Source organism: Marinomonas sp. 63XJN7_9_ISO-PGPR-S23-217, assembly GCF_056173515.1.
In genome coordinates this window covers 4,780,344-4,827,500 of sequence record NZ_CM149678.1, presented here as the reverse complement: position 1 = coordinate 4,827,500, position 47,157 = coordinate 4,780,344, and the positions used below count along the sequence as shown (strand labels likewise).

General features: G+C 45.1%; 38 protein-coding genes, 2 rRNA genes, 1 other RNA gene and 1 pseudogene (1 of these 42 cut by a window edge). 17 read left to right on the top strand and 25 right to left on the bottom strand.

Annotated elements, in window-relative coordinates:
• The 3 genes from AC0VYI_RS22435 to AC0VYI_RS22425 all read left to right on the top strand — a co-directional run.
• Positions 1–2,126, top strand: a 23S ribosomal RNA gene (locus AC0VYI_RS22435) (it extends 768 nt beyond the left edge of the window).
• Positions 2,127–2,305: 179 nt separating this feature from the next.
• Positions 2,306–2,420: ribosomal RNA gene (gene rrf / locus AC0VYI_RS22430) — 5S ribosomal RNA — on the top strand.
• A gap of 317 nt (positions 2,421–2,737) precedes the next feature.
• Complete coding sequence (locus tag AC0VYI_RS22425) at positions 2,738–2,926, top strand: hypothetical protein (protein WP_475445707.1); 189 nt, start codon at positions 2,738–2,740, stop codon at positions 2,924–2,926.
• Between the two features lie 585 nt (positions 2,927–3,511).
• On the opposite strand, the gene AC0VYI_RS22420 is transcribed toward AC0VYI_RS22425, so the two are convergent.
• Positions 3,512–5,005, bottom strand: coding sequence for an acetyl-CoA hydrolase/transferase family protein (locus tag AC0VYI_RS22420; RefSeq protein ID WP_475445705.1), 1,494 nt, complete (start codon positions 5,003–5,005; stop codon positions 3,512–3,514).
• A gap of 358 nt (positions 5,006–5,363) precedes the next feature.
• Between AC0VYI_RS22420 and AC0VYI_RS22415 the strand changes: the two are divergent.
• Both AC0VYI_RS22415 and AC0VYI_RS22410 read left to right on the top strand, forming a co-directional pair.
• Positions 5,364–6,191, top strand: a pseudogene (locus tag AC0VYI_RS22415) (IS91 family transposase); the annotation flags it as partial.
• 308 nt (positions 6,192–6,499) lie between these two features.
• Positions 6,500–7,354: a DUF2971 domain-containing protein gene (locus AC0VYI_RS22410; protein WP_475445704.1), complete on the top strand. Its 855-nt coding sequence runs from the start codon at positions 6,500–6,502 to the stop codon at positions 7,352–7,354.
• A gap of 355 nt (positions 7,355–7,709) precedes the next feature.
• Here the strand turns inward: AC0VYI_RS22410 and istB are convergent, their stop codons facing one another.
• Both istB and istA read right to left on the bottom strand, forming a co-directional pair.
• Positions 7,710–8,432 carry an IS21-like element ISVch3 family helper ATPase IstB gene (istB, locus tag AC0VYI_RS22405; RefSeq protein ID WP_475443426.1) on the bottom strand — a complete coding sequence of 241 codons (723 nt, stop codon included), beginning with the start codon at positions 8,430–8,432 and terminating at the stop codon, positions 7,710–7,712.
• A gap of 10 nt (positions 8,433–8,442) precedes the next feature.
• Positions 8,443–9,975 carry an IS21 family transposase gene (gene istA, locus AC0VYI_RS22400; RefSeq protein WP_475443424.1) on the bottom strand — a complete coding sequence of 511 codons (1,533 nt, stop codon included), beginning with the start codon at positions 9,973–9,975 and terminating at the stop codon, positions 8,443–8,445.
• A gap of 225 nt (positions 9,976–10,200) precedes the next feature.
• Between istA and AC0VYI_RS22395 the strand changes: the two genes are divergently transcribed.
• Positions 10,201–10,782, top strand: a complete 582-nt coding sequence (locus AC0VYI_RS22395; protein ID WP_475445702.1) for a DUF2971 domain-containing protein — start codon at positions 10,201–10,203, stop codon at positions 10,780–10,782.
• Between the two features lie 462 nt (positions 10,783–11,244).
• Here AC0VYI_RS22395 and trxC read toward each other — a convergent pair whose 3' ends face one another.
• The 4 genes from trxC to AC0VYI_RS22375 all read right to left on the bottom strand — a co-directional run bounded on the left by trxC (position 11,245) and on the right by AC0VYI_RS22375 (position 17,265).
• Entirely contained in the window at positions 11,245–11,664 is a 420-nt protein-coding gene (gene trxC / locus AC0VYI_RS22390) for a thioredoxin TrxC (RefSeq protein WP_199478403.1), read from the bottom strand.
• 131 nt (positions 11,665–11,795) lie between these two features.
• On the bottom strand, positions 11,796–14,012 hold the full coding sequence (ppk1, locus tag AC0VYI_RS22385; RefSeq protein WP_199478404.1) for a polyphosphate kinase 1: 2,217 nt from the start codon (positions 14,010–14,012) through the stop codon (positions 11,796–11,798).
• 202 nt (positions 14,013–14,214) lie between these two features.
• Entirely contained in the window at positions 14,215–15,204 is a 990-nt protein-coding gene (gene hemB, locus AC0VYI_RS22380; RefSeq protein WP_475445700.1) for a porphobilinogen synthase, read from the bottom strand.
• A gap of 135 nt (positions 15,205–15,339) precedes the next feature.
• Entirely contained in the window at positions 15,340–17,265 is a 1,926-nt protein-coding gene (locus AC0VYI_RS22375) for an ABC-F family ATP-binding cassette domain-containing protein (protein WP_475445698.1), read from the bottom strand.
• A 246-nt stretch (positions 17,266–17,511) separates the two neighbouring features.
• Between AC0VYI_RS22375 and hslO the strand changes: the two genes are divergently transcribed.
• Positions 17,512–18,387 carry an Hsp33 family molecular chaperone HslO gene (hslO, locus tag AC0VYI_RS22370; protein ID WP_199478410.1) on the top strand — a complete coding sequence of 292 codons (876 nt, stop codon included), beginning with the start codon at positions 17,512–17,514 and terminating at the stop codon, positions 18,385–18,387.
• Positions 18,388–18,438: 51 nt separating this feature from the next.
• On the opposite strand, the gene AC0VYI_RS22365 is transcribed toward hslO, so the two are convergent.
• The gene (locus AC0VYI_RS22365) at positions 18,439–18,840 is read right to left on the bottom strand and encodes a CBS domain-containing protein (protein ID WP_199478412.1); all 402 of its coding nucleotides are present in this window, start codon (positions 18,838–18,840) and stop codon (positions 18,439–18,441) included.
• 454 nt (positions 18,841–19,294) lie between these two features.
• Between AC0VYI_RS22365 and mqo the strand changes: the two genes are divergently transcribed.
• A complete protein-coding gene (mqo, locus tag AC0VYI_RS22360; protein WP_475445695.1) occupies positions 19,295–20,773 on the top strand; it encodes a malate dehydrogenase (quinone) in 1,479 nt (492 codons plus the stop codon).
• A 163-nt stretch (positions 20,774–20,936) separates the two neighbouring features.
• Positions 20,937–21,206, top strand: coding sequence for a YfcL family protein (locus tag AC0VYI_RS22355; RefSeq protein WP_199478415.1), 270 nt, complete (start codon positions 20,937–20,939; stop codon positions 21,204–21,206).
• 103 nt (positions 21,207–21,309) lie between these two features.
• On the opposite strand, the gene AC0VYI_RS22350 is transcribed toward AC0VYI_RS22355, so the two are convergent.
• Together AC0VYI_RS22350 and rho are read right to left on the bottom strand one after the other, a co-directional pair.
• Positions 21,310–22,050 (bottom strand): NAD(P)H-flavin reductase, encoded by a 741-nt coding sequence (locus AC0VYI_RS22350; RefSeq protein ID WP_199478417.1) that lies wholly within the window; start codon positions 22,048–22,050, stop codon positions 21,310–21,312.
• A gap of 137 nt (positions 22,051–22,187) precedes the next feature.
• A complete protein-coding gene (gene rho / locus AC0VYI_RS22345) occupies positions 22,188–23,453 on the bottom strand; it encodes a transcription termination factor Rho (protein ID WP_067021009.1) in 1,266 nt (421 codons plus the stop codon).
• A 499-nt stretch (positions 23,454–23,952) separates the two neighbouring features.
• On the opposite strand from rho, the gene AC0VYI_RS22340 reads away from it, so the two are divergent.
• On the top strand, positions 23,953–25,470 hold the full coding sequence (locus tag AC0VYI_RS22340; RefSeq protein WP_199478419.1) for a Ppx/GppA phosphatase family protein: 1,518 nt from the start codon (positions 23,953–23,955) through the stop codon (positions 25,468–25,470).
• A gap of 15 nt (positions 25,471–25,485) precedes the next feature.
• Here AC0VYI_RS22340 and AC0VYI_RS22335 read toward each other — a convergent pair whose 3' ends face one another.
• The gene (locus AC0VYI_RS22335) at positions 25,486–25,788 is read right to left on the bottom strand and encodes a hypothetical protein (RefSeq protein WP_475445692.1); all 303 of its coding nucleotides are present in this window, start codon (positions 25,786–25,788) and stop codon (positions 25,486–25,488) included.
• Positions 25,789–26,049: 261 nt separating this feature from the next.
• On the opposite strand from AC0VYI_RS22335, the gene amt reads away from it, so the two are divergent.
• A complete protein-coding gene (gene amt, locus AC0VYI_RS22330; RefSeq protein WP_475445690.1) occupies positions 26,050–29,106 on the top strand; it encodes an ammonium transporter in 3,057 nt (1,018 codons plus the stop codon).
• A gap of 204 nt (positions 29,107–29,310) precedes the next feature.
• Entirely contained in the window at positions 29,311–31,335 is a 2,025-nt protein-coding gene (locus tag AC0VYI_RS22325) for a hypothetical protein (RefSeq protein ID WP_475445688.1), read from the top strand.
• A gap of 149 nt (positions 31,336–31,484) precedes the next feature.
• Here the strand turns inward: AC0VYI_RS22325 and AC0VYI_RS22320 are convergent, their stop codons facing one another.
• From AC0VYI_RS22320 to AC0VYI_RS22275, 10 genes are all read right to left on the bottom strand, one after another.
• Entirely contained in the window at positions 31,485–31,859 is a 375-nt protein-coding gene (locus AC0VYI_RS22320; RefSeq protein ID WP_199478426.1) for a Na+/H+ antiporter subunit G, read from the bottom strand.
• Positions 31,860–31,867: 8 nt separating this feature from the next.
• Positions 31,868–32,137 carry a K+/H+ antiporter subunit F gene (locus tag AC0VYI_RS22315; protein WP_067020951.1) on the bottom strand — a complete coding sequence of 90 codons (270 nt, stop codon included), beginning with the start codon at positions 32,135–32,137 and terminating at the stop codon, positions 31,868–31,870.
• On the bottom strand, positions 32,131–32,616 hold the full coding sequence (locus tag AC0VYI_RS22310; protein WP_199478428.1) for a Na+/H+ antiporter subunit E: 486 nt from the start codon (positions 32,614–32,616) through the stop codon (positions 32,131–32,133). The genes AC0VYI_RS22315 and AC0VYI_RS22310 overlap by 7 nt, the downstream gene beginning before the upstream one ends.
• On the bottom strand, positions 32,613–34,124 hold the full coding sequence (locus AC0VYI_RS22305; RefSeq protein ID WP_475445687.1) for a monovalent cation/H+ antiporter subunit D: 1,512 nt from the start codon (positions 34,122–34,124) through the stop codon (positions 32,613–32,615). The genes AC0VYI_RS22310 and AC0VYI_RS22305 overlap by 4 nt, the downstream gene beginning before the upstream one ends.
• Complete coding sequence (locus AC0VYI_RS22300; protein WP_199478432.1) at positions 34,125–34,508, bottom strand: Na+/H+ antiporter subunit C; 384 nt, start codon at positions 34,506–34,508, stop codon at positions 34,125–34,127.
• 2 nt (positions 34,509–34,510) lie between these two features.
• Positions 34,511–37,309: a monovalent cation/H+ antiporter subunit A gene (locus AC0VYI_RS22295; protein ID WP_475445685.1), complete on the bottom strand. Its 2,799-nt coding sequence runs from the start codon at positions 37,307–37,309 to the stop codon at positions 34,511–34,513.
• Positions 37,310–37,809: 500 nt separating this feature from the next.
• Complete coding sequence (locus AC0VYI_RS22290) at positions 37,810–38,421, bottom strand: Yip1 family protein (RefSeq protein ID WP_475445684.1); 612 nt, start codon at positions 38,419–38,421, stop codon at positions 37,810–37,812.
• A gap of 347 nt (positions 38,422–38,768) precedes the next feature.
• Complete coding sequence (locus AC0VYI_RS22285) at positions 38,769–39,425, bottom strand: hypothetical protein (RefSeq protein WP_199478436.1); 657 nt, start codon at positions 39,423–39,425, stop codon at positions 38,769–38,771.
• Between the two features lie 261 nt (positions 39,426–39,686).
• Positions 39,687–39,986, bottom strand: coding sequence for a hypothetical protein (locus tag AC0VYI_RS22280; RefSeq protein WP_475445682.1), 300 nt, complete (start codon positions 39,984–39,986; stop codon positions 39,687–39,689).
• A 131-nt stretch (positions 39,987–40,117) separates the two neighbouring features.
• A complete protein-coding gene (locus AC0VYI_RS22275) occupies positions 40,118–40,333 on the bottom strand; it encodes a hypothetical protein (protein ID WP_199478438.1) in 216 nt (71 codons plus the stop codon).
• Between the two features lie 43 nt (positions 40,334–40,376).
• On the opposite strand from AC0VYI_RS22275, the gene AC0VYI_RS22270 reads away from it, so the two are divergent.
• Complete coding sequence (locus AC0VYI_RS22270) at positions 40,377–40,829, top strand: helix-turn-helix domain-containing protein (protein ID WP_199478439.1); 453 nt, start codon at positions 40,377–40,379, stop codon at positions 40,827–40,829.
• 331 nt (positions 40,830–41,160) lie between these two features.
• Here AC0VYI_RS22270 and ssrA read toward each other — a convergent pair.
• Both ssrA and smpB read right to left on the bottom strand, forming a co-directional pair.
• Positions 41,161–41,522: a transfer-messenger RNA gene (gene ssrA / locus AC0VYI_RS22265) on the bottom strand.
• Positions 41,523–41,638: 116 nt separating this feature from the next.
• A complete protein-coding gene (smpB, locus tag AC0VYI_RS22260; protein WP_067020978.1) occupies positions 41,639–42,118 on the bottom strand; it encodes an SsrA-binding protein SmpB in 480 nt (159 codons plus the stop codon).
• 204 nt (positions 42,119–42,322) lie between these two features.
• Between smpB and AC0VYI_RS22255 the strand changes: the two genes are divergently transcribed.
• The 3 genes from AC0VYI_RS22255 to AC0VYI_RS22245 are packed head-to-tail and all read left to right on the top strand — an operon-like array spanning position 42,323 to position 44,394.
• On the top strand, positions 42,323–43,681 hold the full coding sequence (locus AC0VYI_RS22255; RefSeq protein WP_475445680.1) for a sodium-dependent transporter: 1,359 nt from the start codon (positions 42,323–42,325) through the stop codon (positions 43,679–43,681).
• A gap of 1 nt (position 43,682) precedes the next feature.
• The gene (locus AC0VYI_RS22250; protein WP_199478441.1) at positions 43,683–44,114 is read left to right on the top strand and encodes a type II toxin-antitoxin system RatA family toxin; all 432 of its coding nucleotides are present in this window, start codon (positions 43,683–43,685) and stop codon (positions 44,112–44,114) included.
• On the top strand, positions 44,074–44,394 hold the full coding sequence (locus tag AC0VYI_RS22245) for an RnfH family protein (protein WP_199478442.1): 321 nt from the start codon (positions 44,074–44,076) through the stop codon (positions 44,392–44,394). Before AC0VYI_RS22250 ends, AC0VYI_RS22245 begins: the two co-directional genes overlap by 41 nt.
• Here AC0VYI_RS22245 and AC0VYI_RS22240 read toward each other — a convergent pair.
• Positions 44,391–44,708, bottom strand: a complete 318-nt coding sequence (locus AC0VYI_RS22240; protein ID WP_475445677.1) for an outer membrane protein assembly factor BamE — start codon at positions 44,706–44,708, stop codon at positions 44,391–44,393. The genes AC0VYI_RS22245 and AC0VYI_RS22240 overlap by 4 nt on opposite strands.
• Before the next feature lie 69 nt (positions 44,709–44,777).
• On the opposite strand from AC0VYI_RS22240, the gene fur reads away from it, so the two are divergent.
• Entirely contained in the window at positions 44,778–45,188 is a 411-nt protein-coding gene (gene fur / locus AC0VYI_RS22235) for a ferric iron uptake transcriptional regulator (RefSeq protein ID WP_199478446.1), read from the top strand.
• A 147-nt stretch (positions 45,189–45,335) separates the two neighbouring features.
• Here fur and recN read toward each other — a convergent pair whose 3' ends face one another.
• The gene (gene recN / locus AC0VYI_RS22230) at positions 45,336–47,006 is read right to left on the bottom strand and encodes a DNA repair protein RecN (RefSeq protein WP_475445676.1); all 1,671 of its coding nucleotides are present in this window, start codon (positions 47,004–47,006) and stop codon (positions 45,336–45,338) included.
• Positions 47,007–47,157 lie beyond the last annotated feature (151 nt).

Here is a 47,157-nt window from a genome sequence, read left to right as displayed (position 1 = left end):
AGGCTAATCAAGCTCGGAGATAGCTGGTTCTCCTCGAAAGCTATTTAGGTAGCGCCTCGTGTATTGCCATTGGGGGTAGAGCACTGTTTGGGCTAGGGGGTCATCCCGACTTACCAACCCCATGCAAACTCCGAATACCAATGAGTATGAGCACGGGAGACACACGGCGGGTGCTAACGTCCGTCGTGAAAAGGGAAACAACCCAGACCGTCAGCTAAGGTCCCAAAGTTACAGTTAAGTGGGAAACGATGTGGGAAGGCTTAGACAGCTAGGAGGTTGGCTTAGAAGCAGCCATCCTTTAAAGAAAGCGTAATAGCTCACTAGTCGAGTCGGCCTGCGCGGAAGATATAACGGGGCTCAAACTGTACACCGAAGCTACGGGTTCATCTTAGGATGAGCGGTAGAGGAGCGTTCTGTAAGCCGTTGAAGGTCAAGCTGTAAGGCAGGCTGGAGGTATCAGAAGTGCGAATGTTGACATGAGTAACGATAAGGGGAGTGAAAACCTCCCCCGCCGGAAGACCAAGGTTTCCTGTCCCATGTTAATCAGGGCAGGGTGAGTCGGCCCCTAAGGCGAGGCAGAAATGCGTAGTCGATGGGAAACAGGTTAATATTCCTGTACTTATGTATATTGCGATGGAGAGACGGAGAAGGCTAGGCCAGCACAGCGATGGTTGTCTGTGTTTAAGGTAGTAGGCAAGTGACTTAGGCAAATCCGGGTCACTCTTTAAGAGAGAATGCCGAGAATTGATGACGAGCCCTCTTTTGGGTGAAGTGGTTGATGCCATGCTTCCAGGAAAAACTTCTAAGCTTCAGATATACATGAACCGTACCCCAAACCGACACAGGTGGTCAGGTAGAGAATACCAAGGCGCTTGAGAGAACTCGGGTGAAGGAACTAGGCAAAATGGTACCGTAACTTCGGGAGAAGGTACGCCGGCCGGTGTGAAGGACTTGCTCCGTAAGCACTAGTCGGTCGAAGATACCAGGCCGCTGCAACTGTTTATTAAAAACACAGCACTCTGCAAACACGAAAGTGGACGTATAGGGTGTGACGCCTGCCCGGTGCTTGAAGGTTAATTGATGGGGTTAGCGTAAGCGAAGCTCTTGATCGAAGCCCAAGTAAACGGCGGCCGTAACTATAACGGTCCTAAGGTAGCGAAATTCCTTGTCGGGTAAGTTCCGACCTGCACGAATGGCGTAATGATGGCGGCACTGTCTCCACCCGAGACTCAGTGAAATTGAAATCGCAGTGAAGATGCTGTGTATCCGCGGCTAGACGGAAAGACCCCGTGAACCTTTACTATAGCTTCACAGTGAACTTTGAACCTACTTGTGTAGGATAGGTGGGAGGCTTTGAAGATAGGACGCCAGTTCTATTGGAGCCAATCTTGAAATACCACCCTGGTATGTTTGAGGTTCTAACTCAGGTCCGTAATCCGGATCGAGGACACTGTGTGGTGGGTAGTTTGACTGGGGCGGTCTCCTCCCAAAGAGTAACGGAGGAGCACGAAGGTGTGCTCAGCATGGTCGGAAATCATGCATAGAGTGTAAAGGCAAAAGCACGCTTAACTGCGAGACAGACACGTCGAGCAGGTACGAAAGTAGGTCTTAGTGATCCGGTGGTTCTGTATGGAAGGGCCATCGCTCAACGGATAAAAGGTACTCCGGGGATAACAGGCTGATACCGCCCAAGAGTTCACATCGACGGCGGTGTTTGGCACCTCGATGTCGGCTCATCACATCCTGGGGCTGAAGCCGGTCCCAAGGGTATGGCTGTTCGCCATTTAAAGTGGTACGCGAGCTGGGTTTAGAACGTCGTGAGACAGTTCGGTCCCTATCTGCCGTGGACGTTTGAGATTTGAGAGGAGCTGCTCCTAGTACGAGAGGACCGGAGTGGACGAACCTCTGGTGTTCCGGTTGTCACGCCAGTGGCATTGCCGGGTAGCTATGTTCGGACGGGATAACCGCTGAAAGCATCTAAGCGGGAAGCCTCCCTTAAGATAAGATCTCACTGGAACATAAGTTCCCTAAAGAGCCGTTCGAGACGAGGACGTTGATAGGTTGGGTGTGTAAGTGCTGTGAGGCATTGAGCTAACCAATACTAATTGCTCGTGAGGCTTGACCATATAACACCAAAGTGGTTTTACTGGAGATGGTTCCTGACCATTCCAGCACTTCCTCCATCCATGGAGGTCGTAAGACACAGATTACGATAGACACTGGTTTGACCTTGGTTATCGCTATTTCAAAATGAATTGTTAAAAGAGACAAGTGAACGAATTTGCGCATTGCGCACACCAGTTTTCTTGATGATCATAGAGGCATTGAACCACCTGATCCCATCCCGAACTCAGAAGTGAAAAGTGCCATCGCCGATGGTAGTGTGGGAGATCCCATGTGAGAGTAGGTCGTCGTCAAGCTTTAAATTTAGAAGGCCCTGATAGCTATGCTGTCAGGGCTTTTTTTTGTCTCAAGAAACGTTTAAACCATCAGACGGGTTGAACCACCTGATCCCATCTCGGAACTCAGAAGTGGCACTTTATTCGCCGCAGGCGCTTGCCATTGCCGAGGTAGTGTGGGCTTGGTTGAATTAGAAAGTCATGTGAGAGTAGGTCGTCGTCAAGCTTTAAATTAAGAAGGCCCTGATAGCCATGCTGTCAGGGCTTTTTTTCGTCTCAAGAAACGTTGTAGACCATCAGCCGGGTTGAACCACCTGATCCCCTCTCGGAACTCAGAAGTGACTCTTTTTTCGCCGCAGGCGCTTGCCATCGCCGATGGTAGTGTGGGCTTGATTGAATTAGAAAGTCATGTGAGAGTAGGTCGTTATCAAGATTTAATTAAGAGAAACCCTATCCTGCGAAGCAGAGTGGGGTTTTTTCGTTCTGGAGCATCACCATCGACGATGGTCGTGTGGGGCTCTCTATAACAGACAAGCATGTGAAAGTAGGTCGTATCAAGATTTTAATAGGAAGGCCCTGATAGCTTATGCTGTTGGGCTTTTTTTCGTCTGCAGAAAATCCCAAAAGTAAAAAGGGGAGTCAGCTTCCCTAAAAATTGAGGGAGGGTCCGTGAGAGCGTCTCTTGCCATTCCTACAGCTCCCGCATTCACAACGTCATTACCGCGAAGGCGGTAATCTATTGTTTTGCAGCCTTAGATTATCACCTTGCCATCGTATTCGCTTGCGCCTGTTTCGCAGGCTCAACGCGTCGGCGCAAATCCAATAGCAAGGCGACGATTGATCTGAGTTAATCTTTTCAAAAATAGAGTGTGAGATCAAGGGTTGTTATTCCTACAGCACCTGCATTCACAACGCCATTACCACGAAGGTGGTAATCCATGGCCAGCCTTTGCAGATTGCCACCTTGCCACTGTATTTGCTTGCACCTAAATGCGTCGGCGCGAATCCAATAGCAAGGTGGTTTCAATGTATTCCGATTTATCTTTTCAAATAATGAGGAGAGTAAACTTCCATGAAGTCGCCACCTCGGGTCTCGGGTTCTGCTGTTTTAGTTAAAGCAACTTCATGGTGCCATTTTTCTCTAGGTTGATGTGCCAGCTAAAAGCCTCATCTAGAAGGTGTGGTGTATGGCCACCACGAGCGCAAGCACGTTCGAAGTAGTCGAGCATTTGGTTGCGATAGTCTGGGTGCACGCAGTGTTTGATGATTTGCACCGCACGTTCACGAGGAGCTAAACCACGAAGGTCAGCAAGACCTTGTTCGGTCACCAGAATATCCACATCATGTTCGTTATGATCCACGTGACTGGCCATGGGGACAACGCTTGAGACCGCACCATCTTTGGCGATGGATTTGGTGACGAAGATGGCCATGTTGGCGTTACGGGCAAAGTCGCCAGAGCCACCGATGCCGTTCATCATTCGAGTGCCGCAGACGTGTGTGGAGTTCACGTTACCATAGATATCAAACTCCAGTGCGGTATTGATGGCAATGATGCCAAGACGACGCACGATTTCAGGATGGTTAGAAATCTCTTGTGGGCGCAGAATCAGTTTGTCTTTGTAATGTTTAAGGTTATCAAAGACTTTTGAGTTCATACGTTCTGATAAGATGACAGAACAGCCTGAAGCAAACTTCATTTTGCCAGCATCAATCAGATCAAATGTCGAATCCTGTAGAACCTCTGAGTACATGGTAAGGTCGGTAAAATCCGAATCCAATAAGCCCATCATCACCGCATTGGCGATATTACCGATGCCCGCTTGTAGTGGCCCTAGGTTTGGCGCTAGGCGTTTTTCAGCGACTTCGTTTTCTAAAAAGGTAACGAGGTGTTTGGCGATGGCTGCTGTGTCTTCATCTGGCGCCCCAACGGTTGAGTAAGAGTCGTGTTGGCTAGTGAAAACAATTGCCGCAATTTTCTCCGGTGGAATTGGAATCGCTGTGCTGCCAATTCGGTCATCCACTTTAACCAGTGGTACTGGCGTGCGCGATGGGCGGTAGGATGGTATGTAGATGTCGTGCAAGCCTTCAAGTTCTGGTTTATGCGACGTGTTGATTTCGACAATTACCTGCTTAGCAAAAATCGAGAAGCTTGCTGAGTTGCCCACGGATGTTGTTGGCACAATGTGGCCTTCTTCTGTAATGGCAACGGCTTCAATAATGGCAATGTCTGGCAGTTTTAATTGATGGTTGCGCAGCTGTTCTACGGTTTCAGAAAGGTGTTGGTCAATAAACATGACTTCGCCATTGTTAATGGCTTTGCGTAATGTGGTATCCACTTGAAAGGGCATGCGGCGTGCTAGGCTACCAGATTCGGTCAGGATTTTATCAAGGTCATTCCCCAGTGATGCCCCCGTCATTAAGTTGATTTTTAGCGGGTGCTCTTTTACTCGCTCGGCCAGCGCTTTAGGAACGGCCTTGGCTTCCCCTGCGCGGGTAAAACCACTCATACCCACGGTCATACCGTCTTTGATAAATTCACTTGCTTGCTCAGCTGACATGACTTTTTCATGTAAACCTGCATGTCTAATTCGCTCTAATTGCATCCTGAAACCTTTATGCTGTTTTTATTAATTAGGATCTACTTTAGATAATATAAATCGCTCTGTAGCCAGTTCTCTGGACTAGAGCACGGAGCCTATTTTCTAGGCCTCAGTTTTGGCGAAATTTATATTACGGATAAAAATGAAGAGGTGACTTACTATAAGGCTTCTGTCTTAGCGAGTAAGTTAGACATAAGTCTGAGATTCGGGAAGTGAATGTTGACTATATGCTTAGATAGCGCAATCAATGGGGGGCATTGATTGCTCTTTACGCAAAATTCTTAACATCAATGAGACTGATCCTATTGGTATTCAGGAATCAATCTTGGATCATGATTAGCCTATACCAGTCCACCTTGCTACGCTTCCGCATGCTTTAAATGATTGGGTTAGTCGACACGGTCGAACGCTTTATGGTGCGTTGTTTCACTCGGCATGGCGCTCTCTTAATGGGTTAGCGGATAGAAAATATCATGGTCAAGCAGGGATGACCTGTGTGTTACATACATGGGGACAGAACTTGTCTCGCCATGTTCATCTGCACTGTTTGGTTCCCGCAGGTGTTTTAACTGGTAAGGATTGGAAGCCGATCCATAAAGGGTATTTTTTGCCCGTTAAGCTCCTCTCAAATCGTTTTAGAGGCACGATGGTGAGTCAACTACTCCAAGCGTATGAACAAGGGGGGTTATCGACGATTGAAAAGGCAACGCTGGATGGCACGCTGAGCCATTTAATGAGTCATCCATGGGTCGTTTATTGCAAATCCGCATTAGAATATCGAGAGACCTTAGTCAGCTACTTAGCTCGTTATACTTATCGGGTTGGATTAAGTAATCATCGTCTTGAATCATGGAAAGACAATCAGGTGACCCTGTCCTATTTTGATGAAAAAGCCAATAAAGCAAGCCGATTGTCACTGGAACCGGCGGAGCTTATTAGACGTTTTCTTCTGCAGGTATTGCCCAAAGGATTTATGCGTATTCGTCATTATGGTTATTTATCGAATGCCATAAAAAAGCGATCCTTAGAAAAGATAAAACGACAGAGTGATGAACTAAGCAAGTAGTCTGTAAAAGTGGAGATGGACACTGCGCCAATGGGGTGTCGATGCCCAGCGTGTGGTGAACCTAATGTGGTTTATCTTGGGGAGATAAAATATTTCCCTCAGTTGGGCTTGAATAGTCGTTAACAGACTCAGGCATAAATACATTGCCTTGAAAGCGGATCAGGTCATGGAGCCTGAGGATTGAGTATTGCCTAATGCTTAGGATTCGAGTAAAAAGAGTCATACTGTGATAAAGAATAAACGTAAACTCCACCTAAATTTTGGGAATATCCCTTAGTAAGGGAGAAAAAGCACTGCGATATTAACAGGGACGTCGCCAATTCTGAAAAAGCAAATCCCCTATAGATAACGCGGCCGTTCAACAGACGGTTATAGCCATGGCTTCGCCACTGTATAACCGCTTAGTAGTTATACGAATTGAGAGGATTCAAGTGAAACTTTATAAATATAGAAAATTTAGCGAGTTTTTAATTCGAGAATTATGCGCTAGTGAAATATATTATTCTGATCCAAAACAGTTCAATGACCCTTTAGATTGTTCTCCTATTTTGATAGATGATTTGCCTGAACATAAAATAGAAGATCTTTGTTTTCAAATGTTGTTAAAGAATGTCGGAAAAAATGAAGCTGATAATAAAATTAAAAGCTTTAGTTATTATTCAACTCAATACGATTCTCTTGAAGAACAAAGAAAGTCATATTTCTATCAGTTAAAACAAGAGATTAAGAGCCAACTAGACAACATTATGAAAAATCTTGGGGTTCTTTCTCTTTCAGGTAAATGTGATTCACCGCTTATGTGGAGCCACTATGCTGATGAACATCGAGGTATTTGTTTAGAATTTGATATGGATGGTGCGGTTGATACGTCTTGTCAAATCGATTATGAAGGGGATCGTGGAATAAGCACTAAGCTAATTTATGATTATATCGTAAATAATTCTCACACAGCACATGAACAAATTCAAAACCAATATTTTTATACTAAAGCTGCAGATTGGGAATATGAGTCAGAGTGGCGCTTGTTATCTCAATCATATGGTTCTCATCAAATACCGTTTAAATTATCAGGTATATATTTTGGTATGAGGTGTGATAGTTGGGTGGTAGGAAGTATTATAAAGTTACTCTATTCATCAAGTTCCAATATTAGTTTCTATCAAATATACCCTGATCAAAATTCATTTGTTTTGAAATATACTGAATTGGAACCTCAAGAACGGATTCATAGCATTCCACGACCATCCGCAAGATTAGGTTTTGGAAAGGTTAAAGTTCAGAGTTAAATTCGTATAACAAGACGAAGCAATTGAAAAAATACATGTCACGAATTTTTGTTCCCCAAATATAGCGCCATGTATTTTGCAACTGTTCTATGCATTCAAGGAAAAATTGTGCCTTACCAGAATTATCTAAACCTAAAAGATGAAGAGCTTGATAAACCTGTATATAGGATAATGCCTGTAAATCGACTTCTTCAATGCTTTGAAGAAGAACAGTTAGTCCTTGTTCCTCCGAGCAAATGGGATGATCCATTTGAAAACTGCGTATTTCGGTGATTGCGAACGCTCATTTCGGTTTATTCCGAACACCTGAACCTACTTTTTTTCTCTTTCCTTATTTTTACTCTAACTGTTCGGATTACGCCAGTTTTCTCATTGACTCACCTCCTAATTCTATTCGATGACTATTGTGTACCAATCGATCCATTAGGGCGTCTGCTACAGTGGCGTTGTCGATCATGCTGTACCACTCTTTTACAGGAAGTTGACTGATGACGATGGTGCTGCTGTTTTGGTAACGATCCTCAAGCACTTCCAGCAGATGACCTGAGTGCTCTTGAGTCAGTTTTTCCATCCCCCAGTCGTCGAGGATCAGTAAGGTTTTTTTAGCCAGAGACTGAAGCTGTTTTTGATAGCTGCCATCGAGACGACCTGCACTTAGGTCATCAAGCAAGCGAGTTAATCGATAGTACCTAACGGTGTGTTGTTGATCGCAGGCACTGGTTGCCAGTGCACAGCCTAGATAGGTTTTGCCTGCGCCCGTTGGGCCTGTTATCAAGATGTTCTGATGTTTGTGTAGGTAGCTGCCAGTGAGTAATTCGCTCATTTGTTTTCGGTTAAGGTTTCGCCTTTCTTTATAGATAAGTTGACTCGGTTGTGCGTCCATTCTTAGCTTGGCTTGTCGTTTTAAGCGTTGGATTTTGGTCTGGTTACGATTCAATATCTCACTTTCTAGAAGCAGACTTAACCGTTCCTCGAAGTTCAGTTCTGCGTAGGTGGTCAGTTGCTCTTGTTGCTGCTCTAGTGCTTTCGCTGCATGGCTCAAGCGGAGGGTTTTTAGTTTCTCGTCGAGTGCGTTCATTTATCTTCTCCTAGTGATAACAGTTCGGGCCACGGACATTGCTATGAACAAGGTTAGGTGTGCTCGTTTTGCCTTTATCCAGTTGTCCTTCGCGGTTGTTTTTAAGCAAGTTACTGATGAAGGTGTAGTTAGGTTTTGTTAGCATCAAGGCATCGTTACAGGCTTGCTCTAAACGCGACTCTCCATGCACTTTACTCAGATTGAGCAACCCCAGACTGGAACGATAGGATTGCTCTGGATGAGGCTTGGAGTGGAGCATTTTGTTAATGACTTCTCGGGTCGCTGGTCCTATGTTCGCTCCCCAGTTGAGCAAGCGCCCAGGTGACCACTTTTGATATTGATGATGACTTGGCATGTGCTCGGGTTGTGTGCTGTTTCCGCGCTCCCTTTGACTGCGTGGGTGCTGAGCCACCAAGTTACCTTGGTGGTAGATCTGCACTAGACGATTAGAGGCTTCCAGTTCAACATGATGGCCGACCAGTTGATGGGGAACGGAGTAATAATGGCGGCGATATTCGATGTGATAGTCCGGCCCAACTTTGGCGCGTTTGGTTTCGGTATACAGATAACGCTGTTTGGGCAATGGTTTTAACGCTGGCTTATCGAGTTTGTTGAACAATGCTTGGCGACTCGCACCGTACTGTTTCATCTCTCGCTGATTTAGCTCATTCATAAGTTCGCGGATGGCTAGGTTCAGTTCTTTGAAGGTATGGAAGGTTTGGTGACGCAATCGCATCATGATCCAACGTTCCACTAGGAGCACGGCATTTTCAGCCTTGGCTTTGTCTTTTGGTTTGTAAGGGCGAGCTGGCATCACCGCGGTTTGATAATGATTCGCCAGTTTTTGATAGCTGTCATTAAGCCTTGGCTCATAGCGGTTCGCTTTGGTGACCGCGCTGCGCAGATTATCGGGGACTAAAAGTTGGGGAACACCGCCGAAGTGTTCGAACGCATTGGCATGGGCTTCTAGCCAATAGGATTTACCTTGGCTTGGGAAGGCTTCAACATAAGTGTAATTGGACGCACCTAAGGTCGCCACGAACACTTCCGCTTCTCGCACTTCGCCTGTGTCAGGGTTGACCACCTGAAGCCTAGGTCCACAATAGTCAATAAACAGCTTATCCCCCGCCACATGAAGCTGACGCATGCTGCGCTTTTGGGTTTTGAACCAGCGAATGAAGTACTCGCAGAACTGAGTGTAAGCGTAAGCTTGCTCTTGATATTGTTCATGATATTCCTGCCAGAGCAGCATCTTCGTCATGCCTTTACGCCTGAGTTCGACAGCGTACTGAACGAAGTCCGGCATGACTTTATGACGACTGGCTTTCTTTGAGTGATAAAGCGCTTGATTGAGATCGGTATCGCTACAGTCTTCTGGGAGGGGCCAACCTATCTGACTTTGCTTAAAGCGCGCGATAAGTTCTGAGACAGTTGCAAGGCTGACATTGAGGCAACTAGCGATATGACGATAGGACAGACCGCAGTCGTATTTGAGTCGTAATATCTCTTTGATTTTTTTCATTGGAGTTCTCTTTTTAGCCATGGTCGCTTCCTTACCTTCTGATTTGAGAGATAAAGAATAGCGAGTGATTGATTTAAAAGAGAAAAAATTAGGATTTCGGACATTCCGAACGGGCTTTTCGCTATTCCGAACGCTGATTTCGGAGTTCGCCTAAAAGTGTTCGGATAATCGCGGAATGTGCGTTCGGATTAAACCGAAATAGGTGTTCGGTTCATTCCGAAATGGCTGTTCGGAATGCTCCGAAATATGCAAAACTGGCTACTTTCCTCAAAGGTTAAACTTCTATCAACTGGCGAATCCGGCGATATGGATGGAATTCGAGACAAAATATATGGTCAATGCTGGACTCAGCATCGTGAAACCGATGCTATGTGGCGAATTTACTCTTCAGATACGAATGGGGCTAAAGTAAAAACGACTCCGAGAAAATTGCTTGAGGCGTTAAGAAGCAATAATCCGCAATTTGGTGACTTGTCCTGCTTCATAGGTAAAGTAAAGTACCAAGCTCAGAGAGAGCTAGCGTCATCTTTAACTAGCATTGATGTTTTCAATACTAATGGTACCGGTATTGCCGAGTCCCTTCTTTACAAACGAAGAGAGTTTAGCCACGAAAAAGAGGTCAGGTTAATTTATACAGATGGAAGAGGCCCTGTTTACCCATTTAACATTGATCCAAATGAAATGTTCGATGAAGTAGTCTTTGATCCAAGAATCGATAAACATTTGTTTAGCGCGTTCAAAAGAGCAGTTCAAGCCAAAGGCTTCCCAGGTAAAGTATCGCAATCAAATCTATATAAACCACCCCAAGAGCTAATTATTAAGGTTTAAAGTACTAACAAGTCAATCAACTACGCCCCTTTGGGGCCGGACGCAGCAAAGCTGCGCCGGTTATTGAGGCGTTGAAGGAGAGACATGGTTACGGCACCTTCATATGCCAAGTGATCTGGCGTGTGAGTTTCTGGCGGTGTTTGCTCGGATGGAGTATGCACTAAAAGCGACAAGATTCGCGTTTCGGAATTGAAACGATGTTTCTGCCTTGTGGGATCGATTTGCCAATGAGGCTCATGAACGATTCCATGCTGAAGCCAGTGAGGAGTTGAAAGCAGCCGTTGATTTTCTTTGGAACTTTCCTCCCCGTTGGTTTTACTGCGGGAATGTGCTCAGTTGGTAGATGATGTACGAGAGGCCTATGGGCGATAGCCCTTCTAACAAGGCCAAGCAACGTGACATCATGCAAAGGTCTCTCTATATTAAATTACTTATCTAATCTGTTATTGCAGCGAAAAGTGTCTAGATATTCTGATTAATCCATTGTTCTAATTGGGCTTCTGGTAGCGCTCCGCTTAGACGGTTTATTTCTTTGCCGCCTTTAAAGACGATCAGTGTTGGGATGCTGCGGATGTTGAATTGCGCACTAATACGTTGGCATTGTTCGGTATCGACTTTGGCAAACAAAGCTTTTTCTGAGCGTTCCGCAAGGCGACTAAAAACTGGCCCCATCATTTTACATGGTCCACACCATTCGGCCCAAAAGTCGACCACGATTGGCAAATCGGTATTGGCAATGTATTGCTGGAAGTTTTGTTCTGTGAGGTTTACGGGGTGAGTGGTATGCAAAGCGCTTTTGCATTTACCGCATTTGCCTGCTTTATGGGATTTGCCCTCAGGGATGCGGTTGGTGGTGAAGCAGTGTGGACACGCGATATTCATAGTGTGCCTCCTATTAGAATATACTAATGTAAATGGGATGGGATTACCGAAATTCAAGGGTGAGACGCAAGTAAAAAAGGCTCTGATTGGGTCGATCAGAGCCTTATATGACTAACAAGATAAAGATAGCGTTATCGCGTATTGTCGGCCAATTCGCTTAGCAAAGCCCGTTGCGCGCTGCGGTATTCGCCTTTGCGAGGTTTTGAGAGTTGATATGAACCATCGCTCTGTAGAATCCAGCTTTGAGTATTGTCCGATAAATATAATTCCAGCTCTTTTTTCACACGGCGAGATAAACTGACGTCTTGAAGAGGGAAGGCAACTTCTATTCGGTTATTCAAGTTGCGATCCATACCATCGGCACTGGATAAGTATACTTGTGGATTACGGTTGTTGTAGAAGTAGTAAACTCGGGTGTGCTCGAGAAAACGACCAATAATGCTGCGTACGCGTATATTCGACGACACGCCTTTGATACCAGGACGAAGTGTACAAATACCACGAACGATCAAATCAATCTTCACGCCCGCTTGAGAGGCTTTATATAACGCTTGAACAAGCCGTTGTTCCGTCAAGGAGTTAACTTTGATGATAATGCGCGAGGGTTCGCCTTGGATGGCGTTTTCGGCCTCACGATTGATCATATCCAATAGACGATCACGTAGGGTAAAGGGCGCGTGTAGCAGTTTTTTTACCTTCAGCTCTTTGCTCATTCCGGTGAGCTGTTGGAAGACACGATGCACATCGTCGCCAATCTCTTTATCACACGTCATGAAGCTGTAATCGGTATAAAGCCGTGCGTTTCCCGCGTGGTAGTTACCAGTTCCTAGATGAACATAGCGGGTTAGTTCTGCACCTTCTCTACGAACGATGAGGATCATTTTCGCATGGGTTTTATGACGAACAACGCCATAAACAACAATCGCGCCAGCGTCTTGTAAGCGGCTAGCAAGGGCTAAGTTTTCTGCTTCATCAAATCGTGCCCGTAGTTCGATGACCACGGTTACTTCTTTGCCGTTCCTAGCCGCTTCTACTAACGCATTAGCAACAGGGGAACGAGCACCAGTACGATAAAGTGTTTGACGAATCGCTACAACATTAGGGTCTTTGGCTGCGTCGCTCAACAAATCGATAACCGGTGAGAAGCTTTCGAATGGGTGCATCAACAGGTAATCGCGTTGGCGAATGGCTTCAAAAATACCGCCTGAACTGGCTAATTTTCTAGGTAACCCTGGTGAAAATGGTGGGTACATTAGATCTGGACGATCGACCAATTCTAATACGGCCAATAAGCGGCTTAGGTTCACTGGGCCATCGATACGGTACAAATCTTGTTTTTCAAGATCGAATTGCTTGAGTAAGGAATCAATAATATGTGCTGGGCAGTTATTAGCGATTTCTAAACGTACTGAGCTACCATAGTGACGGCTTTGGAGTTCGGTTCTCAGTGCTCCAGCTAAATCGACACCGATATCATCTGAATCCACTTCTAAGTCAGCATTACGGGTTAAGCGGAATTGATAACAGCCTTTTACTGTCATACCAGGAAACAACTGATCCGCATGGGCGTGAATGATAGACGATAGGAACACTAGATTGTTGCCACCCTCGCACACATCATCGGGCAATTTGACCAAACGAGGTAATGAACTAGGAGCAGGCACGATGGCTAAGCCATTCTCACGACCAAAGGCGTCCCGGCCTTCTAATTCCACCACAAAGTTAAAAGTCTTGTTGGCGAGCCTTGGGAATGGGTGGGCTGGGTCAAGCCCAATGGGGCTAATAATGGGCAGAACGTTATCTCTAAAATAGCGTTTTACCCATGCGGCTTGTTTCTCATTCCAGACAGAACGGCGAATAAATTTAACGTTTTCATTGGCCAGTTTGGGAAAAATAATATCATTAAGAATACGATATTGGCGACGAACCAGCTTGTGCGCATGATCACTGATTAAGCTAAGGACTTTTTTCGGGTGCATGCCGTCTGGACCATTTTTTTCACGGCTGTACTCAAGTTGACTTTTTAGGCCAGCAACACGTATTTCAAAGAATTCATCCATGTTCGAGCTAAAAATACACAAGAACATAAGACGATTAAAAATAGGGTGATTTTCATCCATGGCTTGTTCAAGCACACGGGCATTAAATTGCAGATGGCTGAGTTCACGGTTGAAATACAACTCGGGATCGGCCAAGTCAATTTGTTCGGGTAAGCGTTCTTCTATGGCAACTTTATTAGGGTCTTGAGGCTGCTCCGGAATGGGTTCTAATACCAATTCTTCGGCCTCTACTAATGGCGTTGCAACCGCTTCCTGTTTTTCCATTTCGTTCACAGACTGTTCAGACATGCGCTTTCATAACTCCCAAATACCGTCTTCTCATATTATTGGTATCTTGCTTTAATGCCCATCTAAGAAAGAGTAGGCATTAACTAACAAATTACACTAACGCAGCCTAGAAGCCTATAGTTCTATGTTGCTTTGGGTAAATTTTCCTCATGTAAGCTGGCGGAATGTACCTATTGGAAACCAGATCAGGACGAGGGGGACATTATCCTTTCAGCAAACGGGCTGCGTCTTTTGCAAAATACGTTAAGATGCCATCGGCACCAGCACGTTTAAATGCCACTAAGGATTCCAAAATAACGGAATCTTTGTCTAACCAGCCATTTTGAAACGCAGCCATGTGCATTGCGTATTCACCACTGACTTGGTAAGCAAAAGTGGGTACTTCTAACTCGGTTTTGACGCGACGAACGATATCCAAATAGGGGAGGCCAGGTTTGACCATGACCATATCGGCGCCCTCGTCTATATCTAACATCACCTCACGAATGGCTTCGTTTGAGTTTGCCGGATCAATTTGATAAGTAAATTTGTTGCCTTTCCCTAAATTGCCGCTAGAACCAATGGCATCGCGAAATGGTCCATAGTAGGCGGATGCATATTTGGCTGCGTATGCCATAATCAGCGTATTAATAAAGCCTTCTGCTTCGAGTTCATCACGAATTTCACCAATGCGCCCATCCATCATATCTGAAGGGGCTACCACGTCAGCCCCTGCTTTAGCATGAGAAAGCGCTTGTTTGACAAGCGTTTCTACGGTGATGTCGTTTAATACGTAACCTTCGTGGTCGATGATGCCGTCTTGTCCATGAGTGGTGTAGGGATCCAACGCCACGTCCGTCAATACGCCCAATTCTGGAAACGCGTCTTTTAGGGCTTTTACTGCGCGTTGTACCAATCCATTGGGGTTATATGCCTCTTTCGCATCAAGGGATTTTTTATCACCAGAGATCACTGGAAACAGGGCAATCATGGGGATGCCCAGTGCTACAATTTCTTTGGCCTCTTCAAGCAAAACATCAATGGATACTCGTTCGATGTTTGGCATGGAAGGAACGGCCTCTCTCACCTTTTTTCCTTCTATGATGAACATGGGGTAGATGAGATCGTCAGCGGTTAAGCGATGCTCTCGCATGAGGCGTCGTGAAAAATCGTTTTTACGCATGCGACGCATACGGGTATATGGAAAGGTCATCCAATATCTCCTTTTCGCTTGTTAAGAATGTACTTGATTTATGTGACAATCTTAAGTCATTGTTGATATAACTGCTGTGTATTAACGCAATGTCTAACCACTTTCCCCAATTAAGTCTTTGTTTTGAGTCGGCGGCTAGCTTAGTTGCGCTTGGGCGTCTTCCAGTTCTTCCTGTGCTTCAAACCACGCCTCTTCGTTTTCTTCTAGGGTTTTTTTCCATTTGGCTTCCTCACTGAGGAGTGTCTGCAGCTTGTCTCGTTGCTCCGCTTCGTATAGGGTCGCATCCGTCATGGCGTCTGATATCTTGTCTAAATGGCTTTGAGCGGTCTGAACGGCTTTTTCATATTTTTCTATCTGCTTACGAAGAGGGCGTAATTTTTCGCGCATCTCCGCCGCTTTACGGCGCTCTTCTTTGCGGTCTACTTTCTCCATTTTATCTGGGTTCTGTTCATTTTTTTCGATCTGAGCCGCGTTAGCTTGTCTTGCTTGCAACCAAGCATGATAAGCCGCCAAGTCACCCTCAAAAGGTTGAATGTGATGATCAGCAACGAGATAAAACTCATCGACGGTACTGTTTAGCAGATGACGATCATGGGATACCAACAAGATGGAACCTGGGAACTCTTGTAGTGCTTCGGTGAGCGCTTGGCGCATTTCGATGTCTAAGTGGTTAGTGGGTTCGTCAAGGACCAATAAGTTGGGTTTCGTCCAAGCGATTAATGACAAGGCGAGACGCGCTTTTTCACCACCTGAGAAGCCTTTTACTGGGCGTAATGCATCGTCACCAGTAAAGCCAAAGCCACCCAAATATCGACGAATATCGCTTTCTAAGACCTTCGGGGTAAGACGCTGGATATGCAACAATGGCGAGGCTTCTAAATCTAGCGCGCTTAATTGATGCTGAGAGAAGTAGCCAATGTTTAAATTCTCCCCTGTGACGCGATCTCCTGCAAGAATCGGAATTTCGCCAACAATGGATTTAATCAACGTCGATTTACCCGCGCCATTAGGGCCTAGTAAGCCGACACGCTGACCGTCCCGCAGGGCAAAATTGCTGTTGCCAAGTTGAATCGATTGCACGCCCGATGGCGAGGTGTATCCTAAATCGGCTTGTGATAGGTTGATCAATAACTGAGAGGTTTTTTCGGCCACGGGGATAGAAAATGAAAATTGCGAATCGATGTGGGCAGGGCCAATCAGCTCCATCTTTTCCAGCATTTTGAGACGACTTTGAGCCTGCTTGGCTTTTGTGGCTTTGTAGCGGAAACGGTCCACGTATTGTTGTAAGTGGGCACGTTTGGCCTGCTGGCGTTCGAAGTTAGACTGTTGCTGAGCCAAGTGTTCTGAGCGCTGGCGTTCGTAGTCGGAATAGTTGCCTTTGTAAAGGGTCAACTTTTTTTGGTAGAGATGGACAATGTGGCTGCAAATGCCATCGAGAAAGTCCCTATCGTGTGAAATCAGTAACAAAGTGCCTGGGTATTGGCGCAACCAGTTTTCTAACCACATTACGGCATCTAGGTCTAAGTGGTTTGTCGGTTCGTCCAACAGCAATACATCAGATGGACACATTAACGCCTTGGCAAGGTTTAAGCGAATTCGCCATCCCCCAGAAAAATCGGCGACGGGTTTATGCATGTCTGACATTTTAAAGCCGAGACCTTGCAAGAGCGTTTCCGCGCGAGATTGTGCAGTATAGCCATGGGCACTTTCATACTCGCCAAGCCAAAGCGCGTGATCGTGGTGATTGTCTTGTGCTTGCGCTTTGGCAATGTTGGCTTCGATGAGGCGAAGATGGTCATCACCGTCGAGGCAGTAATCCAAGGCACTGCGCTGCGTTTCTTCGACTTCTTGGGCCATAAAAGCAATACGTCGTTGGCCTGGGAGAATGATCTCGCCAGTATCGGCGCTGAGTTCTCCGCGGATCATCGCGAAAAGAGAGGACTTACCTGCGCCATTTGCGCCAATTAACCCTACCTTTTGGCCCTCGAAAATGGTGAGGTCGGCTTCTTCCAAAAGAAATTGTGTGCCACGTTGTAAACTGACTTCGCTAAATTGGATCATAAAACAGGGAATCTCTAAACGTCGGTAAAATATCGCTATATTGGTATTAAGGCAAAGTCGTGCATTTGCGTCTTGGTATGCATTTTAGAGGGCGACACGGGGAAACGAAATAGCCGTCAGCAAGTTTTCCTGTTGAGATCATAATTACTTCATGTATTAAGGTAGATGATTCGTAGGCTCAAGGGTAAAATGCGCAGCAATATTATTTGAACTTTACTCACGTCCAAAGGGGCGTAAGGTGATTTTGTGAACAGTGGATTGATTAACGAGATTCAGCGATTTTCTTTTGATAAGACCAACGTCCGTGGCGAGCGTGTGTTATTGACCAGTGCCTATCAAGAAATTATTAAACGAAAAGTTTACCCGCTGGGTCTGGAAAAATTGTTAGGGGAATTTGTCGCCGCGATCGCACTGTTACGCGATATTATTAAAATTGACGGCGTGCTATCTATTCAAGCCAAAGGCAATGGCTATTTGTCTGCTTTGATGGCTGAGTGCGATGAAAGGCATAATCTACGGGGCATAGCGCAATGGGATGAGGCGCAAGACGTGCCTGATGTTATTTCGCTAAAAGAGGTGTTAGCTGGCGGTTATCTGGTTATCACCATTACTCCTCGTAATGGTCAGCGTTATCAAGGGATTGTCGAAATTGTCGGAGAGTCTTTATCTGAATGTTTAGAGCAGTACTTTCAACAGTCTGAACAATTGCCGAGCCGTATTTGGTTGGCGGCGAATGGCGCGCAATGCGGCGGATTGTTTTTGCAACGACTTCCTGCTGAGCAAGCACAAACTGGTGATGAGGATGCTTGGGCGCGTTTTACTCACTTGGCTTCCACAGTGAAAGACGAAGAGTTACTGGGGTTAGATACGTTAGAACTATTACATCGCTTATATCATGAAGAAGATGTTCGTTTGTACGATACAAAGCCCATGCAATTTGGTTGCTCTTGTTCTCGCCAGCGTACCTTGGAGGCTGTTATTTCGATCGGTACCGATGAGGTTCGACAATTGCTGATTGAGCAAGGCAGTATCAAAGTGGATTGTCAGTTCTGTGCCGAAAAATACGAATTTACTGAAGCGGATTTAGTGGATTTATTAGGTGACCAAGCACAAACCCACTAATGAGTTTGTGCTTATCATCTGCTTAGCCAGTTAACACGCTATATAAGATTATTAAAAAGTTGCATGATGAATCAAATCACGCCATGAAATGATGCCGACGACATGGTTATCTGCATCCACCACGGGCATGCAAGAGATAGCGACTTTCCCCATCCATGAGATGACTTCCTCTATCGGCGAATGCTCTTTTACCGTTAGAGGTTGTCGTGTCATGACTTGGTGGGCGGCATGATTGAGAGTCTCCGTGTCTCGAGATTGCTCTGATACACTGCCGATAAAAGGGCTGATAATACGGAGTAAATCACGATCAGAAATGATGCCAACCAACACGCCATTTTCCAGCACGGGAAGATGATGAAATCCTTTTTCATCCATGAGGCGGATAACTTCCGTTAAACGTGTATCCATATCGACGCAAACCACATCACGAACCATAATATCTTTTGCAAGCATGACACACCTCCACGCAGGTATGAGCAAGGCGCAAATCAGCGCCTTTGCGACGCTTCGTCGTAACAGAATTGATTTTATTTATATTGAATATCGTTTTATAAGTATAGCGACCGTTTTTGAGAAATCTTTAATTAAATGTAGAGAAAAAACGTTATTTTTTGGCTAAAATCCTATAAAAGCGCGGATCTAGGAAAAAAGAGTAACACTTTTAGCGACGATCTTAATGTATGCTACCAAGACATTGCTGGTAAAATCCGTATAATTAAAGAATACCTGCTCAGAATCCTGGATAAGGTTGTGCGTCTCGAATTGTTATCAATCGATTAACAGCAAGAGTCGCTCTGAGGAGAGTGGCGCAAAGTATGACAGTATTCCTACATCAATTACTGTCGGCCAAAAGCTTTCTTTCGTATCACTCTCAAATTCATAATTGGCTATGACACGGCGAACCCATATGACCTCAAATTCTGTAGACGTTTTATTAGTCGGGGGCGGTGCAATGAGCTCCACCCTAGGAATGTTACTCAAGCAGCTAGACCCAAACCTGGCCATCACCATGGTAGAACGCCTAGACGGTGTTGCCAAAGAAAGCACGGATGGCTGGAACAATGCCGGGACAGGTCACGCTGCGTATTGTGAGCTGAATTACACGCCTAAAAATGCAGATGGCAGTGTCAATATTGATAAGGCCATTAACATTAATGCGGCATTTGAAGTGAGCCTTCAATTTTGGTCCTATCTAGTAAAAGAAGGTAAGCTGCCTGCGCCTAATGAGTTTATTCACCGTGTGCCCCATCAAAGCTTTGTTTGGGGACAAGACAATGTGGATATGCTCAAAGCACGTTACGAAGCCATGAGCGCTCATCCGGCTTTTAAAGAAATGCAGTTCACGGAAGACAGAGAGAAGTTGCGTGAGTGGATGCCTCTCATTATGAACAATCGTGATACGAAAGAGCCCCTTGCGGCGACACGTATTGAGCATGGTTCGGACGTTAACTTCGGGGCCATTGCTCGTAATATGGTTAACACGCTGCAAAGCATGGACAACTTCGAGCTACGAGTGAATGCGGAAGTGAATCGCATTGACAAAAATCCTGATGGAACCTGGAATGTGTTGGTTCACCAAAATGGTTCTACACAACGTTTCAATGCCAAGTTTGTTTTCCTAGGCGCTGGCGGTGGTGCATTACCATTGCTGCAGAACACTGGTGTCGAAGAAGGAAAAGGGTACGGTGGTTTCCCCGTTAGTGGTCAATGGCTTGTTTGCGAAAAGCCAGAGATCGTTAAACAGCACTTTGCGAAAGTGTATGGTGCGGCCCCGATTGGGGCGCCGCCAATGTCTGTTCCCCATTTGGATACTCGTATCATTGATGGTAAAAAAGCCATTTTGTTTGGACCGTTTGCCGGCTTTACGACTAAGTTTTTGAAAAAAGGCTCTATTTTAGATTTTCCAATGAGCATGCGCTTTAATAACTTAGCGCCTATCTTATCGGTGGGCAAAAATAACATGGATTTGACCAAGTACTTGATCAGCGAAGTACGCAAGAGCCATAAAGACCGCTGTGATTCCCTACGTGATTTCTTCCCCGATGCGAAAGATGAAGATTGGAAATTGGCTTATGCAGGTCAGCGCGTTCAGGTGATTAAAAAGGGTCAACATGGCGGTGGCGTGTTGCAGTTCGGAACCGAAGCGGTTGTCACAAAAGATGGCTCGTTAGCAGCCCTATTGGGAGCGTCTCCAGGAGCATCCACAACCGTCAATACCATGGTTGGCATTCTGGAAAAATGCTTCCCTGAGCGGATGAAATCACCGCAATGGCAAGCAAGAATGAAAGAAATGATTCCGTCTTATGGTGAGTCTTTAGTCGAAAATACTGATTTGTTATTATCGATTCGTCAAAATACACTTGAAACCTTGAATCTTAAACCTTAAGAGCATCGTTTTACTGATTAAAAAAGCTGGACTCTATGTCCAGCTTTTTTTCTATTTCTAGAGAGTAATGGCTAGAGATTAATGAGTAGAGAATCTTACTCAGCAAGGTGTTTCATCGGGGATTACCAACACTTATAACGGAAAAAACAACGGGAAAAAGCATATGACAATGACCTTTTCTGAGCGTGCTGATCAGCTTTGTGATGCGCTGCGCGAGATAGAACACCAGGCAGAAGAAGGCGATGAACTTTTTTACTGTGCTTACCTATTAGGACTATTAGGGCTGCATAGCAGCGCAGAGGGTGAGGGACAGGCTGAGTTCGATGAAGCATTTGAAGGAACATTAAGGGATACTTTAGAGGCGGAAAACGTCAGCGAAGCCGATCAAACGTTAATTTTGAATTTGTGGCACAAGACTCGCGAAACGGTTTAAGTTTCTCTTATTTAGATCTTATAACGGGCTGAGATAAACAACGACTATTAATGGCTTAACGGTTGTTGTTTATCTTTATGACATATAACAAGTAAGTGAAGCATTACAATACTGGCTTGTTTGGATGGGGAGCAAAAGCAAACACATCTGATAGACAGTTTTCTGTTTTTAAATAGTGGTTTTCGAGTTGGTCCAGCGTGCCGTAAACCATGTTCACTGAGCCGCTGAAGATGGCTAGACTGTCGCTTAAATCTGGGTGGTCTTCTAATATGGCTTCGTATAGCCACCCCGTTCTGCCTTGCCAATCCATATTGGCTTCATTGACGACCACATTAAAAGAAGCAGTCGTATGTTGATGCTGGGCTTGCTGAATCCAGTCCGTCATAAACACATCCTCTGGTGTTCTCACGCCCCAATAAAAAGAGATGTTTCCTTGGTAGTTTTGTGCCTGCAAACTTTCGTAGATGCTCTTCATCTGCGCAAAACCAGTCCCCCCCGCGATCAATAGAACAGGTTTTGCTTGTTGAGCGTGTTGTTGAAAAGCATCGCACGCTATATGGCAATCGCCCCCTGGTATTTTAAGCTGAATCGTCACTTGGTTCTTAATGTGCTCAATGACTTTTTGTGCCAATGAATCTGGCTCTGAGACCAAAATATACAGAGAAAGCTTAGGCAGTTCATGGGGAGCGCTACCGATGGAGTAAGGAACCTTTTCTCCGGAGGGAAGAGCAATCATCAAATATTGGCCCGCTATAAAGGTCATCTCCTCGACCTGTAACGTGACTTCATAAACGTTATGGTTTATTAATGCTACTGAGTTGACTGTTGCGATGACGTCTTTCAATGTGTTGCTCCATGGCCTAACTCAATTGTCAAAATTGAGTCATATTATCGTTATAATCTCGTTTTATACCGCGTGTGAAGGTAAAAAAAAACCACTTCATAAAAGTGGTTTTTCCGATAGTCCCGAATATGTCGAGCCTATTTGTTTTTACCTTTCATGGATTCAAAGAACTCGTCGTTCGTTTTCGTCACACGCAAACGATCGATGAGGAATTCCGTGGCGGCAACATCTTCCATTGGATTCAGCAGTTTGCGCAGAATCCACATGCGTTGCAGTTCGTCTTCAGACGTCAGAAGGTCTTCGCGACGGGTACCAGAACGACGGATGTTGATAGCAGGGAAGGTGCGTTTTTCCGCAATCTTACGATCAAGGTGTAACTCAGAGTTACCTGTTCCTTTAAATTCTTCGAAGATGACCTCGTCCATTTTGGAACCAGTATCCACCAACGCGGTTGCGATGATTGTTAAACTGCCACCTTCTTCGATGTTACGAGCAGCACCGAAGAAGCGTTTTGGTCGTTCTAGGGCGTTGGCATCGACACCACCAGTTAAGACTTTACCGGAAGATGGGATAACGGTGTTGTAAGCACGAGCAAGACGGGTAATGGAGTCCAGTAGGATGACCACATCACGCTTGTGTTCGACAAGGCGCTTGGCTTTTTCGATGACCATCTCAGCCACTTGAACGTGACGGCTTGGTGGCTCATCAAACGTAGAGGCAACCACTTCGCCACGAACAGTACGCGACATTTCGGTTACTTCCTCAGGACGCTCGTCAATCAGCAGAACGATCATATGACATTCTGGATTGTTGCGAGTAATCGCATTGGCAATGTTTTGTAGCATGAAGGTTTTACCCGCCTTTGGTGGCGAGACAACCAAGGCACGCTGCCCTTTACCCATCGGTGCAACCAAATCAATGATACGTGAAGTAACGTCTTCAGTGGAGCCATTACCCGCTTCCATGACAAGACGTTCATCGGGAAAAAGAGGGGTAAGGTTTTCAAAAAGGATTTTATTGCGGACGCTTTCAGGCTTATCGAAGTTAATTTCGTTGACTTTTAACAGGGCAAAATATCGTTCGCCATCTTTTGGAGGTCGGATCTTGCCGGCAATGGTATCGCCTGTGCGAAGGTTAAAGCGACGAATTTGGCTTGGTGATACGTAGATGTCATCTGGTCCTGCCAAGTAAGAGCTGTCCGGAGAACGTAGGAAGCCAAAGCCGTCTTGCAGAATCTCTAGTATACCGTCACCGTAAATGTCTTCCCCGCCTTTCGCATGTCGCTTAAGTATGGAGAAAATGACATCTTGTTTGCGCGAGCGGGCCATGTTATCCAAGCCCATTTCTGCGGCGATATCTAAGAGTTCGTGTACTGATTTCTGTTTTAATTCGGTAAGGTTCATAAACGGGTTTTGCATTAGCTCATCTTGAAGGACAATTGACGGGACTAGCCTCTAAACAATGCTAATCTATGTCTGAAGTATTTAACAAAGTATCAGTATTAGTCCGCACAAAACATCAGCCAGTTAAATTATCCTAGCTAGTGCTTTTGTTAACCCGAAACAGGGGTAAGGCCAATACTGCGCGAAACGATTTGATTGGAGTCTTAATGCCCAAGAGCGACAGCTTTTTGCATTAAGACAGTAACTACTATAGTTCGACTTAAACGTAAGGTCTATAGGAAATCATGCGAAAAAAAGGTTTTTTTGGTAATTTTTTGATCAAAACGCCTTAAAACTAACTTTTTTTCGCAAACAATACAAAAGATTTATAGGACTATATCATTCTTTTTAGCGATTTAGTGTGCTTTTTTGGCTGGGATGTTCGTCTCTTCTATTAAGAGGACACAAACAACTGATATACTTTCTTTTAACAAGATTTTTACTGAAAAAAGGCTATCGGATGCAGTCCCTCTTTTTGCAACAGTCACATGATTTTCCGTTTGAAAAAATTGCCGCCATTGATTTAGGTTCAAACAGTTTTCACATGGTTATCGCTCAGGTTACGCACGGACAGTTGCGAATTACGGGTGAATTTGGTGAAAAAGTACAGTTAGCCGCCGGTTTAAACAATGACATATTGGATGACGAGTCACAGCAACGAGGTCTGGACTGTTTGTCCCAATTTGCTCAAGTGATAGAGGGAATGCCGCCAGGCTCTGTTCGGGTTGTGGGCACCAATGCGTTACGTGTTGCAAAAAATCGCTACGATTTCATTGGTAAGGCGATGGATATCATGAGCCATCCCGTTGAAATCATTGCGGGCCGAGAAGAAGCCCGTTTGATTTACGTCGGCGTGTCAAAAACCATGGATCATGGGGATTTGAAACGCTTAGTGGTGGATATTGGCGGAGGGAGCACTGAGTTTATTATCGGTCATCAATTAGAGCCCTTTCTCACCGAAAGTTTGCACATGGGCTGCGTTAGCTTTCGACAGCGATTTTTCCCCGACGGCACCATCACCAAATCAAATTTTCAAAAAGCGGTTACCGCCGCGCGACTAGAGTTGTTAAGCATCCAAGATGATTACCTAGAGGAAAAGTGGGATGTGGCCATTGGTTCCTCAGGTACGATAAAAGCGGTTTTTAATATCGTCAAAGAAAATAACTGGAGTAAAAAAGGCATCACCCCTAAATGTCTTAAGCAAATTCAAAAAGCGCTCTTTAGTGCTGGTCATGCCGACAAAATTGACCTTCCAGGCTTAAAGCCAGAACGAAAAACCACTTTTGCTGCAGGGATGGCCATTCTCACAGCGGTGTTTGAATGTTTTGATATTAAGCTGATGGACTTCTCTACAGGGGCATTAAGGGAAGGGGTACTCTATGACATCATGGGACGTTACGCGGAATCGGATATTCGTGAACGTACTGTGAACTATATGTTGAGCCAATATCATATAGATACTGAGCAAGCGAAATTAGTCACCCACACTGCCTTATCGGCCTTGGCCCAAGTCAAGGATGATTGGGGGTTGAACAGTATCTCCAGTGAGGACTTGCTGCGTTGGGCGGGGTTGTTGCATGAAGTCGGATTAGGCATTTCCCATAGCCGTTATCATAAGCATGGTGCCTATATCATCAGCGAGTCTGATATGCCTGGCTTTTCTCAACAAGAACAGCAAGCCTTGGCGAACTTGATTTTACGTCATCGCCGTAAATTCACCCAATCTCTTGATTTTCGATTCACGAAAAGCGATCAACAGGATTTGGATCGTTTGTCTATCTTATTGCGCTTAGCGATCTTACTGCATAATGATCGCAAAGAAGGCGACATGCCTATTTTTACCTTAAAAGCTGACGATAAACATTTGCATGCGGATTTTCTTCCCGGCTGGTTGGATGGCCGACCTCTCACTTTAGCGAACCTGCAGAGTGAGGCCGATTACTTGTCCGCCGTTAACTACACTCTGACTTTCAGCTAACCCGATGAACGAGCGTTAAAGAATGGACTCAATGGAGCGATACACGGCAATCGCTTCATTGCGGGTCAGCCCGGTAGCGGTTGCCGATTTGCCAATACTGGATGTCACTTGGATGGACTCGGTTTTTGGCTCTTCTTTGTCTTTGTCTGGTTTCGCTTGTAACTGCTGATTGATTAGTTGTGCTTTTGTCGATAACTGGAGACTTTCTCGTGACTGGGCGAGATTTTGCCCAGACGAGTCATTTGCCAACGTTGCAGAGGTTGGCGTTGTGGGTAATATTTTTGACCAGTCATTGTAAGACACTGAGGAGACGCTCATAAGAAGCTCCCAAATGTTAGTTTGTTTAATTATTGTTCAGTTTTTGTCGAAAAACAACTATTCAGGTTTTTCAATACGTATCTATTCCTATTTATTTTCGCATTCTAAAGGCCATTGATGTGAATGGCGTAAAAGCCTTTTTTATCTTGTTTTGTAAACCAAAAAGATAAAGTTGGCGTGAGTATTGAATACGCTTTCAAAGTCATTGAGTTATGTTGTACTTTTTTCTTTTGCTTATCCTAGTTGTAATAGGAATGTCTTATGCCCGAATTTGCTTGGCTTCTTATCACTGCTGCGTTGGTTTTTACGATGCAAGCAGGGTTTTTGTGTCTAGAGAGTGGTCGTATTCGCAGCAAAAACAGTATTAATGTGGCCGCGAAGAATATTTCAGACTTTATTATTTCAGCCATTATTTTCTGGCTTTTTGGCTTCGGCCTCATGTTTGGTCATTCTGCATTTGGGATCATTGGTACCAGCGAATTTGTGTTTGGAAACCATAGCACTCCTTGGCAAGTCAGTTTTTTTCTTTTCCAACTTATGTTTTGTGGAACCGCCGCTACCCTAACTTCTGGTGCGGTAGCAGAGCGCATGAGCTTCGTGGGGTATTTAGCGGTCACAGCGATTTTGATGGCTTTTATTTACCCTGTGACAGGGCATTGGGCTTGGTCAGGAGCCTTTAACCCGACGGGGCAAAAAGGCTGGCTGCAAGCAATGGGGTTTGTGGACTTTGCAGGATCCACTGTCGTCCATTCCGTCGGCGGCTGGATTGCCTTAGCCGCGATTATGATCATTGGCCCAAGAAGGGGACGATTCGAGCAAGGTACTCACTTGCCTCCCGGTAATAATTTACCGCTTTCCGCATTAGGAGTGCTGTTGATCTGGTTTGGTTGGATTGGCTTTAATGGGGGAAGCACCTTAGCACTAAACAATGATGTCCCCATTATTATTTTGAATACATTTTTGTCGGCCGTTTGGGGGGCGTTAACGGCTTCGCTGATAAATTATCTACGGGATGGCTATTTTGAGGTGGGCTTTATTCTTAATGGCACCATTGCTGGTTTGGTAGGGATTACTGCATCCTGTCATGTGGTGACGCCGCTGTCGGCTTCGATCATTGGTATTGGCTCTGGTGTGGTAGTCTACTTCGGCAGTTTATTAATGGAAAAGTGGCGTTTAGATGATGCCCTTGATGTGGTGCCCGCTCACTTATTTGCGGGCATTTGGGGAACTTTAAGTGTGGCTTTCTTTGGTGATCCCGAAAAACTACATACAGGCTTAGGGTTTTATCAACAGCTTGGGGTACAAGCATTAGGTATTGTTGTCATTGGTTTATACAGCTTTGTCGTCTCCTATGTGTGTATGGTATGGCTGAATAAAGTCATGCCTCTAAGGGTTAGTAAACAAGATGAAGAAGACGGTTTGAACGTTGCAGAGCATAGAGCGACAACAGAACTGTTTGATCTTCTGACCTCGATGCAGTATCAACAAAATAATGCCGATTTCTCATCCTCCGTTCCTGAGGAGCCTTTTACCGAGGTAGGGCAAATTGCTCGTAAGTACAACCAAGTTATTGATCGAGTAAATCAGGAAATCGCCCAGCGGGACGAAGCATTATGGCGCTTTCAAGAAAGTGAAATGCGTAAAACGGCGATTCTTAACTCCTCTATGGATTGTATTGTGACGATTGATCATCAAGGCGATGTAATTGAGTTTAACCCTGCCGCTGAACGCACATTTGGCTGCCTTAAAAAACAAGTAATGGGCACCAGCTTTATCAATACCTTTGTTCTGGAAGAAGACCGTCCTGCTATTTTAGAAAGTTTAAAAATGGGGTTTTCCTCATCAGGTGGTTTGGTATTAAACCGACGTAACTCGTTTCGTTTACAGCGTGATCTTCATAATCATTTTCCTGCTGAAATCACCATTACCAAAACAAAAACCGAGTCGTCCATGCGTCAGGAAGAGTTCACTTTGCATATTCGTGATGTGACGCGTCAGCATAAGTTACAAGAAAGGCTGCGTTTTTTAGCTTACAGCGACCCATTAACCAGTTTGCATAATCGAACTTATTTAATGGAGCGGCTGGTATCCGCCTTATCGTTTGCTGCAAAGCATCATACTCGTGTGGCCTTGCTCTTTTTAGATCTGGATAAATTCAAAAACATTAATGACACCCTAGGGCATAAAGCCGGTGATGAGTTGCTTTGTGAAGTGGCAGGACGGCTCACCTTAGTGTGTGATGAATCCGATATCATTGCTCGTTGGGGAGGGGATGAATTTATTCTGATGATGACAGAAAAGGTTACAGAAGACGCTACGCTTCAGCGCGCCCAGCAAATACTTCAGGCGATGCGTGAGCCTTTCATGCTAAAGGGTCAACTGTTTAATATTCCGACCAGCATCGGCATTACTTTGTCTGATGAGTTAACTATGGACGCGGATAAGTTGATTCAGCAAGCCGACATTGCCATGTACTGGGCAAAGGAAAATGGGCGGGATAATGCGCAAACGTTTGTGCCGGAAATGGCCAAGGTGGTGACCAATAAATTTAGACTAGAAAGAGAAATGCATGAAGCGCTTTCTATGGACCAATTCTACTTGGTCTATCAACCTAAAGTCGTTCTAAATACCCCCGATATTGTTGGGCTAGAAGCCTTGATTCGTTGGCGTCATCCATCATCTGGCAATATTTCTCCCTCTGATTTTATTCCCATTGCTGAAGACTCGGTGCTTATTATTAAAATCGGCGAATGGGTGATTGAAAATGTGCTAAAGCAATTAGCCGAGTGGCGAACGCTGAAATTAGGTTTAGTCCCTGTCTCAGTCAATATTTCTGGGCGTCACCTGCTTAGTGAAGGCTTTGTTGGCTATATTTCTAAGCAGTTGGCATGTTATCAAGTGGATGGGCATTTATTGGAAATTGAAATCACCGAAGGGGTGTTGCTGAACGATATTGAAAGTTGCATCAAAGTAATGGCCGAGCTGAAAGCACTCAACATTAAAATCTCGGTAGACGATTTTGGAACTGGTTATTCCTCTTTGAGTTATCTGAAACGGCTGCCTTTGGATGTGTTGAAGATTGATCAAGTGTTCGTGGAAGAGTGTGAGCAGCATGGAGAAGATAAAACCATCTGTGAAACCATCCTTCATCTGGCGAGTAATTTAGGTTTGTCCTGTGTAGCTGAGGGGGTGGAAACCGAGCTGCAGGTTCAGCTATTGAAAAAAATGGGTTGTCAGGTTTACCAAGGGTATTACTTTTACCGACCCGCTTTAAAGGAAGATATTACGATTTTGCTTAGGGGGTTGTCGGCGTCGTAAGGCTTTTTACCTTTTGTTACAAATTGAGAAAATATCTATTTTTACTCATTGCTTACTTTGTATTTAAATAGTGCTATTGTCCTAAACAATGACAAGTGAGTAAAAACGACCACTGAGTAAGCGGTGCTTGCACTCATTATTCAAGATAAAAAAATTATAATGAACTAAGATTACAGAATACAGTGATCTTAATAGGGAAATTTTATGAACCGCGATAATCTACCCATAGAACATTTCTTTTTTACCGAGCCTAATTTAGAAAAAATCCTTGAAAACCTAGATGTTGTGCGCCAACAAATCCACCCTGTCATACCGGATGAAGAGTTAAATGTAGAACAGAATTTCCCTTCGGTATGTCTTGTTGGTCTTGGACGCTGTGGTTCTAATATTGCTTTGGAGGTTGCTACTTTAGTTTACAATGCAAGAACCAGCTACCTTCACGAAGTGGAATATCATGAAAAACAAACGCAAGAGAGTGATCTCAAGTCGCTCAACTGGATTCGTAAGAAGTTTTCCATCGATAAAAAATCCAGTTCAACACCACTTTTTTTGATTGAGCCTATTGTCATGCTAGGCGACTTGGATAAAGACATCGAAGGCCGTATTCGTTTTTCTAGTCAGACAGGACGAGCGCAATTCCTGGAAGCCTACCGCAAATTGCAGATTATGGATTTGTCCGAAGTGCACGCTGGTGGTGCGGGTAATGCGCCCATTTTGGGGCAATATCTCGCCAAGATCATTCTTAACAAAGATACATCCAGCTTCCGCAACGATAGTTGGCGTCACATGCATTCTTATCTAGTGGACTCTTGTGGCATCAAAGCGAATCAATCCCGTTTGTATTTTTATATCTTCAGTGCAGGTGGCGGAACCGGATCGGGGATGGCGTCTGAGTTCGGTTTGGCGCAGCAGTTTTCCTATTTAAGTAAAACTTTTGATTATCGAGCAGAATTAAACAAAGCGGTGGATAAACGCCATAGCTTTGTATTTGAGCCGATTTTTACCTCAGGTATTTGTATTTTGCCGAATATCTCCGGTAAGGACATTGATATTTCTGAAGCATTACATATTAACGCTGGGCGTTTGTTGACGAAATATGTCTCAGAGGAATGGGATTTTTCCTATAACGAAGAACGAGATAACGACGAAGATCCCGAAAACGTCATGCAACGTATTCGTCCTTGGAACTCTATGATGCTGATATCGAACGATATTATGCGCTATGCCGAGGAAGAAGACGGCAACGATGTGGAAGATATTGACGTGAATACCATGGAGAAATACGCCAACCAATATATTTCGCAACAAATCTTTAACATCCTAACCGCCCAAGCTGTTACCACAGATTACGATGAGGACTACTTCCGTCGTGCTGGCATCGACATCGCCGAAACCATCCGTTTGGATGCCAATGACCTGTTTATGAGTTTAGCCGGTCCTGTGGCCGTTGCTTATGCTGAGAGTGTGGTCAGAAAGAAAGGCCCCATGAGCGAAGTGGACATTGATGACCTGTTTTGTCGCTCCATTGAACTCCCGCACTTTAACGATGATACCTCGGCGATTGAGGGCATCAGTGTGCTGCCTGTGGAGTCTGACCGCTACCGTAACTGCATTCAGGATTTCCGTAAAAGCCAGTATGATTCCAGTAAATTAAACAATCTACACTTCTTTAAAAATTGTTCGTCCATTGTGTCGATTATTTCAGTACCAAGAGACTTTAAATTATCTTTCACGGCGATGAACCGTTTAAAAGTGCAGTTAAACCGCTTGTTCCCCAATACGACCTTGAAACGTTATGCCTTAGTGATTGGGGCGTCGGCGAATTTGTCATTAACCACCTTAATTGCCAAAAGTCCGTGTTTGAGTGATGACTTTTTAACCTTGATGGTGTCATACATGAAGCGTTGTTTTGCTCGTGATGAGTATCGCTATAACGATGAGATTGATAAGGCCATCATCGGATTTATCCAGAGTGATGTGTTCAATGAAGAAGAGGTGGAAAAATACTTCCTTGAATACGAAAACCCCGCGAAAATTCTCGATACCAACTGGTACGCTATCAAGCCTATGTATGAGAAAAAATACCGTGAGTTGATCGAAGATAGCGAGCGTTTTGTTTCCATCAATGATATTCGCTTGGACATGAAAAACGTGAAAAATGCGATTAAATATCTGCGTGAAATTTACCGTCATCGCATCAGTAAAACCAATATGTTGTCGCTTAATTAGGGCTCTCTTTATATCGAGAAGCCGTACTGGTGGTATAACAGTATAGTGGTATAGCAAGTGCCCTCAAATAAAAAACCACGGTGTCAGTGACAGCGTGGTTTTTTTTGGGTCTTAGAATAGTGCGATCAAGTCGTTGGCTTCAATCCCCGCTAGGCTTCATCGCTCTCTTTTGGGGCTTGTCGATCACGTATTTTGCTAACCAAATGGGCATTTTTCGTTTTATCTAACGGTGGTGTCTCATGATGAATGGCGGTTTTGGCAATCATATAAGCTGCGACCGGTGCGGTAATCAATAAGAACAGAGTAATGAGGAGTTCGTTGACCGAAAGGCTGCCATTTTGATAGCTGTGAAAGACCATAGAAGACAGTAAAACCCCTGTAATACCAAGCGTGCTGGCTTTCGTCGGGCTGTGTAAGCGAGTAAAAATATCGGGTAGTCGTGCTAAGCCATAGGAGCCAAGCAACAAAAACACACCACCAATCAGCAGCAAAACACAAATAATGATTTCGAGATATAACGGCATAATCAATCCTATTCTATGATGTCGCCACGAAGTAAGTACTTACACAAAGCGGCGGTACTGACAAACCCGAGCATGGCGATTAATAAGGCGGCTTCAAAATACAAACTAGTACCCACGTAGATGCCATACATTAAAATCAGTGCAATGGTGTTGATGTACATGGTATCTAACGCCAAAATCCGATCAGAAATGGTTGGCCCTTTAAACAGACGCCATAGGTTCAAAAATAAAGCGATACAAATGAAGACAGCGACAATAAACAGTGTCCAATTTAGCATCCGAAAATCTCCTTAAGAGGGGCTTCGTAGCGAGTTTTAATCAAATGGATCAAGTCGGCTTCTCCCTCTAAATGTAGAGCGTGAACATATAACCATTGCTTGTCTTTAGATATTTCGGCGCTCACCGTGCCCGGTGTCAGGGAAACCGTACTGGCTAAAATGGTGATGCCTAGATCAGAGCGAATATTGATAGGAACCGCGACAAAACCAGGCTCTAAATGTTTGATAGGACGAATAACCAGCCAAGCAACCTCGACGTTTGCTACCAAAATATCGTACATCACCATGAAAACGTAGCGCAATGCGCGCCAAGGTTTGAGGATCTTAGGATGTTCATCGCGCATGCCATTGACGAACAACGGAATGGCGATGGCAAAAAACGCAGCGAGCACAATATGGCCAGCACTGACAGAATTATTTAAGAGCAGCCACACCACAAACAGTAGCAGACTGTGAAAGGGCATAGGAAAGACTCTCATGGCGTCGCTCCTGGTAATAAATCATAAGCCGAGGCGTTAAAATCGTGTAAATAGCTCGCGGCGTTTTGCGTGTAATCCGTGATGTCGCCACCAAACACAACCATCAGCGGCAAAGTGATTAACAATAAGCCAATGGCAATAATCTCTAGGGGCTTTGCTGTATTCACATCGCTACTGGTGTTGCCATTGTGGCGCCAAAACATGGTTGTAGCAGCGCGAGAAAATGCCACTAAGGCCGCTAAACTGCTGACCAGAATCAATGGCCATACCCAAGCAGATTCTGCTGTCGTATGGGCGGATTGTAGAATCATGATTTTTCCAATGAAACCGGAGAGTGGCGGCATACCGATCATAGCCAAAGCACAAAATGCAAAGGCAAAACCAATCATTTTGGGCTGCATAAATGGACGTGAGCGTACAAAACGATCTTCCGCTTGACCACGTTGACGCGCGATGACATCTGCCAGTAAGAAGAGGGCTGAAGAGGAAATGGTACTGTGAACCAGATAATACAGAGCCGCAGAGGTGGCTGCTGCAGAATGAATGGCCGCACACACCAATAAACTGCCGCTGGAAACGATCACTAAGTTGGCAGTTAGGGTTTTCAGCCCAGGGCTGGCGATTACCCCAATGGTGCCGATGGTGATGGTCAAAAGCGCCAGAGGCCATAACCAAGGTGTGGCGATGTTCGCCAACTCGCCTGCGTGGTCGCCAAAGATCACCACATACACGCGAAAAATACTATAAATGCCGACTTTCGTCATAATCGCAAACAGGGCCGCAACGGGCGCGCTGGCACTGGCATAGGTACGAGGTAGCCAAAAATGCATCGGTAGCATAGCGGCTTTTAGCCCAAAGACGACCAATAAAAGCGCCGCACCGGTTTTCGCCAGCGTAGCGTTTTCACCTTGTAGGGTGCCGACTTTGACCGCAAGGTCCGCCATATTCAGCGTGCCCAAGGTGCCATAAATAATTCCTAAGCCAAATAGGAATAAGCTGGAGCCAACCAAATTGAGAATCACATAGTGCAATGCCGATTGAGTTCTGGGTTTGCCACCGCCATGAATCAACAGTGCATAGGAGGCAATCAATAAAACTTCGAAAAAGACAAAAAGGTTAAAGATATCTCCTGTCAAAAAGGCGCCGTTAATGCCCATCAACTGAAACATAAACAGAGGATGGAAGTACGCGCCTCCTTTGTCATGGTCATTCAACGCGTACAGCATGACCGCAAAGCCTAGAAAAGATGCCAAGGTCACTAGTAATGTCGAGACAGGGTCTGCCACTAACGCGATACCAAACGGTGGGCGCCAATCGCCCAGTGCGTATAAATGTATGCCTTTCATCATCACTTGATGCAGTAAAAAGGCCGACGATATCAGCAAGGCGAAGGTGCCAATGACAGATAGAATCTGCTGTCGCTGAAGGGTCTTCGAAAAGGGCGGTAGCAGCATCAAGGCGCCACACAGTAAAGGAATCAGAATAGGAAAAATGCTCAAATGCTGCATTTATTGACCGCCTCCGGTTTTATGAGAGGTATTACCCTTTTGTAGGATCGGAGTTTTTGGTTTAGGTACTTGGCCGTCAACATGGTCATTGCCCAAGTCTGCTCGGGCACGCATGGCCAAAATAACCACAAAAGCTGTCATGGCAAAGCCAATGACGATAGCCGTCAGAACCAAGGCTTGAGGTAATGGGTCACTGTACTGTTCAGAGCGTCCTAAGACCGCAGCGGCATTAAGCTTTAAGCGGCCACTGGCGAACAGAAATAAGTTCACGGCATAAGACAATAAGGTTAAGCCTACGACCACAGAGAAACTGCGGCCTCGTAACGTCAAAAACACACCACAGGCGGTGAGTAGGCCAACGGAAAATGCGTAAATACCTTCCATAATTATTCATGCTCCTGTTGAGTAGGGCGCTCGCTAGTGGTCAACTTACCTAAATTTGCCAAGATCAGCATGGTGGCTCCCACTACGGTGAGGTACACACCAAGGTCAAATATCATGGCGCTGGCCAGTTCGAACTTACCAATGAGTGGTAAGGAGAAATAATCAAACCACGTGGTGAGGAAAGGCCGATTAAACAACCAGCTACCTAAGCCACTGAGGGTGGCAATGGCAATGCCACTGCCGATCATGATCTGATAATCCAGCTTGATGCGTGTTTTTACCCACTCCACACCGTGGGCTACATATTGTTGAATAATGGCCACCGATGTGATCAGGCCAGCGATAAAGCCGCCGCCTGGTAAATTGTGACCCCGCAAGAAAATGTAAGCGGAGACCAACAAGGCCAATGGCAGCAAGCTTTGAGAAATGACCGCCAACAGTATGGGGTGCTTGTCTTCCGCCCAGGGGCGGCCTTGATAATCTCCTGATGGCATATAAAGTCGCATTCTGGCGATGAGTTTATAAATACCCAGTGCCGCAATGCCCAGTACCGTAATTTCTCCCAAGGTATCAAAGCCACGGAAGTCCACTAAGATGACGTTCACCACGTTCGTGCCACCGCCGCCAGTTTTACTGTTTTCGGTAAAAAAGGTCGAAATGGTGTCCAGCGGACGCGTCATCAAGGCATAACAAATGGTGCCGACAGTGCCGCCGACAAAAGCTGCCAGGCTTAAATCACGAACCACACGGCGTGGAGAAGACTCTTTGGGCGTTTTTTGCGGTAAGAAAAACAGTGCTAAGATCAGCAAAATCACGGTGACAACTTCTACAGACAACTGAGTCAATGCCAAATCGGGGGCTGAGAATTTTGCAAAAGCCAATGACACGATCAATCCCACTACCGATAAGGTCAATAGAGAGAGCAAGCGACGTCGATGCCAAATAACCGTTGCTAAACCAGATAAACACAATAGAACCGCAGCTGTAATGGATAACGCATCGACGGGAATCTCAGGACGCAGTCCTGCCGTTGCATTCAACCTCATCAGCGGAATGGTGGTCATCACTACGGCTAATAACAAGGTCAAAAACGCGTAACGCTGTAATGAGCCATTTTCAGTGAGCGCAATAAACTGACTCGCCCGTTGGTTAATAGACTGGATAACGCTTTCAAACACCAGTTTAGGGTCGCTAGTAGGGAACTGTGCTTGGAATTTGAAAAGGTGCTGGCGATTTGCATAAACAATCAACCCACCGCACATCGCGATAATACTCATGAGTAAAGGGAAATTGACACCATGCCAAATTGCTAAACTGTAACTGGGGACAGAGCCATTGAGCGTCGCAGACGCCGCAGCATAGAGCAAGTTTCCAACCATCACACTTGGGAAAATCCCCACGAGTAAACACAAGGCAACCAAAATCTCCACTGGCACTCTCATATAACGAGGGGGTTCATGGGGCGTTTTAGGCAAATTAATGGGATCGCCGTTAAAAAAGACATCGTGAATAAAGCGCATGGAGTAAGCGACAGAAAATATTCCGCCGAGCGTGGCTAATACAGGGACCATCCAAGATAAAGAGCCTAACGATGCTTGGTGCAAGGTCTCAGTAAAAAACATCTCCTTAGATAAAAAGCCATTCATCAAAGGAACCCCAGCCATGGATGCCGATGCCACCATGGCCAGTGTTGCCGTATAAGGCATAAACTTCCACAAGCCATTGAGTTGGCGCATATCACGTGAGCCAGATTCGTGATCGATGATGCCCGCCGCCATAAACAAAGAAGCTTTAAAAATGGCATGGTTAATCACATGGAAAAGTGCCGCCACGGCAGCTAAATCCGTTCCCATGCCCAATAAAAGCGTCATTAATCCTAAATGACTGATGGTAGAGTAGGCCAGCAAGCCTTTTAAATCGTGCTGAAATAAAGCGATGTAGGCGCCTGTTAAGAAGGTCGCCAAGCCCGTTAAACTGACCAACATAAACCACAAATCGGTATCGGCAAGCGCGGGATAAAAACGTGCCATCAAGAAAATACCAGCTTTTACCATGGTGGCCGAGTGTAAGTAAGCACTGACTGGCGTAGGGGCCGCCATGGCATTTGGTAGCCAAAAATGAAAAGGAAACTGAGCCGATTTAGTAAAGGCCCCTAACAGCACTAAAACTAGAATAATGGGGTAGGCCGAGCTGGCTTTAATCATATCGCCGCTGTTTAATACCGTTTGTAAGCTGTAGCTACCGACTGTATGACCGAGCAAGATCAGCCCCGCCAGTAAGGCCAAACCGCCTGCTCCCGTCACCGTCAACGCCATGCGAGCCCCTTTACGAGCCTCGGATTTGTCTCCCCAAAAGCTGATCAGCAAGAACGAGCTGATACTGGTTAATTCCCAAAAGAACCAGAGCTGGATCAAATTATCCGATAGCACCACTCCTAGCATGGCAAACATAAAGAGGATGAGGTAGGCGTAAAATTTGCCGATGGAATCCTTCGCCGACAAATAGTAACGCGCGTACAGGATAACCAGCAGACCAATGCCTAAAATCAAAATGGAAAACAACAGAGCCAAACCATCTAGTCGGAAGGCCAGTTGTAAACCAATGGCGGGCACCCAAGGGATGGACGCAAAAAAACGTTCCCCATGAAAAATTGCCTCGGTATGTGACAGCACCAAAAACAAGGTTAAGGCTGGCAAAACGGCGGTTAAAAACGCACAGGCGGTACGGCTAAGTCGCGACGTAATAAGTGGAATCAAGGTGCCAAGTAAAGGCAAAAAAGGTAACCAGATTAAAGACTTCACTGTTCAACACCTTTATAAACGTGACGGTAGTAAAGGGAGTAATCCATAAGCAACATAATGATTCTCGTTTCTATAAAATGCATGGTCGTACTATATCGAAGCCAAACTACGGCGGCTAGTTATCGGTCATATTCATGATTAAAACGCCTGTCCAATATAAAAATGGCTAATGACCGATAAAGTGTTGAGAGTCGAGAAAATACGCTCTTCCATCACCTTGTTGTTAATGTGCCGCCGCCAGCTAATGTCTATAGATGGCTATGTCTTATGAACTATTATCTATCAAAGAAAGCGGCAGGACTGTTACATAACGTAAACGCTTCCCAATCTCGAGAAGAGGATAACGCTGGTAACGTTGAAATGACGTGCGATAAGAGCGGATAGAAAAAAAGAACAGCTAGTAAAAAGCGCTTCTCAGGAGGAGCTGAAAAGCGCTTTTTCTTTTTAGTGAGTGATCATTTAGTGATGTCATTACATGGTGTTATGGAAAAGCGGACGCATTATTGAAAGAAATACCAAACCACACTGTGCTCCGAGCCCATGCTCCACAAGAGTACAATACCCGCTAATACAGCTTCTAACACCAAAATACCAACGCCTAACGTTGTGCTGGAAAGAATAAAGCCATTTTCATGGTTGATGCCCAAGAAGCTGGGAGTCCCTTTGTATAGTAAGTACGCTGTATAGCAAATGCCCACCACACAGGCGAGGGTACACAACCAAATAATCGGATAAACCGCGAAAATCCCGCTTAAAAATAGCGGTGTCGCAATGTAGCCAGCAAAGACAATGCACTCATGGCGACTAGGTCGGTTCGGATACTGCTTCGCCATCCTATGAATAAGACTGCCCACAATGGCCACCGCTGCTAAAATAAGAAAATAGAACAGGACACCGAGACTTAAACCATTGAGCATAGAAACCTTGATGGTATCGTTACCACCAAACGTCCAGCCAAACTGAGTGGTACCAATAAACGTGCTCACCACAGGTATGGCTGCCAATAGTAGTACATGGTGTAAATATAAATGGCTGACACTTTCATGTTCTTTGTTAATGCTTCGCCATTCTTTTTCTGGATGATGAATTAAACCCCAAACGTGATTGATCATAGATTTCCCCTCGTGTTTTTCAAAAAAACAATTGAATTTGGAAACAATGTATCGACACTGTTTGACACGGAACCACAGCTCAGCTTTTCGCGTGTTCTATTACACAGTATAGATGTTTACGAGCGTACGACAGCGTTGGGTCATACCGTTTTTTTATAAAAAGTGCGTTCTTAACTGCTCAATGTGATTAAAAAACGCACAAAAAAGGCAAGCTTTATTTAAATCAATGAGCTATAAATAAGGCTTATATTTAGAAGGGAAGTGCAAAAGAAGCATAGAAAAATGCGATTTAGAGCCAATGCATAAAATTAACATTGGCTCTAGATGAATGAAAGCGGGCCGGACTTTTAGTTGTCATCCGCCTTACATTGGTAGTTTTCTGGCATTTTAACCGTAAAACCCTGGTCCATCGGATTGGTAAAACTGGTTTTTGCCACTGCCTCTTTGGCTAAAAAGGCAAACACCTTCCATTTCGAGCAGGTTTCATTTTCTAGTGAGCTACTAGAGACCAGTACAGGCGCGCCTTTGTTGTCTTTGATATTAAAATCAAAAGTATAAACGCTGACCATTGCCGTGACTGTTCGGTAGCCCGTCACACGGGTGACAGTTCGTTCTGTCCTGACGCAGTTGACTTCCTGATTGGTCCCTTTGGGTTTGCTACAGGTTGTGTAGTAACCATCGTTGACATCATTAAAAATGGGGACAGACAAATCCTTCTTCTTCTCAGACGAGTGGAAATTGATGGTTAAAATATAATCGGGGTGCTTGTAGTCCGTAGAAACGTTTTTATAGCCCAGTGCGTTGAAAGAGGCGATTACATTGGGAATATAGCGCTTATTGGTCAACTCATCGCCTTTTGGGCTTCCTTGAATTTTGATTTTAGCGGTTTTGGCAATGCGTACGTCGGGGTCAACATTGCTCACATGATGACCTTGCATGAGCTCAGAAGTGGAGCAGCCTGCCAGCAAGACACTGAGCAAAACCGTAGTGATAAACAATCTCACATTTACATCCTCTATAAAGTCGTTATTTCGATTCGCCACTGTTTTATGAGAGCATAATTCAGCCACAAAGCCGAGTAATAGTTACCCTCTTACAATGTTATGACTGATTATTGAAAGTAGATGACTGATTATTGTCAAAATAATGGTGATTGTATAACACCCAAAGAGGTCATATCGGTCGTGACGCTGCGCCATACTCTGTTCTCATTTATATGGATACGCCCAGGCGCAGCGCAATCCCCTAGTGTTTGGCGTTGGTTGCTAGGATACTTCTTCGTCAAGAGCCTGCATAGGACTGATCGGCTGTTTCGTAATGATGGTGCCACAGCCATTTTGAAATGTCACAAAGGCGTGTATCAGTCGGTGAGAGTCAGGTTCTTCAATCATCGGAGTAAGTGAAATAAGGGCATTGGCGACTTTGCCAAAGGTTTCTAAGTCGATACCAAAGCGTTCTTTGAGCGGTGTGTCATAATCTTCGCCATTATCGATCAGAGTATCAGTCTGATCCGGTGTGAGTCCAAGAGCGTACTCGGCGAGGCGTTGTATTCCTAACGTATCCATTTTTGTGTCCTTTCATTGTATTAAGGTTGTTAGCCTTCTAGAGTCCTTCATCATTACAGGTGTATTCAGGCCCTAACCTTATTGTATTCGGCAGTTTGAGTCGATGTTTTAGACGATCCTGTCGGGAGGTTTTATTCGATTATCTGGTTCCCGCGTACGATGACGCCGTAACGGGCTTTTAACCCCTCATTAAAGATCTGGCGAGCGATCTCTGCAATGCCAAGATTCTCTTCTAACGAAAGCTCCATAAGCTTGGTTTTCACCGATTCACTGTGACGAAAACTGATCTGTTCGGAGACGCGATTTTGTCTTTTTTGTAGCACTCGTTTCGTTGCTGGTTCTTGCATCCTCTTTCTCCTGATATACTTTGGTTTCAAATGAGGTCAAACAATGACAAAGCAAATTTTAACACCTAAAAAATGGATAGGAAAGAAAAAAGAAGGTGAAATCTATCGGTTTCAATTGCTTCTGGCCGAGTTAAATTTAAAACCTGAGGATATTCAAAAAGATACAGGCGTAACAGTAAGAACGATCACAAACAGTATTTATGAAAAAAAACCATTAGGTGCGAAACTACTGCGTGAAATCCACGCAAAATATGGTGTTTCGATTGATTGGTTGCTCAGCGGAAAAGGGCAAATGTTCGCACCTGCTGATGACTCCGCTGTGCGCGAGCCGAACGGCGAGTACGGCAGTGACCCACGCTTTGAACGTATCATGACATTGGTTCGCGACTTTATGATAAATGCTGATGACGACGAAAAAGCCTGGTTGGAAACACAAGTCAAACTCAACATCGCACAGTACCAACAACACCTTAAAAGCGTGCCTGACGAAAGCTGAAACACCTTCTAAAAGGTGTTTTAGCCTCCCATCCCAAAAATTCTTATCTTCTAAACTGAATCAACCAACTGCTTTTGCTTTGAAGCGAATTATAAAACTATGGGACGACATACTCAGCTACTTCTTACGAGACGGTAAGCGCCTTAGAAAGCAAGCGGTTGGTGATTGCTGAGCGATAGAAGATACCACCTCAAAAAAGATAGCTTTAAATTTTTCAGAGCAATAAAAAAGCCACCCGAAGGTGGCTTTTTTATTGACTCACAAGCAGTGTGTCGTTTGTGTGTCAGTTGAATTTAAAAAGTGCAAACCCTTTTAAACACAACCACTTAAGTGGTGGAGGTGGGGGGGATCGAACCCCCGTCCGCCAGTCCTCTGCCATCGGCTCTACATGTTTAGTCGCTTCTATTATTTGACCACAAACCGCCCGAAGGACAGGGTGTTTATGGCGAGCCTACTTGATCTTAGAACCTTATCCCTAGGCGGGGCATCGGTTAGCATCTTGTAGTTTATGATACTGCGGAATCTCGGGCTACAAGCAACCTGAGGGCAGCACACTAGCAGGGGTTTAGGCTGCTAAAGCGTAGTTTTTGTCGTTTGCGACTATTAAATTGATACGGGGGATTTACGAGATCACGTATCACTCTCGACATGCACCTCAGGGTTTGCAACCGGCGTCGAAACCATGTCACCCCCTAAAGTTGACGCCATTCTAACTGAAACCGTTCCCCACGGCTAGGGGGGAGAGGGAATCTGCGTATTTAAAGTGGCCTTTATAACGCATTTCCACCTCATTCGATTCGTCATTATGGTTAGACACTGTGTTTCATTAAGCGCTCTTTATCACGGGCCCAATCACGATCACGTTCTGTGTCGCGTTTGTCGTGGTCTTTTTTACCTGTCACAAGGGCCACTTCGCATTTGATTTTATTGCCTTTCCAATAGAGCGCCATGGCCGCACAGGTTTTGCCTTTTTGTTCGGTCACTTGGATAATACGATCAATTTCGTTGCGATTCAGGAGCAGTTTCCTTTGACGCAAGGGTTCGCATACCACGTGAGTCGAGGCGGCAAGTAATGGCGTAATGCGCGCACCAATAAGCCAGGCTTCGTTTTGGTGGATAATGACATAGGAGTCAACCAGTTGCGCTTTGCCTTCACGAAGACTTTTGACTTCCCAGCCAGCAAGGGCGAGGCCCGCTTCGAATTTTTGGTCTACGAAGTAGTCGTGCTTGGCTCGTTTGTTGAGCGCAATGGTTCCTGAACTGTTTGATTTTTTCTTTGCTTTACTCATAGTCGGAAATTATACGGTCGATAGACGTAAAAACCTATGCTTTTCTTGAGGTATGCGTCTTAATGTAAGAAAATTCGCTCTTAATAAACACTAGGGAGAGGTCAAAGACGTTCCCTAGCCATGACGGTTTGGCTTTTTGATGATTTTGCCAACTTCTGTCGTCCATTCATCTAGGCTACTTTGATGTAGCAAGAGCGTAAATTTATGCCTGAAAGTCGATGTTTACAAGGTATATGGTCAAGTCCTTGGATATTTATTTTTGCGGCAAGCGGATCTGCTGTGGGTTTGGGGAATATTTGGCGGTTTCCTTATTTACTAGGCGAAAACGGCGGCGGGGCGTTTTTGTTCGTGTATTGCGTCTGTTTGTTATTGGTTGGTTTGCCGATTTTAATGGCCGAGGTGGCCTTAGGACGCACAGTTCGTTCTAATCCGATTGATACGGTAAACGATTTAAGCGAGCGTCGTCTTATTCATTCTGCTTGGGTATTCGTACCTTGGCTCGCGGGGGTGACGGGGTTTCTTATTTTGACCTTTTACAGCGTGATCGCGGGTTGGTCAATGGCGTATATTGAGCGTGCGGTATCTGGGCAGTTTGTGGGGATTTCAGAATTAGGCGCTCAGAGTATGTATAACTCGCTTTTGTCCTCCCCTAGAGAAATGTTGTTGTGGCATACTTTGTTTATGCTGTTGGTCGTGCTCGTCGTAGGACAGTCGGTGACGCGTGGCTTAGCGGCCTTAGTGCGTATTTTATTGCCTGTGCTGATCGTGGTATTGCTCATGTTGGCAGGTTTTGCTTTGTATAAAGGCAATGCGTGGGAGGCGGCTCAGTTCTTATTCCGCTGGTCGTGGCAAGATATGACGCTAAAAGTTGTGACGGCGGCGATTGGACAGGCGCTGTTTAGCTTAAGTGTGGGGATGGGGGCTATGTTTGCTTATGGCGCGTACATGAGTAAACGTATGTCGATTGCCAGTGCGTGTTCGACGGTGGCGCTGATTGATCTGGCGGTCTCTCTGTTGGCGGGGCTGATCATTTTTCCATTGGCATTTGCCTTTCATATTAATGTGCAATCTGGGCCGAGTTTGACCTTTGTGTCTTTGCCGATCATTTTTGGCAGTTTGCCTGCGGGTCGCGAAGTGGGAGGCTTTTTCTTCCTGCTGTTGACGATTGCGGCTTTAACCTCAGCGATTTCCATGCTGGAATTATTCGTCGCTTGGTTGCATGAGAAGTATTATATCGCTCGTATGAAGGCGGCATTTTTGTTGGGGTTTTTTGTTTGGTTGATCGGCATTGTAGTTTTATTGTCGTTTAATCATTGGGACAGCAAACTACTGTTCCATTTAAATTTTTTCGAGATTCTCGATAAGCTGACCTCCCATATTTTGCTGCCTTTGGGGGCAATGTTATTGTCAGTGTTAGTCGCATGGTTTTTGCCCCGTTCGGTTCTGCAGAACGAAATGGTGGCGAAGAAAAGTATGTGTTTCCAATGGTGGTACTACACCTTGAAGTACGTCAGTATTCCTGTATTGGTGTTGGTCACTTTTGCGGGTTGGATAGGAGTCTGATTTGAGTCGTATAGAGCGCTTTGCGCATGTTGAGTACAGTTGCAAGCAAATGTTTGATTTGGTGAATGATATTAATGGTTATCCGGAGTTTTTGCCGGGGTGTATGAATTCGACCCTGATTTCAAAAACACCGACTGAAATCGTCGCTTCGTTGGAAGTCGGCAAAGGGCCTGTTCGTCAGTCTTTTACGACGAAAAATCGTTTGCATGAGCCAAATGAAATCGTGATGGGGTTGGTGAAAGGACCGTTCAAAAAGTTACATGGGGTGTGGTCATTTACAGAATTGTCACCCACAAGTTGTAAAATTGCCTTGAGTATCGATTTTGAATTGAGCGGTATGCTTAAGTTTGCCTTTGGTGGTGTCTTCAGTCAGATTGCCAACACCATGGTGGATGCGTTTAGTAAGCGAGCGAAGGTTGTCTACGGTGAATAAAATTCATGTTGAGGTGGCGTACGCGCTGCCAGAGAAACAAAAAATTATTGCTTTGGACGTTGAAGAGGGGTGTTCCGTTAGAGAAGCGGTGCGTCGTTCAAATATCACGAGCTTCTTTCCTGACTTGGATATTGAGAACGCAAAGCTGGGTATTTTTGGCAAAGCGGTTCGTAATGCCGATGAGCAGGCACTAAAAGAAGGGGAACGTGTGGAGATTTATCGCGAACTCAAAGTTGACCCTAAACAAGCTAGAGCCAACCGAGCCGCGAAAAACAGTTAGTCGTTTTGAATCTTTGTTAACGTGCCATCTTTAAAAATGAGCGTTAGCTTAGGCGCAGCACTTTTGGGTGTATCCGGTGTTGCGTATTTTGTAGTGTACAAGTAATGCCATATATCGGGTTTGAACGTATCGCGAAGTAATGGTGTACCAAGCAAGTAAAGCACTTGGGACTGTGTCATGCCAACTTTGAGTTGGGTTAGCTGATCCTTTGTGACTATGTTGCCTTGCGATACTGGCACTTTATATGGCGGTGGAAATAAACTGCATGCGCTGAGCGAAAATAAGGCGCATATAACTAAAATTGATTTTTTCATTGATAACATCCTAATTCGGGTGTGCTAATGATAAAGTAATTATTAACAAGATCGAATAGAGAATGCCTCATGACCAGTGAAAATCAAGAACTAAAAAAAGTTGGACTCAAAGTAACCCTGCCTAGAGTCAAAATTTTACAAATTTTAGAGAACGCAGGAGAGCATCATTTAAGTGCAGATGATGTTTACCGTACCCTGCTTGATCATGGTGAAGATGTGGGCCTTGCCACGGTGTACCGTGTATTAACACAATTTGAAACCGCAGGTTTGGTGATGCGCCATCACTTTGAAGCGGGCACGGCTGTGTTTGAATTGGCAAAAGGGGATCATCACGACCATATGATTTGCCTAGAAACGGGCAAAGTCATTGAGTTTGTTGACCCTGTGATTGAGAAGCGTCAGCACGAAATTGCGGAAGAATATGGCTTTGACATCGAAGATCACAGCTTGATCATGTACGTTCGCCCTAAGAAAAAATAAACGATACCTTCGTTTTCTGGCTTGTCTATGGTTGGGATATGAGGGTGCGGTAAGACAATGTGGAAATGGGCTGTTTTTAAACGTGTATTTCGATATTAAAAGGCCGACCAAGGCAGTATTCATTACTGCACTGGTGGGCCTTTTTTGTTATTGCAGTTGCACGTTCCCCAACATTTCTCTTGCATGGGCAAGGGTTTGCTCGGTCAGTTCTATGCCGCCTAACAAACGGGCAATTTCTTGAGTACGGTCCTGATCTTTCAATTGTGAAACTTGTGATGAGGTCGCATCGTCAGCCACTTTTTTACTAACACGTAGGTGTTGGTTGCCTTGTGCTGCTACTTGCGCTAAGTGGGTGACGCAGAAAACTTGTCCGCGTTGTCCAACAGAACGCAACATTCGACCGACCACTTCAGCAATACCGCCACTGATCCCCACATCGACTTCGTCAAAGACCAGCGTCGGAATGATGGACGTATGGGCGGTAACGACTTGAATCCCCAAACTAATACGTGACAGCTCACCGCCTGACGCGACTTTACGTAGTGGCTGAGCGGGTTGTCCTGGGTTAGAGGCAATCATGTATTCGATTTCTTCAAAGCCATGTGCCGTCACTTGATTTAGTGGCTGACAATCGATAAAGAAACGCGCATGGGGCATGCCAAGGCCGTGTATTTGTTCTTCTACTTGTTTGGCTAACTTGTCTTTGGCAGCAATGCGTTTTTCGGTCAGAGTGGTTGCCAGCGCGGTGAGTGACTCATAAGCGCGCTCTTCTTTTTCTTTAAGATGGTCAAGGCTTTCTTCACCGCCTTGCAATGTTGCAAGTTCGGCATCTACAGACGTTCGTAGTGCGATCAAGGCCTCTGGCAAGACCCGATGCTTGCGTGCCGTGTCATATATATCAGACAAGCGCTGTTCGATGTCACTGAGTCGTTCAGGGTCTTGTTCTAAGGTATCTTGGTAGTGATGGAGGCTATCTGCGGCTTCCTGAGCTTGAATTAAGGCCGCGTTCATCATCTCTAGCGCATCTTCTAGCGCTTTTGTGGCCGGACGAATTTGGCCAGCACTGTTGAGTGCCTGGTTCAGCAAAGAGCAAACGTTACCTTCGTCGCTGTCCACCAAAATCCCGCTGGCTTGATAAGCCTTGTATTGGGAGTCGGCGATATTCGACAGAAACGCCTGCTCGTTTTCCAACGTCTCGATCTCGCCTTCTTTTAAATCCAGTTGTTCCAGCTCTTGAGACTGATAAGACAATAACTGAATTTTCGCATCCTGCTCAGCCGAGCGGTTTTGTAATAAAGAAAGCTCCTCTTTAAGTTGGCGCCATGTGCTGTATTGCTGGCTCACTTGCTTAGCAAGCTCGGTAAGCTGACCATACTCGTCTAACTGCTTGCGCTGTGCGCTTTTCTTTAATAACGATTGATGCTCATGCTGACCATGAATATCGACCAAATAACTGCCGACCTCTTTTAAATCACCAAGGGTGCAAGGACGACCATTGATGTAGGCTTTAGAGCGACCTTCTTTGCTAATCACACGGCGTAGAATGCAGTGTTGATCGTTCTCTAAATCTCTTTCTTCCAGCCATTCATAAACATGTGGGTATTCTGTAATGTCAAAGGTCGCAGAAATATCCGCTTTCTTTTCCCCGTGGCGCACGACGGCGGCATCAGTTCTATCGCCCAAACACAACGACAACGCATCCACCATGATGGATTTCCCAGCGCCTGTTTCGCCAGAAATCACCGTCATGCCTTTTTTAAACTCCAACTCAAGAGACTCAACAATAGCAAAATTGGAAATAGCGATGCTTGTTAGCATAGTCGGCTCCACAAAAGGAAAATATTTATATGGTTATTTATACAGTATTTGTTTGTTTTTTGACAAGTAGGTAGGGATTTAATTTTTGTAATGATTTGATGAAATTAAAACGAAGACAAACTTTTTAGAGCGAAGACAAAACACGGCTGTG

Coding starts and splice junctions, on each gene's coding strand:
- trxC (WP_199478403.1), bottom strand. CDS start 11,664: ATGAATATCGCGTGTCCACACTGCTTCACCACCAACCGCATCCCTGAG.
- AC0VYI_RS22270 (WP_199478439.1), top strand. CDS start 40,377: ATGACAAAGCAAATTTTAACACCTAAAAAATGGATAGGAAAGAAAAAA.
- AC0VYI_RS22315 (WP_067020951.1), bottom strand. CDS start 32,137: ATGCTAAATTGGACACTGTTTATTGTCGCTGTCTTCATTTGTATCGCT.
- fur (WP_199478446.1), top strand. CDS start 44,778: ATGACCAGTGAAAATCAAGAACTAAAAAAAGTTGGACTCAAAGTAACC.
- AC0VYI_RS22375 (WP_475445698.1), bottom strand. CDS start 17,265: ATGATCCAATTTAGCGAAGTCAGTTTACAACGTGGCACACAATTTCTT.
- recN (WP_475445676.1), bottom strand. CDS start 47,006: ATGCTAACAAGCATCGCTATTTCCAATTTTGCTATTGTTGAGTCTCTT.
- AC0VYI_RS22320 (WP_199478426.1), bottom strand. CDS start 31,859: ATGCCGTTATATCTCGAAATCATTATTTGTGTTTTGCTGCTGATTGGT.
- AC0VYI_RS22335 (WP_475445692.1), bottom strand. CDS start 25,788: ATGAGCGTCTCCTCAGTGTCTTACAATGACTGGTCAAAAATATTACCC.
- AC0VYI_RS22365 (WP_199478412.1), bottom strand. CDS start 18,840: ATGCTTGCAAAAGATATTATGGTTCGTGATGTGGTTTGCGTCGATATG.
- ppk1 (WP_199478404.1), bottom strand. CDS start 14,012: ATGTCTGAACAGTCTGTGAACGAAATGGAAAAACAGGAAGCGGTTGCA.
- smpB (WP_067020978.1), bottom strand. CDS start 42,118: ATGAGTAAAGCAAAGAAAAAATCAAACAGTTCAGGAACCATTGCGCTC.
- AC0VYI_RS22325 (WP_475445688.1), top strand. CDS start 29,311: ATGAACCGCGATAATCTACCCATAGAACATTTCTTTTTTACCGAGCCT.
- mqo (WP_475445695.1), top strand. CDS start 19,295: ATGACCTCAAATTCTGTAGACGTTTTATTAGTCGGGGGCGGTGCAATG.
- AC0VYI_RS22305 (WP_475445687.1), bottom strand. CDS start 34,124: ATGCAGCATTTGAGCATTTTTCCTATTCTGATTCCTTTACTGTGTGGC.
- AC0VYI_RS22275 (WP_199478438.1), bottom strand. CDS start 40,333: ATGCAAGAACCAGCAACGAAACGAGTGCTACAAAAAAGACAAAATCGC.
- AC0VYI_RS22420 (WP_475445705.1), bottom strand. CDS start 5,005: ATGCAATTAGAGCGAATTAGACATGCAGGTTTACATGAAAAAGTCATG.
- AC0VYI_RS22340 (WP_199478419.1), top strand. CDS start 23,953: ATGCAGTCCCTCTTTTTGCAACAGTCACATGATTTTCCGTTTGAAAAA.
- AC0VYI_RS22240 (WP_475445677.1), bottom strand. CDS start 44,708: ATGAAAAAATCAATTTTAGTTATATGCGCCTTATTTTCGCTCAGCGCA.
- AC0VYI_RS22290 (WP_475445684.1), bottom strand. CDS start 38,421: ATGATCAATCACGTTTGGGGTTTAATTCATCATCCAGAAAAAGAATGG.
- AC0VYI_RS22255 (WP_475445680.1), top strand. CDS start 42,323: ATGCCTGAAAGTCGATGTTTACAAGGTATATGGTCAAGTCCTTGGATA.
- AC0VYI_RS22280 (WP_475445682.1), bottom strand. CDS start 39,986: ATGGATACGTTAGGAATACAACGCCTCGCCGAGTACGCTCTTGGACTC.
- hemB (WP_475445700.1), bottom strand. CDS start 15,204: ATGACCTTTCCATATACCCGTATGCGTCGCATGCGTAAAAACGATTTT.
- AC0VYI_RS22245 (WP_199478442.1), top strand. CDS start 44,074: ATGCGTTTAGTAAGCGAGCGAAGGTTGTCTACGGTGAATAAAATTCAT.
- istA (WP_475443424.1), bottom strand. CDS start 9,975: ATGGCTAAAAAGAGAACTCCAATGAAAAAAATCAAAGAGATATTACGA.
- AC0VYI_RS22300 (WP_199478432.1), bottom strand. CDS start 34,508: ATGGAAGGTATTTACGCATTTTCCGTTGGCCTACTCACCGCCTGTGGT.
- istB (WP_475443426.1), bottom strand. CDS start 8,432: ATGAACGCACTCGACGAGAAACTAAAAACCCTCCGCTTGAGCCATGCA.
- AC0VYI_RS22310 (WP_199478428.1), bottom strand. CDS start 32,616: ATGAGAGTCTTTCCTATGCCCTTTCACAGTCTGCTACTGTTTGTGGTG.
- amt (WP_475445690.1), top strand. CDS start 26,050: ATGCCCGAATTTGCTTGGCTTCTTATCACTGCTGCGTTGGTTTTTACG.
- AC0VYI_RS22355 (WP_199478415.1), top strand. CDS start 20,937: ATGACAATGACCTTTTCTGAGCGTGCTGATCAGCTTTGTGATGCGCTG.
- AC0VYI_RS22395 (WP_475445702.1), top strand. CDS start 10,201: ATGCAAAACTGGCTACTTTCCTCAAAGGTTAAACTTCTATCAACTGGC.
- rho (WP_067021009.1), bottom strand. CDS start 23,453: ATGAACCTTACCGAATTAAAACAGAAATCAGTACACGAACTCTTAGAT.